Here is a 56,373-nt window from a genome sequence, read left to right on the forward strand (position 1 = left end):
GGCCGGGTCTGGCCGAAGCGGTCGATCACGCTGTCGACCCCGAAGTCCGGCGAGGTGGAGGTCCAGATAGCGCCCAGGGCGGCGGTGGCCAGCATGGCGATCACCGTTTCCGGCAGGTTGGGCAGGTAGCCGGCCACCACGTCGCCGGGGCCTACGCCCTCGGCCTCTAGCCAGGCGCGCAGGGCCGCCACCTGGGCTTCCAGCTCGGCCCAGCTCAGCCGCCGGTGTCCCTGGCCCTCGGCCTGGAACAGCAGGGCATCTTCCCGGGCAAAAAGATGGGCATGGGACAACAGGTTTTCGGCGAAGTTGAGCCTGGCCCCGGGAAACCATTGATCCTGCTCGGGGCTCTGGCCCCGCTGCAGCAATACGTCTCCCTTGTGGCCGATCACGCCGGCGAAGTCCCACAACCGGCTCCAGAAGGCCTCGGCGTTGTCCACCGACCAGGCATGCAGGGCGGCGAAATCCTCGATGACCAGCCCCTGCTCCCGGTTCAGCTCGTCGATAAAGCGCCAGAGCCGGCTCTGCTCGATACGGGCCCGGTCGGGGCGCCAAAGAGGCAGGGATTCGCTATTCATCGGACCTCCGGTGATCGGGATGGGCGTTGGCAAAGGCTTCCAGCCGCTGGCAGGCGGTGTCTATGGCCACCAGCCGCGGGTAGGGGGCGAGATCCAGGCCGAAGCGGCGGGCGTTGTAGAGCTGGGGCACCAGACAGATATCCGCCAGGCCCGGGGTGTCGCCGCAGCAGAAAAGAGAGCCGCTTCCCGCCAGCTGCCGCTCCAGGGCGTCCAGGCCCAACCGCAGCCAGTGGTGGTACCAGGCCAGTTTTTGTTCCTCGCTTGCGCCCAGCTCCCGCTCCAGGTATTGCCGCACCCGCAGGTTGTTGAGCGGGTGGATGTCGCAGGCCACCTGCAGAGCGAGCGAGCGGGCCCGGGCCCGGGCGAAGGCGCCGGCCGGCAGCAGGGGCGGTTCGGGGAAGCGTTCGTCCAGGTATTCGATGATGGCCAGGGACTGGCCGAGCAGGCCCTCGCCGGTATCCAGGCTGGGCACCAGGCCGGTGGGATTGAGAGCGTGGTAATCCGCGCTGCATTGACGGCCTTCCCGCAGGTCGACGGGGACGGCCTCGACGGTTTGCCCCTTCAGGTTGAGCGCGATCCGTACCCGGTAGGCGGCGGAGGAATAGGGGTAGTCATAGAGTTTCATGTTTCACCACCCGCTGGTCGATGGCACCGAAGATGGAGTGGCCGGCTTCGTCCAGCATCTCGATGCGCACCCGGTCGCCGAACTTCATAAAGGGGGTGGTAGCCTGGCCCTGGTCGAGGATCTCCAGCATGCGCCGCTCCGCCAGGCAGCAGGAGCCGGTGCAGCGGTCCACATTGGAGACGGTGCCCGAGCCGATGATGGAGCCGGCGCAGAGTGCCCGGTTGAAACTGACGTGGGCCACCAGCCGGGCGAAGTCGAAGGTCATGTCGGTGCCGGCGTCGGGCTCGCCGAACAGCTCGTCGTTGAGGTGCACCCGCAGCCGGCGGTGGATCTTGTGCCCCCGCCAGTGCTCGCCCAGCTCGTCCGGGGTCACCGCCACCGGCGAGAAGGAGGAGGCGGGCTTGGACTGGAAGAAGCCGAATCCCTTGGCCAGCTCGTGGGGGATCAGGTTGCGCAGGGAGACGTCGTTGACCAGCATCAGCAGCTTGATGTGCTCGCCGGCCCGTTCCGCCGGGGTGCCCATGGGCACGTCGTCCGTTACCACCGCCACCTCGCCCTCGAAGTCGATGCCCCAGGCCTCGTCCGCCAGGCGGATATCCTCGCGCGGGCCGATAAAACCGTCGGACATGCCCTGGTACATCAGCGGATCCGTCCAGAAGCTGGCCGGCATCTCGGCGCCGCGGGCCTTGCGCACCAGCTCCACGTGGTTGACGTAGGCGCTGCCGTCGGCCCACTGGTAGGCCCGGGGCAGGGGCGAGGCGCAGGCGGCCTGGTCGAAGGGGAAGCTGTTGGCGCAGGCGCCCTCGTTCAACTGCCGGTACAGGGCCTGCAGCCCGGGTTCGGCCTCGGCCCAGTTGTCCAGCGCCGCCTGCAGGCTGGGGGCGATGGCCCCGGCCCGCACTGCCCGGCTCAGATCCCGGGACACCACGATCAACTGGCCGTCGCGGCCCTGTTTGAGAGAGGCTAGTTTCACAATAATCTCCTTAAAAATGTTATCGGCTATCATTCTTGCCTTGCGCTTAATCATATTCGGGCTACCTGCTGTAACCGTAGCCAAGAGACAACAGGGACGCCTCTATCCAGTCCCGACACCGTCCGATGATGGTGCCAGCAGGCAACAGCGGGGCGATAGATAGGACAAAGGGCGCTGCTCCGCCGGCCCTCCGCGCCAGGGAGGGCGCGGCGGAGCCTCCAGGGACGGATTCACGGCGTGCCGGAGGAGGAGTGCGCTTTGGCCGATGTTTTGCCTGTTCAAAAGTCAACAAAAACTTGTGACCAAGGGTCAGGCTTCCCGCTATCAGCCCTTCACCTGCCAGGAATTCACATAATCCGGGTTTTCCACCCCCTCGGGCAGCTCGGCCACGTCCAGCGGCAGCCGGGTGTCGATCATCACCGCCACTTCGTCGGTCTCGGTGCGGGCATGCCTGGCGCCGGCGGCGAAGGCCTTGGGGTGGGGTCCATGGGTGAAGCCGCAGGGGTGCAGGGTGATCATACCCGCCGCTATGTTGTCCCGGCTGAAGAAGTTGCCCTTGTGGTAGAAGATGACCTCGTCGTAGTCGTCGTTGTTGTGGTAGAAGGGCACCTTGAGCGCGCCCGGATCCGACTCTATGGGCCTGGGCACGAAGGTGCAGATCACGAAGCCGTTGGCGACGAAGGTGGTGTGGGCCGAGGGCGGCAGGTGGTAGCGGTGGCTCATCAGCGGGCGGATGTCGCGCCAGTTGAGCCGGAACACGGTGAGATCGCCCTTCCAGCCCCGGGCGTCCAGCGGGTTGAAGGGAAAGGTGATGCGGTTCATCTGCTCCCTGGCCTTGAGCCGCACCTGCCATTCGCCGGCCCGGGCGCTTTGGTCCCTGAAGGCGTCGTCGATGCGCGGGTATTCCAGCACCGCCGGGTCGAAGATGGCGTGGGCGCCCACCAGGCCGCGCTCGGCGTTCAGGTAGGAACCGTTGCTGGCCTCGATCATCAGCAGGGTCACCGGCTCCTCGATCTCCAGCCGCCAGGTGGTGGAGCGGGGCAGGATCAGGTAGTCGCCATCCCCGAAGGCCAGCCGGCCGTAGTCGCAGTAGAGCCAGCCCTTGCCCCGGTGCACGAACAGGCACTCGTCGCCGTCGCCGTTACGTACCAGGTGATCCATGGAGCGTTCGCTCTTCCAGAGCCGCACCTTGACGTTGGCGTTATGCAGCAGGGGGGCGGCATCCCAGGGGCTCTGGCCCGGCGGCGTCAGCCGGTTGGTATCGAAGGCGCGTGGCCGCAGGGGGCCTTCCCAGGCACTCCAGCCGGTGGGGGCGTGCTCATGGTACATATGGGTGGCCGGGCCGAAGAAGCCCTCCTTGCCGATTTCCCGCTCGAAGGTGCCCGCCGGCATGTCGCAATGGGCCTGGCGCGAGGTGTCGCCCTCGCGGATGGGGAATTGGAACCAGTGACGCATCAGCCTGCTCTCCCTGAGGTGATTTAGTTGCATATGTTACTAATATCCACGGAGGAGATGGATGTTTCAAGTGCTATTGTTAAAATATAGTAAATTTTACGGTTTTTATCGGAACCCTATGGGGTTAACTTGCCTTCCCATAAGAAAAAATAGTTACAATTCTCTCATTTCACCGTCGTTGCCAAAGGATCTTGCATGGCAGAAAAGAAAATCCATTTCGAGCTGGACGATTTTGTTCCCTACAAGCTGATGCGGGTGGCGGAGCTGGTGGGGACAGGACTGGCGGCCTTTTACCGGGAGGAATTCGGCATCAGCCGGCCCGAGTGGCGTTTGCTGGCGGCCATCGGCCACCGGGAACAGGTGATTGCCCGGGAACTGGCCGAGCTGACCTGCATGGACAAGGTCAAGGTATCCCGCGGGCTGCAGGGGTTGGAGCAAAAAGGCCTGATCGCCCGTCGCCCCCTGCCCGAGGATCAGCGGGCCGCCCTGGTCTGCCTGACCCCGGCCGGGCAGGATCTGTACCAGCGCATGGTGCCCCGGGTACTGGAGTGGGAGGCCCGCCTTATCGACTGCCTGTCGGCCTCCGAATACCGGGACATGGTCAATGGCCTGGATCGTCTTATCACGCGGCTGGACGAACTGTAGCCCGAGTTTTTTCCTGTGCCGGATCCGGTGCCCGCCGGTTTCGGCTGCTACAGTAAGCAGAGATTTTTGCGCTGCAGCAAGAGGTACATCATGACTCGGGCCAGACCTGATAATACGTCCTCCCCAATGCCGCCGGGCTCCGTGCCACCGGACTGGCACCAAGTATCGCCGGAGCAGGTCGAATCCCTGCTGGGCACGTCGTCCGCGGGATTGAGCCAGGATGAGGCCGAGCGCCGGCTGGCCCGGGTCGGCCCCAATCGGCTGGCTCGCCAATCGGCCCGGCCCTGGTGGCAGCGCCTGCTGCGCCAGTTCAACAACCTGTTGATCTATGTGCTGCTGGGGGCCGTGCTGCTGGCGGCGGCAATGCAGCACTGGCTGGATGCGGGGGTGATCCTGGCGGTGGTGCTGTTCAACGGTGTTATCGGCTTTTTGCAGGAAGGGCGTGCCGAGCAGGCGCTGGACGCCATCCGCAACCTGCTGTCGGCCCGGGCGGAGGTGGTCCGCGACGGTCGCCGGCTTACCCTGGAAACGAGTGAACTGGTGCCCGGAGACCGGGTGCTGCTGACCGCCGGCGACAAGGTACCCGCCGACATCCGCCTGTGCCAGGCCAGTCAGCTGCAAATCCAGGAGGCGGCCCTGACCGGCGAGTCTCTGGCCGTCGACAAGGATCCTGCCCCGGTGGCGGCCGATGCCGAACTGGGCGATCGCCGCTGCATGGCCTATTCCGGCACCCTGGTCACCCGGGGGCAGGGCTGGGGCCTGGTGGTGGCCACCGGCGGCGACACCGAGCTGGGCCGCATCAACCGCCTGCTGTCGACGGTGGAGCAACTGACCACGCCACTGCTGCGCCAGATGTCGCGGCTGGCGGCGGTGCTGACCCTGGTGGTGCTGGGCATGGCGGTGCTGGTGTTCGTGCTCGGCCTGTGGCGCGGCCAGGATCCGCAATTGCTGTTTATGGCCGTGGTCAGCCTGGCGGTGGCGGCCATCCCCGAGGGGCTGCCGACCATTCTGACCGTGGCCCTGGCGATTGGCGTGACCCGCATGGCCCGGCGCCACGCCATTATCCGCCGGCTGCCGGCAGTGGAAACCCTGGGCGCGGTATCGGTGATCTGTTCCGACAAAACCGGCACCCTGACCCGTAACGAAATGCAGGTGACCGAACTGCGCCTGGGGCCGCGGACGATGACGGTAAGCGGCCAGGGCTATGATCCGGCCGGCATCATCCAGGACGGCGCGGGCGAGGCAGCGCCTTCGGCGGCCCTGTCCTCGTTGTTGCTGGGGTGTGCCCTGTGCAACGACAGCCAACTGACCGAAGCCGGTGGACGCTGGCAGGTGCAGGGCGATCCCATGGAGGCGGCGCTGCTGGCGCTGGTGCACAAGGGGGGAGGCGATCCCCGGCAATGGCGACGGGAATACCCCCGGCTGGCCGAAATCTCCTTCGACTCGGCGCGCAAATACATGGCTACCCTGCACCGCACTCCTGCCGGCGAGGGAGTGTTGTTGCTCAAGGGGGCGCCCGACGTGCTGTTGCCCCTGTGTACCCTTCAGGCCGATGGTGCTCCCCTCGACGAGGCGGATTGGCAGGCACAGGTGGCCAGCCTGGCGGGCCGGGGGCTGCGGGTGCTGGGATTTGCCCTGGCCGAGGCGCCGGCCGGGCTGAATTGCCTGGGACCGGACTTGCCACTGGTGCGCTGGCGCCTGCTCGGCCTGGCCGGCCTGATGGATCCGCCCCGGGCCGAGGCGGCCGATGCCATCGCCCGCTGCCATAGGGCCGGCATCCAGGTCAAGATGATCACCGGCGATCACGGGGCCACGGCTTCCGCCATCGCCGGCCGCCTGGGCCTGCACAACGCCGCCGAGGTGCTGACCGGGCGCGATATCGAGGGGCTCAGCGACGCCGAGCTGGGCGAGCGGGTGGCGGAGGTGAATGTGTTCGCCCGCACCACGCCCGAGCATAAACTGCGCCTGGTGCAGGCGCTGCAATCACGGGGCGCCGTGGTGGCCATGACCGGCGACGGGGTCAACGACGCGCCCGCACTCAAGCGTGCCGACGTGGGCGTGGCCATGGGCCAGGGCGGCACGGAAGCGGCGAAGGAGGCGGGGGATATGGTGCTGACCGACGATAATTTCGCCACCATCACCCGGGCGGTGCACGAAGGCCGCATCGTGTACGACAACCTGAAAAAGGCGGTGGTGTTCCTGTTGCCGATCAACGGCGGCGAATCCCTGTCCATCATACTGGCGCTGCTGCTATCGCTGACCTTGCCGATAGAGCCGCTGCAAATCCTGTGGGTGAACATGGTCAGCTCCATCGGCCTGGCCATGGCGCTCGGTTTCGAGGCCGGTGAGCCGGGGGTGATGCGCCGCCCGCCCCGGGATCCCGGGGCGGCCATGCTGTCTCCTTTTCTGGTCTGGCGTATCCTGCTGGTATCGGCGCTGTTCACCGCCGGCATTTTCGGGGTATTTCTGTGGGCCAGGGCCCAGGGCCTGGGCGAGGCCTATGGCCGGACTATGGCGGTCAACACCCTGGTGGCGATGGAGGTCTGGTACCTGTTCAGCGTACGCTACCTGTACGGAGGCTCCCTGAGCTGGCGCGGCCTCAGGGGCACGGGGCCGGTACTGCTGGCGGTGGCCCTGGTGCTGGTATTGCAACTGATGTTCATCTATAGCCCGCCCATGCAGCACTGGTTTGGCAGTGTCGCCCTCTCCCCCTGGCACGGCCTGTTGACGGTGCTGGTCGGGCTGCTGGTATTTCTGATCCTGGAGCTGGAAAAATGGCTGATAACACGCTGGAACATAACTACCGGCTGACCCTGGTGCGCCACGCCAAGTCGAGCTGGGCGTCGCCGGTGCCGGCAGACCGGCTGCGCCCCCTTAATCAGCGGGGGCGGCGCGAGCTGCCGCAGATGGCGGCGCGGCTGGCCGGACGGCTCGGCTGCCCCGGGCGCATCCTGGTCAGCCCGGCATTGCGCACCCGGGCTACCGCCGAGGCCTTCGTCGAGGCCCTGGGCTGTCCGCCGGAGCGGGTCCGGCTGGAGGAAGAGCTCTACGAAGCCGATGGCGAGCGGCTGCTGGCGGTGCTGCGGCGACAAGCCGCCGATTGCCGCCACCTGATGGTGGTGGGGCACATGCCCGGCCTGGGCGAGCTGGCCCGGACCCTGTGCGGCGGACCTGAGGACAAGTTCCCCACCTGCGCCGTGCTGCACATGGGCTTGAATATAGCACAATGGTCCCGTTTGGAGCCTGGCTCGGGCCGGCTGTTGTGGTATGCCACACCCCGTTCGGAGGGGCTTCGCCAGGACTATGCTTAAGGGTCGAGACCTGAGCGAGAGAATGCCATGGCGTTTGAACTTTGCCCGGCGCAGCCACTGGATCTGGCGCTGCGCGAGGCGGCCCGGGAGCTGCTGGAGCGCTCCGCCCGTTCGCTGGCCCGGGAGCCGGCGGCGAAGGCCGTGCACGACAGCCGCAAGAACCTGAAGAAACTGCGCGCCCTGTTGCGCTTGATCGCCGGCCCGTTGGGGCATCGTTTTCGTCGCGACGACCGCGGCCTGCGGGACATCGCCCGGGCCCTGGCGCCGCTGCGCGACCTGGAGGTGCAGCGCCGGCTGCTCGGCCAGCTGTCGGCGCGCCATCCGGCCCTGGCCGGGGCCAGCCAGGACCTGGCCGCCACCCTGCCGGCCCCGCCCGGGGCGGACAGGATCCTCCGCCACTGCGCCCTGGCCCTGCTCGATGCCCGCGAACGAGTGGCGCGCTGGCCACGGCTGGCGCCGCGTTTTCGGACCCTGGTCGGCGGCCTGAGCGCCGTTGGCCTGCAGGCCGGCGAGATGCCGGCGGCGGCCGGGCAGGACGGAGAAGCCTGGCACCAGTGGCGCAAGGCGGTCAAATATCATGGCTATCAACTGCGCTTTTTACGTCCCCTGGGGGGCGACGGGCTGGCTACACGTCTGCGTCGGCTCGGCGAACTGGGCGAATGCCTGGGGGAGGAGCACGATCTGGACCTGCTGGCGGGCCTGTTCCTGGCGCGGATGCCTGGACCGGCCGGCGCCGTCCTGCCGGCACTGCGGGAGCCGCAACGGGTGTTGCGCCAACGGGCGCTGGCGCTCGGTGCCGAGCTGTTCGATCCGGCCACGGACTGGATGGCGGAGCTGCGGGCCGGCTGGCGCCGGGGAAGGACCTGACTCAGCCCAGCGGCAGCAGGATGGCCGTGAGCTTCCAGTCCACTCCGCGCCGGCTCAGGATGAACTCCGCCTGCCTGCCGTCCCGGTCGGTGACGGTCACTACAAAGGTGTCGAACGAACGGTAACCCATGCGGGCTTCATCGAAGGGGCGCCTGCGCTCGCCGGCCGGTTGCCCGCCGTCCCCGCCGGCGGACGGCGTGGGCTCGGGGATGCCGGGCACCGGGGTTTCGCCGCGCATCAGCCGTTCTATGCCGGCTGGGGTGGCATAGGTATCCACCAGGCCATCCACCACCACATTGGCAAAGGCGGCGCCCAGGGCGGCAAGGGGATTGTCCCTCAGCTCTCCGCCCAGTTCCCGCTGCATGCGGGCGTTGAGCTGGTCCTTGAGGCTCTGGCGCACGCTGTCGAATTCCACGTACCCGGCCAGGGCCCGGCTGTCGCGCCGGTCCACGGCGTCGGCGATGCGGTAGGCAACCAGCCAGGGGGCGGCCACCAGGTAGCCCAAGGCCAGCAGCAAGAGCGGCGCCGGCAGGTATCTGAGTCTGAACATGAGGCTCTCCAAACGGGGAATCCCCCAAGGCTGCCTGCGGAGCGGCAGGCTGGCAAGGGAAAAACGCCGGGCAGGGGCCATACTTAAGGCAGTCCCCCCCCACAAAGGAGTCCTATCATGCTGGAAGCACACGGAATGGAAGTGGAAATGCACCGCCAGGACGCACATACCCTGGCCCTGACCATCAGAATTTTCGGCGACATCGCCTACGACGACTTCAGGCAAATGGAGCAGCGGCTCGAGCAGCAACTGGCCGAGATGGACAGCCCGCGCATTCGCGCCCTGGTGGACCTGACCGGTTTCAGCGGCTGGGAGGCCCGGGCCTTCTGGGAAGAGATCCGCTTTACCCGCCGCCACGGCGACGACTTCAGCAAACTGGCGATAGTGGGTGTCAACCTCAAGGAAAAAGTGATGGCCAGGCTGGTGGACTGGTTCATGCTGAGCAGCCGGGTCGAATACTTCGAGCGACTGGACGAGGCCCGCGCCTGGCTCGACAGTGACGAGCCCTGAACGACCCCTTTCGTCGCGCGCCGTGGGTGGCGCGCTGCGTCCCGGCCCGGCTTCCGGCACCGGTGCCGGGCGGGCTCTTGAGTTCTGGCCCAGACCTGTCAGAATCCTTGGCCGTCGTTGTTCCTTCTTTATTCAGGGTTTTCAAGATGCGCAAATATCAAACCGGTCTGCCCCTGCTGGCGGCACTGCTGCTCGCCGCCTGCTCCGCTCCCTCGGTCCACCGCCAGGCACCGCCCGCCGATATCGAGGTGGTCCGTGGTCCCACCAGCATAGTGGGCGGCAACGCCAAGGGGGAGCAGGACATTACGGTGCGAACCCCGCACCTGGCCTTCGCCATTTCCCTGGGCGAGGCTGAGGGACAGAAGGGCGCCCTGGTGGATCTGGCGCTGGTGGAAAACGGCCTGTTCGGCGCGGATCGGGTCGCCTCCCTCGATTTCGTCCCCGGCGAGGGGGAACTGCGCCTGGTCGATGCCCGTATCCTGGAGCACAAACCCGAGCGCCTGGTGATCGAGCTGACCCGGGAATGGAACGGCAACACCCTGATCAGCCGTTACGAGGTGGCCCGGGACGACGCCGGCATCCGCCTGAGCAGCCGGTTGCAGACTCCGGCCCGGGAAACCCTGTTCGCCGGCTACCGTCTGCTGCGCAACGAGCCGGGCAGCCACGGTTCGCCAAGCTACAATGAAGTCCCGCGCATGGTGCATACCCACTGGACCGCGGCCCAGTTGCAGAACGAGCTGGGCATCCTCTACGAGAGCGACGACCTGCGCCGCCCCCACAAACCCGATCAGAAAAGCGAGTTCAATGCCTGGCTCAACGCCGGTTCGCTCGGCTCCCTGCTGGCCGACAAGGAAATGTATGCCGGCGCCGGCCGGGCCGAGCTGGGCCTGCTGGAGCTGACCCCGCTCACCGCCGGGTTCGAGGCCCAGTTGCAGGAGCTGCGCCAGCGCTGGAGCCGGGGCGAGAAGGTTTATCTCAGCGCCAACCCGGTGCTGCGCGGGCCGCGCCAGAATACCGGCAAGCTCTATGCCTACACTCCCAAGGGCCGGCTGACCGCCGACTATGCCAGTGCCGCCGCCAAGGGGCACAGCTTTCTGAGCTTCGGCCCCGAGGTGTTTCCCATCACCACCAACTTCGGCGGCACCGCAGCCCCCTTCAGCGAAAGCCAGGTGGAATTCCGCTCCGAGGTGGGCCTGGCCCGTGCCGAGGTCTGGCTGGATGGCAAACAGGTCGCCGGCTGGAGCATCAACGGTGCCAAGTGGTTCCGGACCGGGGTGCCGGTACCGCCCAACCACACCTGGATGCAGTGGGTGGTGGAAGATCGCAACGGCAACCGCGCCTATTCCAATCCCATCTGGATCAAATAACCCGGTGCCGGCGGGGCGAGCAGGTCTCGCCGGCAAAAATGATAACGATTCGCTTTAACGTCTGTGGGCTATTGGGTACTCTTGACACCCTGTTTTTGTCCGAGATGTTTCCATGTCCCATGCTTCCAGTTTCCGGGCCCTGGCCCGACTGCTGCGCTACGCCGCCGGCTACCGCCGGCGCATAGTGGCGGCCACCGCCTGCTCCATCATCAACAAGCTGTTCGATATCGCCCCCGAAATCCTGATCGGCATCGCCATCGATGTGGTGGTCAACCAGGAGCAAAGCTTCGTGGCCGGGCTCGGCTTTGTCGAGGCCAGGGACCAGATCCTGGTGCTCGGTGTGCTCACCTTTCTGATCTGGGGCGGCGAGTCGCTGTTTGAATACCTCTACCAGATCCTGTGGCGCAACCTGGCCCAGCGGCTGCAGTCGGATTTGCGCCAGGATGCCTACCAGCATCTGCAGCGGCTGGATATGGGCTTTTTCGAAGGCAACAGCTCGGGCCAGCTGGTGTCCATCCTCAACGACGACGTCAACCAGCTGGAGCGGTTTCTCGACGGCGGCGCCAACAGCCTGATCCAGGTGTTCGTGACCGTGGTGGCGGTGGGGGCCGTGTTTGTGGTGCTGTCGCCACAGATTGCCCTGCTGGCCTTTACTCCCATTCCCATCATCATCTGGGGTGCCTTTTATTTTCAGCGCAAGGCCGGTCCCGTGTATGCCGAGGTCCGTGAAAAGGTGGGCGAGCTGGCCGCACGGCTGTCCAACAACCTGGGCGGTATCGCCACCATCAAAAGCTTTACCGCCGAGGCGCGGGAGGCCGGCCGCCTGCGCCAGGCCAGCGAAGCCTATGTGGAGGCCAACCGCAACGCCATCCGCATCAGCTCGGCTTTTATCCCGGTGATCCGCATGGCTATCCTGCTGGGTTTTCTCGCTACCTTTATCCTCGGCGGGCTCAAGACCCTGGACGGCAGCCTCAATGTGGGCGCCTACGGGGTGCTGGTGTTCCTGACCCAGCGGCTGCTGTGGCCCTTGACCGGCCTGGCCCAGGTGATCGACTTGTTCGAACGGGCCATGGCCAGTACCCGGCGTATCCTCGATCTGATGCGGGTGCCGGTGCAAAACGATGACACCGGCGAGCCCCTGCCGGCGCCGGTGCGCGGGGAAATCCGCTTTGAGCGGCTCGGCTTTCATTATCCCGCGAGCCGGGTCGGGGTGCAGGACATCAGCCTGACGGTGCCCGCCGGCACCACCCTGGCGCTGGTGGGCGCCACCGGCTCCGGCAAGTCCACCCTGATCAAGCTGCTGTTGCGCTTCTATCAGCCCGACCGGGGCGCCATCTACCTCGACGACCGGCGCATAGAGCGGCTGCGGCTCAGCGACCTGCGCGGCAATATCGGCCTGGTGAGCCAGGAGGTGTTCCTGTTCGAGGGCAGCATTCGCGACAACATCGCCTATGGCCGGCCCGAGGCCGGTGTTGCCGAGGTGGAAGCGGCGGCCCGGCTGGCCGAGGCCTGGGAATTTATCGAACGGTTGCCCCAGGGGCTGGAGACCCCGGTGGGCGAGCGGGGCGTGCGGTTGTCCGGCGGCCAGCGCCAGCGGCTGTCCCTGGCCCGGGCCCTGCTCAAGGATCCGCCGGTGCTGATCCTGGACGAGGCCACCAGTGCCGTGGACAACGAAACCGAGGCCGCCATCCAGCGCTCCCTGCGCCATATTGCCCACGGCCGGACCCTGATCCTGATTGCCCACCGGCTGTCGACGGTGGTGCAGGCGGACCACATAGTGGTGATTGACCGGGGCGAGATCGCCGAGCAGGGCAGCCACGCCGGGCTGCTGGAGCAAAACGGCCTCTATGCCGCCCAGTGGCGGGTACAGACCGGCATGGCGGACTGAACAAAGGGCGTGGTATCGCCATGGCACCGGTGGTTGTCGCCGGTGCCGGCCTCGCCGACAAAACGCGTTAAAAATAACACCTGTTCTTATTACTACTACGTTATTTAAATAAAATCAGTAACTTAGCCTTGTGCTCGTTTGAAAAAAACGGCATTCGCGTCTATCATACCTTTCTGCATCCAAGGGGAGAGAGGGATCATGAAAGGCGACAAAAAGGTCATCGAATACCTGAACCAGGTGCTGAGCATAGAGCTCACTTCCATCAACCAGTATTTCCTGCATGCCCGCATGTTCAAGAACTGGGGACTGGCCCGGCTTGACGAACGGGAATACAAAAAATCCATCAAGGACATGAAACAGGCCGACGCGCTGATCGAGCGGATCCTGTTCCTGGAAGGGCTGCCCAACCTGCAGCACCTCAACCGGCTGCGCATCGGCGAGCATACCGCAGAGATGCTGGAATGCGATCGCGACCAGGTGGCGGAACAGCTGGTGGTGCTGAAGGAAGCCATCGCCTACTGCGAATCGGTGCGCGACTATGTTTCGCGCGAACTGCTGTGCGAGCTGGAGGAATACGAGGAAGCCCACCTCGACTGGATCGATACCCAGCTCGATCTGATCGGCAAAATCGGCATTGAAAACTACCAACAGTCGCAACTGTAAGGGGACGAGAACATGAAAGGCAATCCCAAGATTATCGCCGCGCTCAACGATCTGCTCGCCGGTGAACTGAGCGCCATGGATCAGTACTTCATACATTCCCGCATGTATGACGACTGGGGCCTGCACAAGCTGTTCGAGCGTATCGATCACGAATTCGAGGACGAGAAGGGCCATGCCTCCAAACTGATTGAGCGCATCCTCTTCCTGGAAGGCACCCCCGACATGGTCACCCGGGTACCGCTTAATATCGGCAAGGACGTGCCCGCCATGCTGCAGAGCGACCTGGACCTGGAATACAAGGTGATCGAGGATCTGCGCAAGGTCATGGCCCTGTGCGAACAGGAGCAGGACTACCAGACCCGCGACATGCTGCAGGTACTGCTGTCCGACACCGAAAACGATCATACCTACTGGCTGGAGCAGCAGCTCGGCCTTATCCGGCGCATCGGACTGCCCAACTACCTCCAGTCCCAGATGTAACCCCTCAGCGCCCGGCCTGCCCGGGCGCTGTGCTATCTGCCTCCCAGCAGGGAGCCCAGCAGGCCGCGGGCAATACGCCGGCCCAGCTGACTGCCGATGCTGCGCAAGGTACTCTTGGCCACGCTTTCCAGCAGTGAATCCCGGTTGCCGGCCCTGGCGGACGGCCGGGGTTGTGGCGCCGCCGCCGGCTGTTGCGCCAGCCGCCGCTCTAGCAGTTCGAATGCGGACTCCCGATCCAGCAGCTGCTCATAGCGCCCGGCCAGGGGGGACTGGGCCAGGCGGGTTTGGCGTTCTTCGGCGCTGAGCGGGCCGATGCGGGATTCGGGCGGACAAATCAGGGTCAGCTCCACCGCCGTGGGAGCGCCCTTGTTGTCCAGCACCGACACCAGTGCCTCGCCCACGCCCAGGGTGGTGATGGCGGCCAGGGTGTCGAAGGCGGGGTTGGGCCGGAAGGTGCGGGCCGCGGCCCGCACCGCCTGCTCGTCCCTGGGGGTAAAGGCGCGCAGGGCATGCTGTACCCGGTGGCCGAGCTGGCCCAGTACGGTGTCCGGCAGGTCGAGGGGATTCTGGCTGATAAAGTAGATACCCACCCCCTTGGAGCGGATCAGGCGCACCAGTTGCTCTATTTTTTCCCGCAGTGGCCGGGGCGCCGACTGGAACAGCAGGTGGGCCTCGTCGAAAAAGAACACCAGCTCCGGCCGGGGCGGATCGCCCAGCTCCGGCAGGGTTTCGAACAACTCGCTCAGCAGCCACAGCAGGAAGGTGGTGTACAGCCGGGGGCTTTGCATCAGCCTGGTGGCGTCGAGAATGCTGACCACGCCCTGGCCGGAAAAGTCCCGTTGCATCAGATCCCGCAGGTTGAGCGAGGGCTCGCCGAAAAAATGTCCGCCGCCGTCCTGTTCCAACACCAGCAAGCGGCGCTGGATGGCGGCCAGGCTGTTGGCCGGCAGGTTGCCGTACTGGCGGCCGAGCGACTTGCCGTTATCGGCGACCCAGCCGAGCAGGGCACGCAGATCCTTGAGATCGAGCAGCAGCAGGCCCTCGTCGTCGGCAATGCGAAAGCAGCTGTACAGTATGCCGGTTTGGGTGTCGTTCAGCTCCAGGATATGGGCCAGCAGCAGTGGCCCCAGCTCCGAGATGCTGGCCCGCACCGGGTGGCCCTGGCGACCGTAAAGATCCCAGAACAGGGTCGGCGTGGCCCTGGGCTGGTACTGGTCCCGGCCCAGCAGGGCAAGCCGCTCGGCGATTTTTCCGCCCGGGCTGGCGGGGGCGGCCAGCCCCGACAGATCGCCCTTGACGTCGGCCATGAACACCGGCGTGCCGGCGCGGGAAAAGCCTTCCGCCAGGGTCTGCAGGGTGACGGTTTTGCCGGTGCCGGTGGCGCCGCTAATCAGCCCATGGCGGTTGGCCATGGGCAGGCGCAGCGCCACCGGCTCCCGCTCGCGGTTACTGCCGAGGTAAAGCGATGTGGTGTCCATGATGAGTCCCGGTTGAGAACGGATAGCCCAAAGCTTAGCCGATTTGCCGGGGTTGGCGCGGGGGAGAAGCAGGCTCCCACGGCGAGCGTGGGAGCGATGGGGATCAGTCGAGGGTTTGCAGGCTCTGCTGGTAGCTGTCGAAGGTCTTGCTCACCGAGGCGGCGGCACCGCCGGTCAGTTTGCTGACCGCAACGATGGCGACGGAGGCGAAGATAAAACCGGGCACGATTTCATAGATATCGAAAATGCCGCCGGAGATCTGCTTCCACACCACCACGGTAATGCCACCCACCAGTACCCCGGCCAGGGCGCCGTTGCGGTTCATGTCGCGCCAGTACAGGCTGAACAGCAGAGCGGGACCGAAGGCGGCGCCAAAGCCGGCCCAGGCGTAGGACACCAGGCCCAGGACAGTGCTGTCGGGGTTGAAGGCCAGCAGCAGGGCGACAATGGACAGGGCGATGACCGCGAAGCGGCCCACGTTGACGATGCTCTCTGAGCTGGCATCGGGTTTGAACACCCGCTTGTAGAAGTCTTCCGCCAGGGCGGAGGAGGACACCAGCAGCTGGGAGTCGGCGGTGCTCATGATGGCGGCCAGGATGGCGGCCAGCAGGATGCCGGCGATTACCGGGTGGAACAGGGTATTGACCAGCACCATGAAGATGGTTTCCGGATCGGCCAGCTCGCCGCCCTGGACCTTATGCACATACAGCAGCCCGACCAGGCCCACCATGACGGCGCCGGCCATGGACAGGAAGCTCCAGGTGACGGCGATGCGGCGGGCGGTGGTGAGATCCCTGTTGCTGCGGGTGGCCTTGAAGCGCGCCAGGATATGGGGCTGGCCAAAGTAGCCCAGGCCCCAGGCGGCGAGGGAAATGATGGCGATGGCCGACAGGGGTTCGCCCTTGGCGTCGTTCCACAGGGTCAGCAGTTCGGGGTTGAGGCTGTGCAGGTCGGCATTGAGCTGGCCAAAGCCTCCCTCCATGGCGGCGAGGGGCACGAACAGCAGGGCGGCGGCCATCAGCAGGCCCTGCACCAGATCGGTCCAGGACACGGCCAGAAAGCCGCCGAACAGGGTATAGGACACGATGCACAGGGTGCCGACGATCACGGCGATGCTGTAGTCCAGGCCGAACACGGTTTCAAACAGCTTGCCGCCCGCCACCAGGCCGGAGCTGGTGTAGAACAGGAAGAACAGCAGGATGAAAAAGGCGGAAATGGTCTGCAGCAGCTTGGAGTTGTCCTCGAACCGGCGCGACAGGTACTGGGGAATGGTGAGGGCGTTGTCGGTTTCGATGGAATAGGTGCGCAGCCGCTTGGCGCAGAACAGCCAGTTGGCCCAGGTGCCCAGCAGCAGGCCGCCGGCCAGCCACAGGGATTCGAGGCCGGCGGCATAGGCATAGCCGGGCAGGCCCAGCAGCAGCCAGCCGCTCATGTCCGAAGCGCCGGCGGAAATGGCCGACGGCCAGGGGCCGAGGGAGCGGCCGCCGAGGAAGTAGTCGGACGAATTGGCGGTGCGCTGGTAGGCATAGTAGCCGATGGCCAGCATGCCGAGCAGATAGACGATAAAGGTGCCGGTAATGGCAAAGTTGGATTCAATCATTCCCTGTTTCCTCCGGGATGGCTTCCTGTATTGGCGGTGCGTCATAAGGCGCCGGGCCACGGAGATTGGACACCGTGGTTACGCTTTTGTTACGCAAACAAGGATAGTAGGAGGAAGCGGCGCCGGGGTCTTTTGCTTTCCTGCGTTATTTTTTAGGAAAACTCCGGTACCGGCTCAGCGTCGCCACTTGCGGTAACGGGAAGGAGACAGGCCGAACCGGCTCGAAAACACCTGGGTGAACAGGCTCTGGCTGGAAAAGCCGCAATGCTGGGCGATACAGGCCAGGCTGTGCTGGCTGTCGGCGAGCAGGCGCCGGGCCTGTTCCAGGCGTTTTTCTAGCACATACTGGTAGGGGGACAGCCCGGTCTGCGCCTTGAACAGCAGGTGGAACTGGCTTTCGCCCAGAAAGGCGCAGCCGGCGAGCTGGGCCACGGTGATTTTGCGCTCCAGGTGCTGGGCGATGTAGGCGTCGATCACCTCCAGGTTCAGTCGCTTGGCCCTGGGTTGCCGGCGGGGAAAGGCCATGTGCCGGTGCAGGGCGCACAGCAGGGTATGGGCGCAGGCCTGGCCGAGCAGGTGATCCTCCGGATTGGCGCGCATCTCCTGGCTCAGCACCGACACCAGTTGCCTGGCCGGGGGCGCGAGCTGGAAGTAACAGGGTTTGTCGAACAGCCCGGCCAGGCGTTCCTCCTGGCCAGGGGCCACCGGCTCCTGGCGCAGGGGCAGGTTGACCACCAGAATGGCGTTGCTGCCCCGCCCGCCAAAGGCATGATCCCGCTCGGCAGACACCAGACAGCCCTGGCCCGGCCCTACCAGGTTGCCCTGGCCGGCAATATCGAACTCGGTGCGGCCGTTCAGGCCGATGACGATCTGATTGTAGTGGTGCTGGTGATGCGCCATTTCCGTGGGCAATGCCATGATTTCAAAAGGCTTAAAAGCAGGCATGGGGTTTTCCTGAGGTTGGGCCGACGTTCACAAAAACGCCAATTGTACACCCCAAGCCGCCCGGGCTCCACGGCATCGGCTTACCCCAGCCGTTCCACCAGAAAATCCACCAGCAGCCGTACCTTGGGGGTGAGGTGGCGGTTGTGGGGATAGAGCACCCAGACCCCGTCGTCCGGCAGCCGGTAGGGGTCCAGCAGGCTGACCAGCTCGCCCCGGGCCAGCTCCTCCTGCACGTAATAGTCCGGCAACTGCACTATGCCGAGCCCTTTTATGGCCGCGTCCTTCAGCGCCAGGCCCGAGTTGCAGTGCCAGCCATTGCCCAGCCGGAAGCTCAGGGGCTGGCCCCGCACCACAAAGCGCCAGTGATCCACCGTGCCCGCCAGGCACTTGTGCCGGCCCAGCTCGGCCAGGGTGGTGGGCGTGCCGTGGCGCTCCAGGTAGGCGGGCGCGGCACACAGGTACTGGGTGCGTCGGGCCAGTTTGCGGCACATCAGCGAGGACGAGTCCAGGGTGCCGAGGCGGATGGCCAGGTCGAAGCCTTCCTGCACCAGATCCACCGTCTGGTTGGTCAGCACCATGTCCAGCTCCAGCGCCGGGTGCAGCAACAGAAAGTCGTTGACCAGGGGAGCCAGGAAATGCTCGCCATAATAGACGGGGGCGGTAATGCGCAGCCGGCCCACCGGGTTGCCCTCCATCGCCGACACCAGCCGTTCGGCCTCGGCCAGCCCGTCCAGCACCTTGCGGGTATGGTGATAGTACATCTGGCCCACTTCGGTCAGCCGCAGTTTGCGGGTGGTGCGATACAGCAGCTTGGCGCCCAGCCGGTCTTCCAGCTGGCTGAGGCGCCGGCTGACATGGGCGACAGACACCTCCAGCCTGCGGGCGGCGGCGGTGAAGCTGCCGGTTTCCACCACGCAGATAAATTCGTTGATACCATCCCAGTGAACCATTATTACTCAGCTGTAAAAATCATTTGCCGTGCTGAGGATTATCGTTGATGAAGGCTGTAATACAATACCGGCACAGGCAGCGCCTTGCGGCGCGGCTGAAGGCTTACCATGGAGCGCGGGCGGACCGTCCGCTCATTGCCGCATAGCGGCAACCTTCATGCAAGACGAAACCGAACACCAACAGGAGCCAACCATGGACATGATTAAAACCCGCGCCGCCGTGGCCTGGGAAGCGGGCAAGCCGCTCAGCATTGAAGAAGTGGATCTGATGCCGCCCCAGAAGGGCGAGGTGCTGGTGCGCATCGTCGCCACCGGTGTTTGCCACACCGACGCCTACACCCTGTCCGGCGACGACGCCGAAGGGGTGTTCCCGGCCATCCTCGGCCACGAGGGCGCGGGTATAGTGGAAGCCGTGGGCGAGGGGGTGACCAGCCTGCAGGTGGGCGACCATGTGATCCCGCTGTACACCGCCGAATGCGGCGAGTGCAAGTTCTGCAAATCCGGCAAGACCAACCTGTGCCAGGCGGTGCGCGCCACCCAGGGCAAGGGCCTGATGCCCGACGGCACCACCCGCTTCTCCAAGAACGGCCAGCCCATCTACCACTACATGGGCTGTTCGACCTTTGCCGAGCACACCGTGGTGCCCGAAATCTCCCTGGCCAAAATCAGCAAGGAAGCGCCACTGGAAAAGGTGTGCCTGCTGGGCTGCGGCGTGACCACCGGCATGGGCGCGGTGAAGAACACCGCCAAGGTGCAGCCGGGTGACACAGTAGCCGTGTTCGGCCTGGGCGGCATCGGCCTGGCGGTGATCATCGGCGCGGTGCAGGCCAAGGCCGGGCGCATCATCGCCATCGACATCAACGAAGACAAGTTCGAGATCGCCAAAAAGCTGGGCGCCACCGACTGCGTCAACCCCAGCAAGTTCGACAAGCCGATCCAGGATGTGATTGTGGACATGACCGACGGCGGCGTGGACTTCTCCTTCGAGTGCATCGGCAACGTCAAGGTGATGCGTTCGGCCCTGGAGTGCTGCCACAAGGGCTGGGGCGAGTCGGTGATCATCGGCGTGGCGCCGGCCGGTGCCGAAATCTCCACCCGCCCGTTCCAGCTGGTGACCGGCCGGGTATGGAAAGGCTCCGCCTTTGGCGGTGTGAAGGGCCGCTCCCAGCTGCCAGGTATTGTGGAGCAGTACCTGAACGGCGAGTTCGAGCTGGATACCTTCATCACCCATACCATGGGCCTGGACGACATCAACCACGCCTTCGATTTGATGCACGAAGGCAAGTCCATCCGCTCGGTGATCCTGTACGACAAATAAACGAAAAATAGCGTTAAGCTTTCAACGTGATATGGAGCGTGGGCGACTCGCCCGCAATTTGGCGCGAAGCGCCAACATTAAGTGCCCTGAGGGGCACTGATGCAGGCGGGCCGCCTGCGCTCCAGGCCTTCTTTTCAGCCGATTTTTCAAGGATCCCTCGATGCAACTGGTACAAGAGCAAAAATGCTTCGGCGGTCGCCAAATCCGCTACCAGCATGAATCCCAAAGCCTCAACTGCAGCATGCAGTTTTCCGTATTTCTGCCGCCCCAGGCCGAACAGGGAGCCGTGCCGGCCCTGTACTGGCTGTCGGGCCTGACCTGCACCGACGAGAACTTTTCGTCCAAGGCCGGCGCCCAACGTATGGCCGCCGAACTGGGCCTGGCGCTCGTCATTCCCGACACCAGCCCCCGGGGCGAGGGCGTGGCCGACGATCCGCAGGGTGCCTACGATCTGGGCCTGGGGGCAGGGTTTTACGTTAACGCCACCGAAGCGCCCTGGAACAAGCACTACCGCATGTACGACTATGTGCTGAACGAGCTGCCGGCGCTGGTGGAAGCCGAGCTGCCGCTCAGCGGCAAGCGCGCCATCAGCGGCCATTCCATGGGCGGCCACGGCGCCCTGGTGCTGGCCCTGCGCAACCCCGAGCGGTTTGTGTCGGTGTCGGCCTTTGCGCCCATCTCCAACCCCACGGATTGCCCCTGGGGCCACAAGGCCTTGAGTGCCTACCTGGGTGAAGACAGAGCCGCCTGGGCCGAGTACGACACCAGCCTGCTGCTCAAGGCAAAAGGCTGTGCACTGCCCATGCTGGTGGACCAGGGCGAGGCCGACAACTTCCTGGCCGAGCAACTCAAACCGCAAGCGCTCAAGGCTGCCGCCGAACATGTTGGCGCCGAACTGACCCTGCGCCTGCAACCGGGCTACGACCACAGCTATTACTTTATTGCCAGCTTTATCGAAGACCACCTGCGCTTCCACGCCCGCCACCTGGGCTGCTGAACCTTAAAAAGGGGTCGGAGTCATTTAAAAATTGACTCCGACCCCTTTTTATATTTTTTGCCCTCTGTGGCAGATGCGGGCGGGCGGCCCGTGCGGCAATAAAGCCGGCGCCCAGGGCGAGGGCGTAGCCGGCTTCCCAGCCGAGCGAGAGCAGCACGCCCAGGCACAGCAGTGCAGAGATGGCGGCTAGGGCGCGCCAGAAGCCTGAAAGCAGTTTTACCCCGGCGATCATCGCCAGCAAATACACCAGCACAAAGTTGCCGTTGGCGTAGCGGATCAGGGTGTCCAGCGGCAGCCGGAACAGCCAGGCGGCCAGCACGCACAGGGCGCACACGCCAATCACCCAGGCCAGGGCGCGCAGCGGGGCGCCGTTGCGGTTAAGGCGGGCCAGGCCGGCTGGCAGCTTGCCTTCGTCCGCCAGGCTCCACAGCAGCCGGGCAAAGCCCTGCACATAAATGTTGATGCTGGCAAAGCAGGCCAGGTAACCCACCAGGGCCGCGGCCCAGCGCCCGCCCTCGCCAAACAGCCGGGCCATCAGGGTGGGGATGGAGGTGGTGTTGGCCAGCTCGCTACCATATACCCCAAAGCGCAACACCGCCAGGGCGCAGGCCAGGTACACCAGCCCGGCCAGCAGCATGCCACACAGCAGCGCCAGGGGAAAATCCCGCTTCGGGTTTCTGAATTCCTCTCCCATGTGGGTAAAGGCTTCGAGCCCCACAAAGCACCAGAACATCACGCCCAGGGCGGCGGGCAGCAGGCCCCATTGCACTTCATGCAGGGGCGGCAGGGCCGGGGGTGCTGCCAGCAGGCCGCCGGCCCACCACACGGCCAGCAACAGCAGCACTATGGCCAGGGCAATCAGCACCTGCACCAGGCCGGAGGCGCGGGTTTTGCGGCTGCCCAGCAGCAGCATCAGCCCCAGGGTGGCCAGTTGCACCAGCAGGTCGCCGGCGGCGGAAAGGTCGAACAGGGCATGCCAGAAACCGGCGGTCAGGGTGAGGGCGGCGGGCAGCCCCACCGGCAGCACCGCCAAAAACAAAAAGGCGGCCAGTTTTTCCATGGGGGCGCCCAGGCCCCGGCCAATCAGGTGGGGCGCGCCGCCGGCGTGGGGAAAGCTCTGGCCCAGGCGGGCAAAGCTGAAGGCCACCGGCAGCACCAGCAGCACCAGCCCCAGCCAGGCCCATACCGAACCCGGCCCGGCAATGCTGGCAGCCACCGCCGGCACGACAAAAATGCCGGTGCCCAGCAGCGAGGTGGCCATCATGCCGGTGCCGTAGGCCAGGCCCAGCTCTTTGTTTAAACGCCCCATTTTGTTTCAAATCCCGTGTGCCCGAATTCTGATATATTAGCGCCAACAACCAAAATCCCGAGCCGGCAGAACGACGGATAAAGGCAACGCTTTGCCGGTTTCTGCCGTGATTTGGCGGGGAGAGCAGAGAGGCAGGGGTGGACAAGTTCGATCAACACATAGTGGCGCTGCTGGTGGCCAATGCCCGCATGGCGGTGGCCGCCATTGCCCGCGAGGTCAATCTGTCGCGTTCGGCGGTCTCGGAGCGTATTCGCAACCTTGAACAAAAAGGCGTCATTCGCGGCTACCACGCTCGCCTGGGGGCCGCGCCCGCCCAGGTGCGCGCCTACATGGAACTCCATTACCTGGTGCATCGCTGCGAACAGCACGCCGCCCGGCTGAGGAATATTCCCGAGGTGCGCCAGGCCTTCACCATCAGCGGCGACACCGACATCATGCTTTATGTGGAAGCCGCCACCATGGCCCGGCTGGAGGAAGTGCGCAGCCACATCGAGCGCCTGCCCGACATCAAAACCGTAAAAACCCATATCATCCTGTCCGAACTCATCCACAACCCGGGGTGAACATGCAGATATACAAGGCCCACTGGCTGGCGCCCTGGTTCAATCATCCTTTCCTGGCTACCGAACTGACCGCCGCCGGCCCCGTGCTGCACCTCAAGCATGAGCGCCACGCCCTGGCCTGGGATGAACTGAGCGCGCCGCCCCGGCTGGAAGCCGCCCGCCGCCTCTACCGGCTGCGGTTGTTGTGCACCCAGGGCAACATCGAGCTGGGCTGGCTGCCCGGGGCGGTGGCCAGGCCGCTGGCGGAGGCCGTTACCCTGGGCTGGTTTCAGCATCATGGCGAGCGGGTGCGGCCCCTGGCGGAGCATTGCCTTTCGGTGCTGGAGCAGGGGTATTTGCGCCATTCCCGCTGGCGCGAGCTCAAGGCGCGGGTGGCGGCCGAGCCGGTGGACTGGTCCGCTTGCCCGCCGCCCGGGGCGCTGGACGACCGCACCCGGGCCGCCTTTGAGCTGGTGGCCACGTTGCAGGGGGCGGACGAGTCCTGGCTGGAACAGTGCCGCCGGGAATATTGCCGCCAACTGCTGGCCGAATACGCCGCCCTGTTCGACGGCCTGGAGGCCCATCCGCTCACCGAGGCCCAGCGCCTTGCCTGTGTGGTGGATGACGATCACAACCTGGTGCTGGCCGGTGCCGGTTGTGGCAAAACCAGCGTGATGGCGGCGCGCAGCGCTTTTTTGCTGGCTTCTCGCCAGGCCCGGGCCGATGAACTGCTGCTGCTGGCCTTTGGCAACGAGGCGGCGGCAGAAATGGCCGAGCGGCTGGCCAGCCGGCCCGAGACCACCCCGGTCAAGGTGAGCACCTTCCATGCCCTGGGGTTGATGATCCTGGCCCGGGTGGAGGGACGGACACCTTCCTTAAGCCCGCTGGCCCAGAATGACAAGGCCCGCCAGGGCGCCTTTGCCGCCTGGCTGGAGCAGTTGGGGCAAGACGACCCGGGGTACGGCGAACGGTTGCTCGACTGGCTGCGCCGCCACCGCTTCCAGGTGGTGCCCCGGCCGGATTTTATGCGGCTGGCGCGGGAATGGATGCCCCTGGTGGCGGCGCTCAAGCTCTACGGCGAGCCGGACCCTGTTGAGCTAACGCCGGATCAGGCCGAGCAGCTGGCGCTGGTGCGGCCGCTGCTGCACCGCTACCAGGCGCAGTTGGCCGAGCGGGGCGATATCGACTTCGACGATATGATCGAACGGGCCGTCGAGTATGTGCGCCGGGGCCGGTTCGAGGTGCCCTGGCGCCACATTCTGGTGGACGAGTTTCAGGATATTTCCCGCGCCCGCGCCGGCCTGCTGCTGGCCCTGCGCGACGCCGCACCCGGACTTTCCCTGTTTTGCGTGGGGGACGACTGGCAGGCCATTTACCGCTTCAGCGGCGCCGATGTTTCCCTGACCACCGGATTTGCGCAGGTGTTCGGGGCCAGTGCCGTGACGGCGCTTGACCGGACCTTCCGCTTCAACAACCGTATCGAGCAGGTGGCCAGCCGCTTTGTCACTCGCAATCCGGGCCAGCTCGCCAAGCGGCTTGCCGCCCAGCGGCACAGCGAGGGCCCCTGTGTGCACGTGTTGCCGGTGGACCACGACAGCCAGATGGACGCGGTCAGCCGCTTGCTGGCGCAAATCGCCGCCCAGCGGCCGGAGGCTTCCGTATACCTCTTGGCGCGTTTTCGCTTTGCCCTGCCCGATGCGTCCCAACTCGCCGGCTGGCAGCGGCGTTTTCCGGGACTGACCCTGGAGGCCCAAACCCTGCACGGCGCCAAGGGCAAGGAGGCGGACTGCGTGATCCTGCTGGGCCTGAGCCGGGGCAAATACGGTTTTCCACCGGAAAAAAGCGGCTCCGAACTGCTCGACCTGTTGTTGCCGGAACAGGAACCCTTTCCCCACGCGGAGGAGCGGCGGCTGTTTTATGTGGGGCTGACCCGGGCCCGGGACCAGGTATTCCTGCTGGCCGACCGGCAGATCCCCTCGGTGTTCGTCAAGGAACTGCTTGACGGCGGCTACCCCGGCGTCAGTCGCTGGAGCTAGACAGTGTGTGCCGCTCCCGGGAGTCGGCCTTTTGCGGACGGGCCGCCCGTGCCTCAGATGAGGTGGGCGGCTTGGGAGAGAGTTATCTGAGTCGTTGTTGCTCGCGCAATTTGCGACCATGAAACACATAACCAATCAGGTTGAGCAGCACCTGCGCCGCCAGGATGCTGGTGGTTCCGGTATGGTCGTAGTCGGGAGCTACTTCGCATAAATCAATGCCTACCACTTCTCCACCAAAGGCTACTCCCTGCAGGATTTCCATTACTTCGTAATAGGTAAAGCCGCCATGGCTGGGAGTGCCGGTGCCCGGTGCGATGGAAGGATCAAAACCGTCGATGTCGATGGTGATATAATAATTCACGCCCTTGGGGATCAAATCCAGCACCCCCTGCACGCCCAGGCGGCGCACGTCCCGCACCGACAAAATGGTGGAGCCCGCATCCTGCGCCGCCTGGTGATCGGCCCGATTGGACGAAGACACGTTGCGAATGCCCAACTGGGTCATGCCGGTAATAAAAGGTTGCTCCACGGCTCGGCGCATGGGATTGCCATGGCCAAAACGCACACCATGGCGCTCGTCAACAAAATCCAGGTGAGCATCAATCTGGATAATATGAATGGGCCCGCGACCTTCAAAAGCGCGGATGCAGGGCGCGTTAACCGAGTGATCCCCCCCCACAATCACCGGCAGGGCGCCGGATTCCAGGATCTTGCGCACACCATACTCAATGTTGGCATGGCTCTTTTCGGTATTGGTGTGCACCATGTCCGCATCGCCAATATCAACGATTCTTACCCCGTCCAGGTACATGGTGTCTTCTTCATAGCTGTAGGCACCGCCATGACCGAACGAAAACAGGGTAGAGGCCTCCCGTACCGCACGCGGCCCCATACGGGCACCGGAACGCCATTGGGTGCCGCAATCAAAGGGCGCCCCCATAAAGGCCACATCCGCCTTCAGATTGTCCCAGTCTTCACAAATGGGGCTTTTGGCAAAGGTACAAAACCCCACAAAAGGCAGATTAAGGCGTCCTTTCTCATAACTGTTTTCACTCATGGTCCATCTCCTCGCTGGCATCAGCCCATGCCGGGCCGGTAGCTTACATGCCGGTTCAACAGGCACCGGCCTTCCTTTCGTCAGCGAGTATGGCAAAGCCAGTTTCATCAAAAAATGTAAATTTTCATATGTTCACTTTAAATAAAATAATGAAAAAGTCAGCGCCCGACGGTCTGTATTCCCAGGCTGGTAATCAAGTCCTCCACAAAAATCCGCACCACCTCCTGAGGAGCCGGTCTGGCCCGCATTGCCAGGCTGAACTCGGAAAGCCACCTCAGTTCGGGCAATGCCAGCTCTTTCATTTCACCGCTTTCTACCCAGGAGGCGGCATAATGCACCGGTAAAAAACCAAGAAATTGACCGCTGCGGATTAACATGGCCTGCGCTTCCATATTCGACACAAAAGCCGCCCCCAGATAAGGGCGTACCGTCTGCATTTCAGCCTGCTGCACATAGGTCCGGCTGGAAATGGGATAAGCGCCCACCCGCTCAACCGAGAGCTCGGCAGGCTCGGCGTCATACAGCGGATGGCGACGGCCACAATAAAAGCGGTGTTCTTCGGTATACAGCGGTCTATAGCTCAGCGCCGGATGGCGCTTTTGAAAAGGCCCTATCGCCAGGTGCAAATTGCCGTTGAGCAGCTCGCGCTCCAGCTCTTCCGGCGGCAACACCGCCAGCCGCAACGATACCTGGTTACTGCGCTTAAAAAATCGGTGGATAGCGTCGGGCATCGGTACTTGCGTATTGGTAATGGTGTTGTCTACCAGCCCTACCCGTAACGTGCCGGTCAGCTTATTGCGTAAAGCGCCCAGCTCCGCTTCCAAATCCGAAAAACTGTTCAGCATTTCCCGGCAGCGCCGGTACACCAGCTCACCCTTTTCGGTCAGGCTAAAGCCACTGCGGCCACGGTGGCAAAGTGAAAAACCCAAACGAATCTCAAAATCCCGGATATGGGTGCTGATAGCCGGCTGGCTCATGCCCAGTACCGATTCGGCCCCGACAAAACCGCCGTACTCCACCACCGCACAAAAGGTCTGCATATGTTTCATTGAGTACATGGGTTCCATTCCGATTGTTACATTAATTTTTCATAAGTATACATACAAAAATTTATATTTTTGGATGAATAACCCTCTGCAATACTGGCTTTGAGAAGAACGGAATCATCTTCGGCCCACACCGGCCGAGCTCACCAATAGCAGGAGACGATGCTATGAAACCTCTGAAACATACCCTTAATACCCTGGCACTGAGCACCATGCTCACCCTGACACCTGCCCTGGCCCAAGCCGAAGAATGGAAATTCGCCCTGGAAGAAATCCCCGGCTCCATCATGGATGCCTACGCCCAGGAATTTAAAAAACGTATAGAGGGACAAACTCAAGGCGAAGTGAACGTGCGCATCTACCATCTGGGCTCGCTGGGCACTCCGACTGAACTGGTGGAGCAGACGGCCGACGGTATTATCCAGTTTACCAACGTCTCGGTCGGCAACCTGGGCACCATAGTGCCGGAATCCCAGATCTTCTTGCTGCCCTATGCCTTCCCTTCCGACTCCACCGCCATGGCCGACTTTCTTGGCAACAGTCCGCTAATCCGGCAGGAGTTGGCCAAGGACTACCGGCAGCGTGGCCTGGAGCCCCTCAGCTTCTATTCCCAGGGGCCACAGGTATGGACCACCAACAAGCCTATCCATACCCCGGAAGATTTCAGCAACTTCAAGATGCGGGTCATGGTATCGCCCATCCTGCTCAAGGCCTACGCCGATATGGGCGCCAGCCCCACCCCCATTCCCTTTGGCGAAGTCTATGGCGCCCTGCAGCTTAAGCAGGTGGATGGCCAGGTTAATCCCATTCCCGCCATAGAAGAAATGAAGTTCTATGAAGTGACTGATTACCTGATTTGGGCCGGTGAACAGGAACTGGTGACCAATGTGCTGGCGGGCAGCGACTGGTACGACACCCTCAGTCCCGAGCGCCAGCAACTGATTGAACAAACCATGGCCGATATGCAGGGCTTTATCCGGGACGTGGTAGCCACTTACAACCAGGAAAAGCTGGAGCGTATTCAGCAGGCCAAACCCGGCATAGAGCTGATTAAACTGACCGAAGCCGAACAGGCCGCATTCAGGGCCCGCACCGGCAATACCCACGCAGCCTACACCGAGATCACCGGCCGGCGTGGAGAGCAGCTGCTTGAGCAATTACAGGCGGAATTGGCCGCGCTCTGACCCGTCATTGCCGCCCCAGCCGGGGCGGTTTTGCTTTGTGCCAGCAGGAGACCAGCCCCATGCCACGCATCATCACCACGCTGCTCAAACAGCTAGACCACCTGACTGCAAAAGCCGAAGCCCTGATTTTGGCCGGTGCCATCCTAATCATGGCCGGCAACACCATTGCCAACGTCTTCGGCCGCTACGTGTTTTCCCAAAGCCTGTACTTTACCGAAGAGCTGAACGAATTCCTGATTGTTGCCGTCACCTTTATTGGCTTGGGCTACATCACCCGCAAGGGGCGGCATATCCGGATGTCGGCCATTTACGACAGCCTGCCGCCGTTGATGCGCAAAGCCACCATGATATTCATTGCCCTGAGCAGTGCCGCCATGATGTTTTTGCTGGCCTGGCATGCCCTTGGTTATGTTGAGCGTCTGGCTGCCCGCGGTCGGGTTACCCCGGCACTGCAGTTTCCGCTCTATCTCACTTATATCTGGGTGGTAGTCGGGTTTGTCCTGGCCGGGCTGCAATATCTGCTTGCCCTGCTCAAAAACTTCAATACCGGAAACCAGGTATACCTGGCGCTGCATGTGGTTGACGAATATCAGGATCCGGAGCTGGAGCAGTTGCAGCAGCAACTCAAGCCCCCGGCTCCGTCCGCCCGCTTCAAGGAGGAGCCCCAATCATGACCCTGATGATGCTGAGCATAATGCTGCTGTTGCTGCTGGCCGGTTTTCCCATGATGATGCCGCTGCTGGTGGCAGCGGTAATGGCACTGCTGGTGTACCTGCCGGATCTGAACCCGCAAATCCTTATCCAGCAGATGATAGGCGGCGTCAAACCCGGCGCCCTGATTGCCGTGCCCCTGTTTATCCTGGCGGCCGACATTATCACCCGCGGGCACTCGGCCGATCGCCTGGTGGACGTGGTCATGCGATTTATGGGCCACTTTAGGGGCGGCATGGCCATTTCCGTTACCTCCGCCTGTGCACTGTTTGGCGCCGTGTGCGGCTCCACCCAGGCCACCGTCGTCGCCGTTGGCGGCGCCATGCGCCCGCGCATGCTCAAAGCCGGCTATAACGACAGCTTCAGCATGGGGCTTATCGTCAATGCCGCCGACCTGGCCTACCTGATCCCCCCGTCCATCGGCATGATCATCTACGGCGTGATCTCCGGCACCTCCATCTCTGCCCTGTTCCTGGCGGGCATTGGCCCCGGCCTGCTGGTGATCGCCCTGTTCAGTCTGTACTGCGTATGGTACGCCCATCGCCACCAAATTCCGGTTGAACCCAAAGCCAACTGGCGCGAACGCCTGGTGGCATTGCAGCGAGCCATCTGGCCCCTTGGCTTTCCGGTGATAGTGGTGGGCGGCATTTACGGCGGCATTTTCAGCCCTACCGAATCGGCGGCCATCTGCGTGCTGTACGCCCTCATCCTGGAGCTGGTGGTGTTTCGTTCCATTAAACTGCGCGACGTTTACGAGATTGCCTTATCTACCGGCGCCATTACTGCCGTGGTGTTTATCCTGGTGGCTGCCGGGGCCGCTTTTTCCTGGATACTGTCGTTTGCACAAATTCCCCAACAGCTGATCGCCGCCCTGGGCCTGGAGCAGGCCAGCCCGCTCACCGTGCTGCTGGCCATCAACATCGCCTTTTTTATCGGCTGCATGTTTGTGGACTCCATTGTGGTTATCCTGATCCTGGTGCCCATCTTTGCCCCGCTGATTGCCGGCAGCGGGCTGGATCCGGTGCTGGTGGGCGTGCTGATCACCCTGCAGGTCGCCATTGGCGCCGCCACCCCTCCCTTTGGCTGCAACATCTTTACCGCCGTGGCGGTATTCCAGCGGCCCTTTGTGGAAGTGATCCGCGGCGTGCCCGTGTTCTTGTTGCTGCTGTTGCTGGTAACCGCTCTGCTGATCCCCTTCCCGCAAATTGCCTTGTTCCTGCCACAACTGGCCGCGGGATAATCATGAAAAGCAAAAGACAGGCGGCTCGTCTGCCTTTTGCATACAGCGCCAACCCTGAACCGGGTTTTGCGGAGGGGCTGTCTGCGCCCCAACAGCCCCCCAATCGGTGCCGGAATTGCGCCAACTCCCGTTTAACGGAGTGTCATTTTTCGTGGAGGGGCTCCACCCTCAGCAGGGTTATCATGTTCTATTCAGCAGCGGCAGCACCGTGGTGTGTTTGAGCTGGTCGAGCAGGATATTGGAGCGGATGTTGGACACCGTTTTCAGGTTGAGCAACTGGTGCATCATAAAGTCGGACAGGCTCTTGAGATCGCTGGCCACCACCTTCAGCAGGTAGTCGGCGTCGCCGGTGACGCTCCAGCATTCCAGCACCTGGGGAAAGTGCTGGATGGCCTGGTGGAATTCATCGGCGATGCGCTCGCCGTGCTTGCCCAGGGTCACGCTGATCAGCGCGGTCACGTGCAGCCCCACCTTCTCCGGGTCCACCTGGGCCACGTATTTCTGCACCACCCCCAGCTCTTCCAGCTTCTGCCGCCGGCGCTGGCACTGGGACGGGGAGAGGTGGATGAGTTCCGACAGCTCCACGTTACTCAGCCGGCCATTCTCCTGCAGCGCCTGCAGCAGGCGGGCGTCCTGGCGGTCCAGTTCGATTTCGTGCGCCTTTCTCACGGTGATCCCTTCTCCGATGCAACATTCGAGCAAAAAACTAAACTTTAATGTAACAACTTGCAAACAAAATGTGTGGGCATTGCCTTATGCTGTTGCCATTGCGTTTAAGCATGAATCAATGGAACAAGGCGATTAAGGAGAAGAATCATGATGTCTGAAGCGATTTCACCGGAAAAATCCTCTTTGTGGGACAACCCCCTGGGCACCGACGGCTTCGAGTTTGTGGAATACGCCTCCAGCGAGCCGGAGCAACTGGCGCAACTGTTCGAACGGCTGGGCTTTGTCGCCATCGCCCGCCACCGCAGCAAGAACGTGACCCTCTACCGCCAGGGCGACATCAACTTTATCCTCAACGCCGAGCCCAACAGCCAGGCGGAGCAGTTCGCCCGCCTCCATGGTCCCTGCGCCAACGCCATGGCGTTCCGGGTGAAGGACGCGGCCCGGGCCATCAAGCAACTGGCCGCCAACGGCGCCAGGGTGGTGGCCTCCGGCGCCGGTCCCATGGAATTGCAGATCCCGGCCATCGAAGGCATCGGCGGTTCGCTTATCTACCTGGTGGACCGCTACGGCGAGCAGAGCATCTACGACGTGGACTTCCGCCCCATTCCGGGCGTGGACCAGCACCCCCAGGGCGTGGGCCTGACCTACATCGACCACCTCACCCACAACGTGGCCATGGGCAACATGAGCCTCTGGGCCGGTTTCTATGAGCAGCACTTCAACTTTCGCGAGATCCGCTACTTCGACATCGAGGGCAAGCTGACCGGGCTCAGGTCCCGGGCCATGACCAGCCCCTGCGGCAAGATCCGCATTCCCATCAACGAGTCCGCCGACGAAAAGAGCCAGATCGAGGAGTTCCTGCACCAGTACAAGGGCGAGGGCATCCAGCATATCGCCCTGGGTACCAACGACATCTACCGCACGGTGGAAACCCTGCGTGACGGCGGCATGAGCTTTATGACCACCCCCGACACCTACTACGAGAAGCTGGACGCTCGCCTGCCCGGCCACGGCGAGGATCTGGCCCGGCTGCGCAAAAACCATATCCTGATGGACGGGGCGCCGACCCAGGGCCAGGGACTCCTGCTGCAAATCTTTACCGACACCGTGATCGGCCCCATCTTCTTCGAAATTATTCAGCGCAAGGGCAACGAAGGCTTCGGCGAGGGCAATTTCCAGGCCTTGTTCGAGTCTATCGAGGAGGATCAAATACGCCGGGGCGTGCTGAAGGCCGAATAATCTCTAATTTTTTACCACAGCCATTTTTTCAATCGGGAAGATGGTGGCAAAATAGCAGGACATACTGTCAGCCATTCTTTACACCTTTAGCTGGGGTGGCTGACGTTGTCCTAATACAGCTAAAGGAGGAGAAGCTGTGTCTGTGGTGGCAACCAATGTTCAGGGTAAAACGAGTGCCGGCGTGACCCCGGCCCTGTGGTCCAGCCGTTTTGTGTTTATCATGGCGGCGGTGGGCTCGGCGGTGGGCCTCGGCAATATCTGGAAGTTCCCCTATATCACCGGCCAGAACGGCGGCGGCGCCTTCGTGCTGGTGTATCTTGTCTGTGTCGCCATCATCGGCATCCCCATCATGATGTCGGAAGTCATGCTGGGCCGGCGCGGCGGCAAGAGCCCCATCGGCACCATGGGCGCGGTGGCGGCGGCCGAAGGGCGCAGCCGGAACTGGGCCGGGGTCGGCATCATGGCCACCCTGGCGGCCTTTTTGATCCTCTCCTTCTACAGCGTGATCGCCGGCTGGACCATGCCCTATATCGTGGAGGCGGCCAAGGGCGGCTTTGCCGGCATGGCGGCGGAGGATTCCGGCGCCATGTTCGGTGGCCTGCTGGCCTCGCCGGGCCAGTTGCTGCTGTGGCACTCGGTGTTCATGGGGCTGACGGTGCTGGTGTCCGCCGGCGGCGTCAAGCACGGCCTGGAGCGGGCGGTGTCCTGGCTGATGCCGGCGCTGTTCGTGCTGCTGCTGATCCTGGTGGGCTACGCCATGACCACCGGCCACTTCGGCGAGGCAGTCTCCTTCCTGTTCAAACCCGACTTCTCCAGCCTGACCGCCGAATCCGTGCTGGTGGCCCTGGGCCACGCCTTCTTCACCCTGAGCCTGGCCAGCGGCGCCATGATGGCCTACGGCGCCTACCTGAAGAAGGATGTGTCCATCGCCCGGACTTCCTTCACCGTGGCCATCATGGACGTGTGCGTGGCCCTGCTGGCGGGGCTGGCCATCTTCCCGGTGGTGTTCGCCCACGGCCTGCAGCCGGGCGAGGGCCCGGGCCTTATCTTCGTGACCCTGCCGGTGGCCTTCGGCCAGATGCCGGGCGGCGGCTTCTTCGCCACCCTGTTCTTCGTGCTGCTGCTGTTCGCGGCCTGGACCTCCTCCATCTCCATGCTGGAATCCCTGGTGCGCTTCCTCGAAGAGAAGGGCGTGGGCCGGGTCAAGGCGGCGGTGGGCGGCGGCCTGGCGGCCTGGCTGGTGGGCATTACCACGGTGCTGTCGCTCAACCTGTGGGCCGATTTCGCACCCCTGGCCATGTTCGAACGCTTCGAGGGCAAGACCCTGTTCGACCTCTACGACTACCTCACCGCCAACATCATGATGCCGCTCGGCGCCCTGCTGACCGCCATCTTCGTGGGCTGGGTAATGAAGCCGGAGCACTCGGCGGCCGAGCTGGGCGGGCAGTGGCATGCCCTCTGGCATGCGGTGGTGCGCTACGTCACCCCCATCGGCGTGCTGGTGATCTTCTATTTCAACCTGTTCTGACCTTGCGGGTTTCAAACGAAGCCATGAGATAGCGGGCGGGTACCGTTAAGCAGAGCCTCTGTCCTTATGGCGAGTCTGCGTACGGTGCCCGGCCGGTATGCACATTACTTAACTTCTCCCTGATATGTATTAATGGCCTTTGCCGGTCAGGGATCCCTGTTGCCTGTAAAACGGAGTAATCAACGGATGAAAGCACTGCTTCAGCAATTTGAACGGAAAAACCCGGAAATCGTGTTCGAGTGGCACGACAGCGAGACCGAGGCCAGGGGCTGGGTGGTGATCAACTCCCTGCGCGGCGGGGCGGCCGGCGGCGGCACCCGCATGCGCAAGGGGCTGGATCGCCATGAGGTGGAATCCCTGGCCAAGACCATGGAGGTGAAGTTCGCGGTGTCGGGTCCGGCCATCGGCGGCGCCAAGTCGGGCATCGACTTCGATCCGGCCGATCCGCGCCGGGACGGGGTGCTGGCGCGCTGGTTCAAGGCGGTGGCGCCGCTGCTGAAAAGCTATTACGGCACCGGCGGCGATCTCAACGTGTGCGAGGTGAAGGACGTGGTGCCCCTGACCGAGCGCCACGGCATCTGGCATCCCCAGGAGGGGGTGGTCAACGGCCACTTCAAGCCCACGGTGAGCGAGCAGATCCGCAAATTGGGCCAGCTGCGCCTGGGGGTGGCCAAGGTGGTGGAGGACGGCCGTTACAGTCCGGACGCAGGACGCAAGTACAAGGTGGCGGATCTTATCACCGGCTGGGGCCTGGCCGAGTCGGTGCGCCACTACTACGGCATCTGGGGCGGGCAAGTCGCCGGCAAGCGGGTCCTGGTGCAGGGCTTCGGCAACGTGGGGGCGGCAGCGGCCTGTTACCTGGCCCAGCAAGGCGCCCGCATCGTCGGCATCATGGATGCTTCCGGCGGGGTGATAGTGCCAGAGGGGCTTGGCGTCGAGCAGGTGCGGGCGCTTTATCTTGGCCGCCAGGGCAACCGGCTGGCGGGCCCCGGAGTGGTGAGTTTTGAACAGGCCCAGGCCGCCTTCTGGCAGCTCGGGGCCGAGGTGTTCCTGCCCTGCGCCGCCTCCCGCCTGGTCGGTGCCGATCACCTGGCGGCCCTGGCGGACAACGGCGTGGAGCTTATCGCCTGCGGCGCCAACGTGCCCTTTCGGGATCAGGAAATCTTCTACGGCCCGGTCTACCAGCAGGCGGACGAACGGCTTAGCGTGATCCCGGATTTTATCGGCAACTGCGGCATGGCCCGGGCCTTCGCCTTCCTGATGGAAACCGAACAGGAGATCGCCGACGAGGCCATCTTCCGGGACGTGTCCGAGCGCATCCGCCATGCCCTGCAACGGGTGCACAACCACCGCAGCCGCACCACCGGCATCGCCGCCACCGCCCTGGAGCTGACCCTGAAGGAACTGATGGGCGAGCGGGCCGGTTAAATCCGGAACCGGTTCACCAGTAGGTTGAGCTGCTCCGCCAGCCGCGCCAGTTCGGTGCTGGATGCGCTGGTCTGGTTGGCCCCGGCCGAGGTCTGCACCGACAGATCGCGGATGTTCACCAGGTTCTTGTCCACTTCCCGCGCCACCGTCGCCTGCTCTTCGGCGGCGCTGGCGATGGTCTGGTTCTGCTCGCTGATCTGCACGATGGCCGCCGCTATCTGCTCCAGCGCCTCGCCCGCTTCCTGGGCTATCTGGCGGGTCAGCACGGTGCGCTCCGTGCTGCTCTTGATGGCGCCCACCGTGGTGCTGGTGTCGCTCTGGATGGCGTGCATCATCGCCTCGATTTCCTTGGTCGACTCCTGGGTCCGGTGCGCCAGGGCCCGCACCTCATCGGCCACCACCGCGAAACCGCGCCCCGAGTCCCCGGCCCGGGCCGCTTCTATCGCCGCGTTCAGCGCCAGCAGGTTGGTCTGCTCGGCGATGGCGCGGATCACGTCCAGCACGCCGCCAATGTCCTTGACCCGCGCCGCCAGGCTTTCCACGCCGTGCATGGTCTGGGTGATCTCCCGCTCCAGCTCGGCCACGGTGTCGATGGTATGGTTGACCTTGCCGCGGCCCACCTGGGCCTTGTCGTCGGCCAGGTCGGAGTTTTGCGCGGTGGCGGCGGCGTTGCGGGCCACCTCTTCCACCGCCGCGGTCAGCTCGTTGACGGCGGTGGCGGCCTGCTCCAGCTCATCGCTTTGCTGTTGCAGGGTGCGGGTGGACTGGTCGGTGACCACGCTCAGCTCCTCGGCGGTGGACGCCAGCTGGCTGGAAGAGTCGTTGATGTCGAAAATGGTCTTTTTCAGCTGACTTTGCATCTGGGCCAGGGCGCGGATCATCTCGCCCATTTCGTCCCGGGCCCGGTCGCCGAATTCGGTGGTCAGGTTGCCGCCGGCAATGGTACGGCAGACCTCCAGCGCCTTGCGGATGGGACCGAGCAGGCTGCGGCTGAACAGCAGGGCAAACAGCGCCACCAGGGCGGCGGCCACGACGATGGCCACGCCCATCAGCAGGTTGGCGGCGGAAATCATCCCGTGGGCGCCCTCGGCGGCCTGATCCGACCTTTGCTGCTGATAGGCGCCCAGCCGGTTGAGGGTGTCGGTGACCTTAAGGCCCAGCTCGTTGAAGCCCTGGTGGCGAAAACGCTCGGCGCCGGCCAGGTCGCCGCCACTGATCATGGCGGACAGTCGCTGGTGCAGGCTGTCGTATTCGGCCTTGGTGGCGGCCACTTCGGCGAGCAGTTGCTTGCCGTCCGGGGTTTCGACCAAGCCTTCCATCTTGCGCATGTTGTCGGCAAAACTGCCGTCCAGTTCATCCAGCCGGGTCAGGGCGCTGCTGCGGCCCTGGGCATTTTCCGCGTACAGGGCGTTCAGGGTGTACAGGCGGATGAGCAGGAAATCCCGGCGCAGCTCGCCGACGGTAATGGCCGCCGGCATGCGGGTGTCGGCCATGGTACCGACCACCTGGCCGATGCGGCCGAACTGGATCATGGCGATAATGCCGAGGGCGATGGTGATCAGGCCGAGCAGGCCAAAGGAAAGTGCCGAGCGTTGTCCTATCGTCAGTGTTCTGAGCATGGTGTGCGCCTTGTTATCAATGGGGGGTCTCACCCAGTATATCGGCCGGGGGGCACCCTTCCATTAGCGGGAGGTCTAACTGCGGGCCCGCCTTACAATCCGTAGCGCTCTATTTTTTTCAGCAGTCCCTGGCGCGACAGCCCCAGGGCCTGGGCGGCATGGGTGCGGTTGTTGTCGTGGCGGGCCAGGGCCTCGCTGATCAAGGCGATTTCCAGGGCCCGTACCTGGGCCTCCAGGCTGTCGCCCGTGGCCTGGGCCCGGGAAGGGCCCTCGGTGCGGGCATCGGGATAGAGCAGGGCAATGTCGTCGAGAGTGATGACCCCGCCCCGGGCGATGGCGGCCACGCTGTCCAGCGTGCTTTTCAGCTCGCGCACATTGCCCGGCCAGCGGCGGCGGATAAACCAGTTGAAGGCGTCGCTGTCCGGATGCAGGGGCGGGCGGCTGCCCCCGCCGGCCTGCCGTTCGAGGAAATGGCCGACCAGCAGGGGAATGTCTTCCGGGCGGTCGTCCAGGGGCGCCGTGGTGATGGTCACCCCCTTGATGCGGTAGAACAAATCCTCGCGAAACTCGCCCTGGGCCACCTTGTCGGGCAGATCCGCGTTGGTGGCGGAGATCACCCGCACGTCTATGGTTTCGAGCCGGCGTCCGCCCACCGGGTAAAAACTGCCTTCCTGCAGCACCCGCAGCAGCTTGACCTGCATCGCCAGGGGCATTTCGCCGATTTCGTCGAGGAAGAGGGTGCCGCCGTCGGCCAGCTTGAGCAGGCCGTCCCTGTCCTTGTCGGCGCCGGTAAAGGCGCCCCTGGTGTGGCCGAACAGCTCGCTTTCGAGCAGCTCGGCGGGGATGGCGCCGCAGTGCACCGAAATAAAGGGGCCGCCGGCGCGCTGGCTGAGATCGTGGATGGCGCGGGAAATCACCTCCTTGCCGGTGCCCGAGGGGCCGGTCACCAGCACCCGCACATCGGTGGGGGCGATGCGTTGTACCAGGGCGCGGATGCCTTCCATCGAAGGGGAGGCGCCAATCAGGGCCTGCAACGGGCTCTGGCGGCCGATGCGGGTTTTCAGGCTGTTCAGCTCGCGCACCAGCTGGTGCTTGGTGATGGCCCGGCGGATCACCACCGCCAGCAGATCCGGATCCATCGGCTTGGCCAGCAGGTCCCAGGCGCCCTGGCGCAGGGCTTCCAGGGCCAGCTCCCGTTCGCCGTGGCCGGTGAGGATGATCACCGGCCGGTCGGTGAACTGGGGCAGGGCGGCCAGGGTGTGGCGGGGATCGAAATGGGGCGGCAGGGACAGGTCGAGCAGGATGAGATCGGCGTCGAATTGCTGTAACTGGCTGCGTAGCCCGTTGAGATCGGCGCCGGTGCGGACCTCGTAACCCTCGGCCTCCAGCCACTGGGCGCCCAGTGTGCGAAAGGCGGGCTCGTCGTCGACCAGCAGGATGCGGGCGGGGGTCATGGGGTGTGCTCCTCGGGAAAATAGAGTTCAAAACTGACCGGCCAGCCCAGCTCGGCGCTGTGACGGATCTGGCCGCCATGGGCATCCATGATGCGCTGGACAATGGCCAGGCCCAGGCCGCTGCCGCCGCTGCGGCGGGTGACGAAGGGGCGGAACAGCCGGTCGCGCAGATCGGCGGGAATGGCCGGGCCGTTGTTGTGCAGGCAGAGGCTGCCGGGCCTGTCGCCCGCTTCCAGCAGCAGCCGTCCGCCTTCCTGGTTGCGCACAAAGGCCAGGGCGTTGTCGATCAGGTTGACCAGCACCTGCTGCAGCCGGTAGGGGTCCGCCTGCAGGGTAAAGCCGGGCGGCAGCCGGTAGTCGAAGCGGGCCTGCTGCCAGTCGAACTGGGACTGCAGGCTGTCGAGCAGGGGCGCCAGGGCCACCGGCCGGCGCTGGATCTGCAACTGGCCGGCGTAGGCCAGCATGTCGGAGATCAGCCGGTCGGCGCGTTGCAGCTGGTGCTGGATCATGGTCTTGCGGCTGGCCTCCAGCCCGGCGGTGGCCATGGCAATGATGTTGAGCGGATTGCGCAGCTCGTGGGCCATGGCCGCCGCCAGTCCGCCCAGTTCCACCAGGTGCTGTTCCGACAGCCGCTTGCGCTCGGCTTCCGCCAGTTGCAGGGAGCGCTCCAGCAGGCCGCAGCGCGTCGCCAGCAGGGAGGCGAACACGTCGGCGGTCAGGCGCATGCCGGGGGTGACGTCGTCAAAGCCCAGCAGCCTGAACTGCCAGCCGCCGGGTTGGTGCAGGCACCACAGCTGGAGGCCAGGGCCGGGCTCGGGCAGGGGCGGCTCGGCCAGCAGGCGGACCCGCACCGACTGGCCCATCTGGCGGCTGAGCAGTTGCTCGGCTTCCCGGGCCAGCTCCTGCCAGCCAGCGGCGTCGCGCAGCCGCGCCAGCCAGGTGTCGAGCAGTTGTTCGTCGAGCCGGCTGCCCGGGTAGATCAGCCGTTCCACCAGCTTGTTGAGGGGGCGATAAAGGGCCAGCATCAGCAACAGCAGCAGCATGGAGTAAAGCCACAGCTGCCACTGGGGCACATTGGCCAGGGCCTGCATGCCAAAAGAGCCGGCCATGGCGCTGAACAGGGCGATCAGCCCCAGCACCAGCAGGGTCAGCAGGGTCCACAGCAGGGCCCGGTTGGCCCAGGCATTGACCTCCAGCATCTGGTAGCGCACCACGCCGTAGACCAGCAGCAGCACATAGCTGGGCAGCAGCAGCATGGGCCAGGGATACCAGAGCAGGCCGAGGGAGGGGAAGATAAAGCTGGTGGCCAGCCACAGGCCCCAGGCGCCGGCGGCGAACATGGCGGCGATGGAGCGCTTGCGGTTGCCCCGGTGGCGGGTAAACCCCCACAGCAGCAGGGTATGGGCCAGCACCCCGACGCTGATGGTATAGCCGATGTTGAACCAGCCGCTGCCCTGGAACACGAAATAGTGGTCAAAGGGGCCAAAGGCGATAATGCCGCCGCCGCCGAACCAGAGGGTGACTCCGCTGACCAGCACCGCCGCCAGGTAGAGCAGGCCGCGGTGGCGCGCCAGGCGATCGAGCCAGGGGGTATGGCCCGGGCCCTGGTTGACGAAGCCCACGGCAAAATCGAGGAAAAAGGTGGGCATCAGGGGGTTGGCGAGGATCAGGGCGATGCCGAGCCGCTCCCAGCCGTGGAACACCGCCACGTGGCCGGCGCACCACAGCGCCATCATCACGCCGAAGCCCGCCAGTGCCTTCATGCTGCGCCGGCGGCGGGCGCGCCAGAACAGCCAGGCCGACACCAGCAGGGCGCAACCGCTGGTCAGCAGCATCATGAGTTCAAAGGCGAGATCGAGGGCCATGGGCGGCATTCCGGCTGTCAATATTGTTTACAGTTGGTGGCCGAAAGACTGTAAACCCTGTTGTCGGTTTGGGCAAGTTTTTGCGCCTTGTTTGATCCAGGGCAAGGCGGGGCGCGGTTTTCCGCACGCTGGCATGGTTCCTGCTTTAACCGGGTATCAACCTAGCGAGTGAGCCGATAATAATGAACATGACCGCCTTATTGATTGAATTTTCTGCTATTTTTATTGTCCTCCTGTTGGCGGGGCTGCCGGCTGCCGTCAATCGCCACCTGTCCCGCTAAGGAGGAAGCATGGAGCTCGATGCCGCCATACTGTCGCGAATACAGTTCGCCTTTACCGTCAGTTTCCACATCATCTTCCCGGCCATCACCATCGGCCTGGCCACCGCCATCGCCATCTGGGAAGGGCTCTGGCTGAAGACCCGCAACCCCATCTACTTCCAGCTGGCCAAGTTCTGGATCAAGCCCTTCGCCATCACCTTCGGCATGGGGGTGGTCAGCGGCATAGTGCTGTCCTACGAATTCGGCACCAACTTTTCCGAGTTCTCCGAAATCACCGGTCCGGTGCTGGGGCCGTTGATGGCCTACGAGGTGCTCACCGCCTTCTTCCTGGAGGCGGGCTTTCTCGGGGTCATGCTGTTCGGCTGGCAGCGGGTGAGCGAACGGTTGCACTTCTTCGCCACCTGCGTGGTGGCGGTGGGTACCTGGCTTTCCGCCTTCTGGATCATCGCCGCCAACTCCTGGATGCAGACCCCGGCCGGTTACGAGATAGTGAACGGCCGCTTCGAGGTGGCCAGCTGGCTGGAGGTGATCTTCAACCCCTCCATGCCCTACCGGCTGGTGCATATGCTGCTGGCGGCCATGCTGACCGCTACCTTCGTGATCGGCGGCGTCAGCGCCTGGTTCCTGCTCAAGGGGCGCGACCAGGCCTTCGCCCGCAAGGGGCTGTCGATGGCGCTGTGGGCGGCGCTGATCCTGGCGCCGGTGCAGGCGCTGGTGGGCGATTTCCACGGCCTCAACGTCAAGGAGCACCAGCCCGTCAAGCTGGCGGCGATGGAGGGCATCTGGCCCGAGCGGGAGGCCGGCGTGCCCCTGCTGCTGTTCGCGGTGCCGGACATGGACAACGAGACCAACCATTTCGAAATCGGCATCCCCAGGCTGGCGTCGCTGATCCTCACCCATGAGTGGGACGGCGAGCTGCAGGGGCTCAAGTCGGTGCCTGCCGACGAGCGCCCCAATGTGCCCCTGGTGTTCTATTCGTTCCGGCTGATGGTGGGCCTGGGCGTGCTGATGATAGGCGCCGCCCTGTGGGGGCTCTGGCTGCGCCGCGGCGGCCGGCTCTATGAACACAGGCCCTTCCTGCGGCTGATGAACCTGATGATCCCCTCCGGGGTGCTGGCCACCCTGGCCGGCTGGTACGTGGTGGAAATCGGCCGCCAGCCCTGGCTGGTGCAGGGGCTGGTACGTACCATGGAGGTGGTGTCGCCGCTGCCGGCGGAGCGGGTGCTGTTTTCGCTCACCCTGTTCGTGCTGACCTACAGCCTGCTGTTTTGCGTTTATCTGTATTTCATGGCCAAGCTGGTGCGCAAGGGGCCGCCGGACATGGCGCACCTGGAGCAGCACCTGATCGGCATACAGGCCCCCGGCTACGCCCTGGCCTGGGTGAAGAAGCTGCAACACGACAAGGCGGAGGCATAACATGGATCTGGCACTGTTCTACTACCTGCTGCTGGGCTTCGCGGTACTGATGTACGTGGTGCTCGACGGCTTCGATCTCGGCCTCGGCATCCTCTATCCCTGGTTCAAGAGCGAGGCGGAGCGGGATCATATGATGCGCTCCATCTCCCATGTGTGGGATGGCAACGAAACCTGGCTGGTGTTCGGCGGCGTGGTGCTGTTCGCCGCCTTTCCCGCCGCCTACGCGGGCATACTGGCGACCCTGTACACCCCCATCATCATCATGCTGATCGGGCTTATCTTCCGGGGCGTGGCCTTCGAGTACCGCTTCAAGTCGCACCGCTCCAAGCCCTGGTGGGATCTGTCCTTCTTTCTCGGCTCCACCGTCGCCACCTTCTGCCAGGGCGCCATCCTCGGCGCCGTGGTGCAGGGGGTGGAGGCCGGCCCCGGCGAGCTGGGCGCCCTGGAGTGGCTGTCGCCCTTCGGCATCTTCACCGGCTTTGCGCTGATGGTGGCCTATGCCCTGCTGGCCTGCTGCTACCTGGTGATGAAAAGCCGGGACGACATCATGGCCCGCGCCGCCCACCTGGGGCGCCGGCTGGTACTGGCGATCATGGCGATACTGGTGGTGGTGAGCCTGTGGACCCTGCTGGCCAATACCGAGGTGCGCACGCGCTGGCTGGACGGCCTCAACTTCCTCTGGTTGTCGCCCCTGCCGTTGCTGAGCGCCCTGATCGGCTGGCTGCTGTACCGGGATCTGGACGGCGAGCCCCACGAAACCCGGCCCTTCTGGCTGGCGGTGGGATTGTTCATCCTGGGCTTTGCCGGCCTGGTGGTGGGGCTCTTCCCTTATCTTATCCCGCACCAGCTGACCCTGTGGGAAGCCAGCGCGCCCGACTCCAGCCTGCTGTTCCTGCTGCCGGGCATCTTTATCTTCCTGCCGCTGATCTGCGCCTACACCCTGTGGGGCTACCGTATTTTCTCCGGCAAGGTCGAAGACTTCGAGGAGGGCTACTGATGAGCAACAAGCGTCGGGGCTGGCTGTGGTTTGCCGGCCTTTACCTTGGCGGCGTATTGGTGCTCACCCTGGCGGGCATGGCCATTCGTCTGCTGCTGGGCTGAGGTCCGGGCCGGCCGGCGATTCTGTGCGCCGGCCGGCAAGGGCGCGGAAAAATCATTGACCCGTGCCGGCTCTGCTGATTATAAGGGGGCTCGCCGCCGATACCGGCTCCGTCGCCAACCACCGGATTGTTATGCCCCACCTGCCCCTGCCCGACAATGAAGCCGAACGCCTCGCCCGCCTGCACCAGCTGCAGCTGCTCGATACCCCGCGGGAGGCGGCCTTCGATCAACTGACCGAACTGGCCGCCCGCCTGCTGGAGGTGCCCATGGCGCTGATTTCCCTGGTGGACAGCGAGCGCCAGTGGTTCAAGGCCGGCGTGGGGCTGGATTGGTGCGAAACCGCCCGCGACATCGCCTTCTGTGCCCATGCAGTGGCGGCCAACGAGATGCTGGTGGTGGAGGATACCCACAGGGATCCGCGTTTTGCCGACAACCCCCTGGTCCGGGGCGAGCCGGGCCTGCGTTTTTATGCGGGTGTGCCCCTGTGCCTGGAGCCCGGGGTGGCGCTCGGCACCCTCTGCCTGCTCGACACCCGGCCCCGGCGGCTGGACCCGGAGGGACGGCGCCAGTTGCGGATGCTGGGCCAGCAGGCGGAAGCCCTGCTCCGGCTGCACCTGCAGCACCGGCTGCTGAGCGATCAGAGTCAGCTCAGCGATCATCGCCTGGCCCGCTACCAGGCCATTATCAAGGGCGCCGCCGCCGGCATAGTGCGGATTGATGCGGCCGGCCTTATCCGGGAGGTGAACGATTTTGCCCTGGCGCTGCTCGGCTACCGGCGCGAAGAGCTGATTGGGCGCAACGTCAGTGTGCTGATGCCGGAGCGCTGGGCCCGCCACCACGACGATTATATCCGCCACTATATGACCGGTGGCGAGGCCAGGGTGATCGGCCGGGGGCGGCGGGTCGAGGCCCAGCACAAGGACGGCCATCCCATACCGGTGCACCTGGCGGTGGGTGAGGTGGCGGATCCCCAGCATCCCCAGCGGCGGGAGTTTATCGGCATTCTGACCGATTTGAGCGAAATCCAGCAGGCCACCCGCCAGATGGAAAAACAGCAGCGGCTGCTGAGCGTGCTGCACAAGGGGCTGACCGACTACCAGGCGCTGATGTCCGGCAACCGGCTGTGGGCGTTCCTGCAGCAGGCGCTGCGCGAGCTGACCGGCAGCGACTATTCGCTGATCGGCGAGGTGCTGCTGGTCGAGCAGCGGCCGGCGCTGAAAATCCATGCCATTACCGACCTGTCCTGGAGCGAGCAGTCGCGCCGGCTGATGCGCCAGCTGCAGGCGGGGGAAATGCTGCTGACCAATCCCGACAGCATGCTGGGCCGGGTCTTTGCCCGGGGCGAAACCGTGCTCAGCAACCGAATGGGCGAGGACCCGCGCCGGGGCGGCTTTCCGCCGGGCCATCCGCCGCTGCACAACTACCTGGGGGTGCCCATCCTCGACAACGGCCAGGTCATCGGCATGTATGCCATCGCCAACGGCGAAGCGGACTATGATGAGAACCTGGTGGCCTGGCTCGAACCCTTTACCTCCACCTGCGCCCTGCTGATCAACCTTTACCGCCAGCTCAACGAGCGGGAGGAGTTCACCGAGCAACTGCGCCAGGCCCGGGATCAGGCCGAGCGGGCCAGCCGCGCCAAGACCGAGTTTCTGTCCTCCATGAGCCATGAGCTGCGCACCCCGCTCAATGCCATCATGGGCTTTGCCCAATTGTTGCTGAGCAACGGGCGCGCCCCTCTCAGCGAGCGCCAGCAACGCCAGGTGGACCAGATTTACAAAAGCGGCGCCCACCTGCTGGCGTTGATCAACGAGGTGCTGGATCTGGCGCGCATCGAGGCCGGGCGCATCAATATGTCCCTCGAGCCTATCCGCCTGGCCGAGGTGGCGGGGGAAGCCTGCGATATCCTGGCGCCCATGGCCGGCCAGGCCGGGATTGAACTGAGCCTCGAGCTGGACGGCACGGCAACGGTGCTGGCCGACTACACCCGGCTCAAGCAGGTGCTGATCAACCTGGTGTCCAACGCCATCAAGTACAACCGCCCCGGGGGCCGGGTGTGGCTGGGGGCCCGCCGCGAGGGCGAGTGGCTGCGGGTGGCGGTACGCGATACCGGCAAGGGCATCAATCCCCGCTACCTGGACCAACTGTTCCAGCCCTTCAACCGGCTGGGGGAGGAAAACGGCGCCATCGAGGGCACCGGCGTGGGGCTGGCGCTGACCAAGAGCATAGTGGAGCAAATGCAGGGCCGCATCGGGGTGGATAACCTTCCCGGCGAGGGCTGCGAATTCTGGTTCTGCCTGCCCCTGGCGGCGCCGGTTCTGCCTGCCGCCGTGGCCGAAGCCCCGGCGGGCGGACGTCCTGCGCCGGGTCGCCGGCAACGGGTGCTCTATGTGGAGGACAATCCCGCCAACCAGCGGCTGATGAAGGAACTGTTCGAGGATCTCGGCTCCTTTTGCCTGGAGTGCGTGCACTCGGCGGAGCTGGCCTTTGAAGTGGCCTGTGCCAGCCCGCCGGCGCTGATCCTGATGGACATCAACCTGCCCGGCATGGACGGGGTGGCGGCGGCGGGACTGCTGGGACGCCATCCCCTGACCCGGCGGGTGCCGCTGGTGGCCCTGTCGGCCAATGCCATGCCGGAGGACATCCGCCGGGCTCGCCAGGCCGGTTTTCGCGACTACCTGACCAAGCCCCTCGACATTCCCCGGCTTCTGGCCCTGCTCGAGCAACTCGCCGGGGAGCCCGGCTCATGACCCGGCTCGCCTATCCCGACGCCCGCATCCTGGTGCTGGACGACAACCCGGTCAACGTGGAACTGCTGAGCTGTCTGCTGGAGGACAACGGCTACCGGCGGGTGGAGGGCGAAACGGATCCGCGCCGGCTGGCCCGGCGGCTGGCGCAGGACCGGCCCGACCTGCTGTTGCTGGACATCCGCATGCCCCACCTGGACGGCTTTGGCGTGCTGGCCCGGTTGCGGGAAGAATGGGCCGAGCTGGCGCCGCCGGTGATAGTGTTGACCGCCCAAACCGACAAGGATACCCGTTTCCGGGCGCTGAGCCTCGGGGCCCGCGACTTCCTGCCCAAGCCCTTCGACCAGTTCGAGGTGCTGCAGCGTATCCACAATGTGCTGGAGGTGCATTTCCTGCTGCAACAGCGCAGCAGCCGGGCCCGGCTGCTGGAAGATCTGGTGGAACAGCGCACCGCCGAGCTGCACCGCTTGTCCCTGGCCGACCCGGTTACCGAGCGGCCGAACCGCCGGGCCCTGCTGGAAAGCCTGCAGCGGCGGCTGGGCGGACGGGAGCGGATCCTGGTGTATTTCATCGCGCTGGAAGGCATGGACGACATTGCCCGCCTGCACGGTTATGGGGTGGCCGATGCCCTGAACCGGGCCCTGGGCGAGCGCCTGGGCGGTTGCCTGGATCCGGCCGGCATCGAATTCGGGGTGTGGAGCAGCACCGAATGGCTGGTGCTGGAACCGGCCCCGGCCGACCCGGAGCGGCTGGCCAGGCGGGCGCGCGGCTTGATTGAACAGCTGACCCGGGCCTTCGAGATCGAGCACCTGCTGCTGCACCTGGCGGTACGGGTGGGGGTGAGCCACAGCGGTTTCGAACACGACTCCGCCGAGCGGCTGGTACGCCTGGCGTCCCTGGCCCTGCCGGCGGACAACAACCGCTGGCAGTTGTACCAGCCGGCCCTGGAGGAGCGGCTGCATGCCCTCAACCGCTACCGCCAGGCCCTGCGCCACGCCACCGACAACGACGAACTGTTCCTGGTGTACCAGCCCAAGGTGGACCTGAGTTGCGGTCGGATCACCGGTGCCGAGGCGCTGCTGCGCTGGGTCAATCCGGAGCTGGGCTTTATTTCGCCCGCCGATTTCATTCCCATCGCCGAGGCCAGCGGCGACATACTGCGGTTGGGAGACTGGGTGATCGACGCGGCCATCGGTCAGTTGGAGCTATGGCGAGACCAGCGGCTGGTGGCGCCGGATTTTCGGGTGGCGGTCAACGTGGCGACCCTGCAGCTGATGCAGCCGGGCTTTGCCGAGGCACTGATCCACCGTTTGCGGCGCAGCCGGCTGCCGCGCGGCGCGCTGGAAATCGAAGTGACCGAGTCGGGACTGATGCAGGACGTGGAGCTGGCCCTGAGCCAGCTGCGGCTGCTGGCGGCCGAGGGCATCGACATCGCCATCGACGACTTCGGCACCGGCTATTCCTCCCTCGCCTACCTCAAGTCGCTGCCGGTGTCGGTGCTCAAGATAGACAGGGCCTTCGTCAACGACCTGGACACCGATGCCCAGGGCCACCAGCTGGCCAAAACCGTGGTTCATCTGGCCCGCAACCTGGGCTGCACCACGGTGGCGGAAGGGGTGGAGCGTGCCGAGCACATCACCCTGCTCAAGGAAATGGGCTGCCTTATGGTGCAGGGCTACTGGTATTCGCCGCCGCTCCGGCCCGAGGCCTTTATCGACTACTACCTCCGGCACCAGGCCGGGCTGGCGGACTGAGCGCCGGGCACCGGCCGGGTGTTAAATATAGTTTACAATGAGAGGCCGATCCTGTTCTCCGCTCCCGGCCTGTGTTAACTAGCTGTTCCGAATAGTAGATCACTGTCGGCAGCGACCGGGTTCGACTAAGCAGATCCTCCGTGCCAGGGGGGGGCACGGAGGGTCTGCGTGCGGGTCCCGGTCGCTGTAGCACTATTAGGATCAGTTATTTAAACGGGCTGGCCTGGTATCGTATTCTTCACGGTTTTTACCTCGATATTTGACAAAAACAGCCAGGATGCGCTTAGCTGTTCAGAATTTAGAGCATGCGTGAGGTGACCTGGATGGTGCATATATCTAACAAGCCGGTGGTCGGCGTCATCATGTGTCGGCAGCAACTGGGGCCGCACCCGGCCATGACGCTGCAGGAAAAATACCTCAGGGCGGTGCAGGACGCCGGCCTGCTGCCCTTTCCCCTGGCCCAGGGGCTGGCCGACGACGAGCCGGCCCTGGAGCAGGTCCTGGCCATGCTCGATGGCCTGCTGCTCACCGGCAGCTACAGCAACATCGAGCCCCATCACTACGGCGAAAGCGGGGAAGAGCCGCTCAACGATCCCGGGCGGGACCGCCTGAGCCTGCGGCTTATCGCCGCCGCGGGCGAGCGCCGCCTGCCCTTGTTCGGCATCTGTCGCGGTTTTCAGGAGATGGTGGTGGCCAGCGGCGGCACCCTGCACCGGCGCCTGCACGACATCGGCCTGTTCGACGCACACCGGGAAGACAAGCAGCAGCCCCTGGCGCGGCAGTACGCCCCGGCCCACGACATCCTTCCCGAGGCGGGTGGCCTGCTGGCCCGGCTGGCCGGCCCCGGCCGCCGGCCGGTGAATTCCCTGCACATGCAGGGGGTGAAGGCGCTGGGCGCGGCGGCGCGGGCCGAGGCCCGGGCGCCGGACGGACTGATAGAAGCCATCAGCCTGATTGATCAGCCCTTCGCCCTGGGGGTGCAGTGGCATCCGGAGTGGCAGAGCCGGGACAATGCCCTGTCCCGCGCCCTGTTCGACGGTTTTGCCGAGGCCTGTCGCCGCTACCGGGCGGCCAGGACGGCGGCATGAACGAGGCGGATCGCCACGGCCAGGAGCTGCCGGGCCGCCGGCTGGCGGCCATTCGCCGGCGGCTGGGCCTGAGCCAGCGCAAGGTGGCGCAGCTGTCGGGGCTGACCCACGGCGCCATCTGCACCATAGAGCGGGACAAGGTCAGCCCGGCGGTGAGCAGTCTGCAAAAGCTGCTCAAGGTGTACGGCATGTCGTTGTCGGAGTTTTTCGCCGAGCCCGCGCCCGCCCGCCGCAACAAGGTGGTGATCGAGCCCGGGGAGCTGATCGAAATCGGTGGCCGGGGCCTGTCCTTCAAGCTGGTGCACAACGGCAACCGCGCGCGTGCCCTGGGCTTTTTGCTGGAAACCTATGCCCCCGGCGCCAGCACCGGCGGGCATCTCAAGCATCTGGGCGAGGAAGTGGGCACAGTGCTGGAAGGGGAGATAGAGCTGATCGTGGATGGCGAGGTCTACCGGCTCGGTGCCGGGCAGAGCTATGTGATCGACACCGGGCTGCCCCATACCTTTACCAATGTATCGGATCGGGAATGCCGTATCGTCAGCGCGCATACCCCGGCCAACCTGTAAGGAAGGCGGAGAAGCATCATGGATTACAAAGACAAGGCATATTGGCAGGCAAGGGCGGCGGCACTGCCCATCGAGGCCCGGCTGTTCATCGGAGGCCAGTACCGGGACCCGGTGGCCGGCGAGCGGTTTGCGGTGATCAACCCGGCCGGCGACACCGCCCTGGCCGAGGCCGGCCGGGCCCGGGAGGCGGACGTGGACATGGCAGTGGCCGCGGCCCGGTCCAGCTTTGAATCCGGCGCCTGGTCCTGGGCGGCGCCGGCCGAGCGCAAGCGGGTGTTGCTGCGCCTGGCCGACTTGATGGAGGCCCACCGGGAAGAGCTGGCACTGCTGGAAACCCTGGACACCGGCAAGCCCATTCGCCACAGCCTGCGCGACGATATTCCCGGCGCCATCCGCGCCATCCGTTGGTATGCCGAAGCGGTGGACAAGGTGTATGGCGAAATCGCCCCCACCGGCCCCGAGGCGCTGGCGCTGATCAGCCGGGAGCCCATCGGGGTGGTGGCGGCCATTGTGCCCTGGAACTTCCCGCTGTTGCTGGCCTGCTGGAAGCTGGGGCCGGCGCTGGCGGCGGGCAACTCGGTGATCCTCAAGCCGTCGGAAAAATCCCCCCTTACCGCCATCCGCCTCGCCGCCCTGGCCCGGGAGGCAGGCCTGCCCGACGGCGTGCTCAACGTCTTGCCCGGCTTCGGCCACGAGGCGGGCAAGGCCCTGGCCCTGCACCAGGACGTGGATTGCCTCACCTTCACCGGCTCCACCGGGGTGGGCCGGCTGCTGATGGAATACGCCGGCCGTTCCAACATGAAGCGGGTCTGGCTGGAGGCGGGCGGCAAGAGCGCCAACATTGTGTTCGCCGACTGCCCGGATCTGGCCAAGGCGGCCCGGGCCTCCGCCGCCGGCATCTTCTACAACCAGGGCCAGGTGTGCATCGCCGGGACCCGGCTGCTGGTGGAGGCGGGCATCAAGGACGCCTTCCTGGCCGAGCTGAAAAAGGCCGCCGCCGCGTTCGAGCCCAAGGATCCCCTCGATCCCGAGTCCACCATGGGCACCCTGATCGACAGCGACCACCACGGCAGCGTCTGCCGCTATATTGCCGAGGGGCTGGAAGAAGGCGCCGTGCTCGGCCTGGACGGCCGGGATCTGGCGGGCAACTTTATGGGGCCGACGGTGCTGGAGCAGGTCAATCCGCACATGACGGTGGCCAGGGAGGAAATCTTCGGCCCTGTGCTGGCGGTGACCGCCTTCGACAGGGAGGAGGACGCGGTGCGCCTGGCCAACGACAGCAAGTACGGCCTGGGGGCCGGGGTCTGGACCTCGGACCTGGCCCGGGCCCACCGGCTGGCGCGCAAGCTCAGGGCCGGCTCGGTGTTTATCAACAACTACAACGACGGCGACATGACGGTGCCCTTCGGCGGCGTCAAGCAGAGCGGCAACGGCCGGGACAAGTCCCTGCACGCCCTGGAAAAATTCACCGAACTCAAGACCACCTGGCTGGCACTGGATTGAATTGTCGCGCCCATCGACCGGGCACCGCACGCAGACACGCCGTGAACCCATCCCTGGGGGCTGTGCCGCGCTTCTGACCGCCAGGGATGGCGGGAATGCCGGAACGGCAGGAGCATTTTTCGGCCCTGGCGCGGAGGGTCTGCTTAGCGGCACCCGCTCGCGGCCTTGGGTGAACGGCCATGCAGAACAGCTATTCAAGGGAGAGGTTTTAAATGGAACACGTCAACAGTTACTACGCCGCCTCGGCCAACCGGCACGAGCCCTGGCCGCAACTGACCGGGGATATCCGCTGCGACGTTTGCGTGGTGGGCGGCGGCTACACCGGGCTGTCTACCGCCCTCTTCCTCACCGAGGCAGGCTTTGACGTGGTGCTGCTGGAGGCCGGCCGCATCGGCTTTGGCGCCAGCGGGCGCAACGGCGGCCAGATGGTCAACTCCTACAGCCGGGATATCGACGTGATCGAGGCCCGCTACGGTCACGACACCGCCCGCATGCTGGGCAGCATGATGTTCGAGGGCGGCGACATCATCCGTGACCGCATCGAGCAGTACGGCATTCGCTGCGACTACCGGCCCGGCGGCATCTTCGCCGCCCTCAACCGGCGCCAGCTGCACGAGCTGGAACACCAGAAGGCCAACTGGGAGCGTTATGGCCACCGGCAACTGGAGTGGCTGGACGAGCCGCGGATACGGGAAGAGGTCGGCTCCGGGCGTTACGTTGGCGGCCTGCTCGATCACTGGAGCGGCCATATCCATCCGCTCAACCTGGCCCTGGGCGAGGCCGAGGCCATCCGCCAGGGGGGCGGGCGCATTTTCGAGCAGTCGGCGGTGACCCATATCCAGTATGGGGATCCGGCGGTGGCGGTGACCGCCGGCGGACGGGTCAGTGCCCGTTTTATGGTGCTTGCCGGCAACGCCTACCTCGGCAACCTGGAGCCCAGGCTGTCGGCCCGGGCCATGCCCTGCGGCACCCAGATAGTGACCACAGAGCCCCTGGGCGAAGAGCGGGCGCGGGAGCTTATCCGCAGCCTGTACTGCGTGGAGGACTGCAACTACCTGCTCGATTATTACCGCATTACCGGCGACTTCCGGCTGCTGTACGGCGGCGGCGTGGTGTACGGCGCCCGGGATCCGGATGACATCGACCGCCTGGTGCTGCCCAAACTGCTGAAAACCTTCCCCGGGCTCGAGGGGGTGAAGATAGACTACCGCTGGACCGGCAACTTCCTGCTCACCCTGTCGCGCCTGCCCCAGTTCGGGCGGCTGGAGCCGAACGTCTACTATATGCATGGCTACAGCGGCCACGGGGTAACCTGTACCCACCTGGCGGGGCGGCTGCTGTCGGAGGTGCTCAAGGGCCAGGCCGAGCGCTTCGACGCCTTCGCCCGCCTGCCGCACCTGCCCTTCTTCGGCGGCCGCCGCTTCCAGGTGCCCTTTACCGCCATGGGTGCCGTCTACTACAGCCTGCGCGACAAGCTAGGGGTGTGACCGGAGCCGGAAGCCAGGGCGCCATATCGTTTAAACATCAAGCGGCCAGGCCTGTGCTACCCCTGCTACTCTCGTCGGCGGCAAACGACGTTTGCAGATTGGGTGGAGCGCGGGCGGCCCGCCCGCCAAGAAACATCATGCTGCTCAACTTTTACATTGATCGGTGCTCCAGGACCCATTTCAATGGGCCTCCCCGCGTTGGCGCCGGGTTTGGGTCAGGGAGTGGGTCTTTCCTCCCCAAGCGGGTATAGTATTAGAGCTATTACTCAATCCATGGACGCAGCCGGGATGCGCCAGGCCCGAGCCGGGACGGCTTTTCCTTATCCTGAGAGGTGTTTATGAATCGACTGACTTCCCTGGCCCTGGTGTCGGCCTTGTCCCTGGTTGCCCTGAGCGGCTGTGCCGGTGTGGGCAAGCCGTCGCCGCAGCCCGGCCTGACCGGCACTGAGTGGCAGGTGCGGGATCTGAACGGCATGGACGTAAGCGGCGAGCTGCCCGGCAGTGTCGGCCAGGCTGCCGGCACCCTCCATTTCGGCGAGGACGGCGAACTGTATGGCCGCGCCTTTTGCAACGGCTTCCGGGGCGGTTACCGGCTCGAGGGAAACAAGCTCGAAACCACCGGCATGGCCGGCACCATGATGCTGTGCACCCCGGTGCAGATGGAGCGGGAGCAGGTCATGCTGGATATCCTCGGCAACGGCCGACGCATCGAGTTCACGCCCAAGGGGGAGCTGGTGATCCACGCCGAGGACGGCCGCACCCTGACCGCCCGCTAAAACAATAAAAAGGGGTCGGAGTCAATTTAAAATTGACTCCGACCCCTTTTTATTTAGTTTGCCAGCAGGGTATCGGTCCTGGCGGCCATGATAAAGTCGTTGCGGTGCAGTCCCTTGATGGCGTGGGTCCACCAGGTGACGGTGACCTTGCCCCATTCCAGGGTGATGGTGGGGTGGTGGAATTCGCTTTCGGCCAGCTCCGCCACCTTGTCGGCGAAGGCCCAGGCCAGCTTGAAGTTCCTGAATTGGTATTCCCGCTCCAGCTGCAGCACCCCTTCCCGCGCCACCGGCGTCCAGTCGGGAATGTCCTTCATCAGGGCCGCCAGCTCCTCGTCGCTGACCCTGGGGGCATCGGCACGGCAGGCTTCGCAGTGTTGTTGGGCAAGTACGGTCATGTTCACTCCTTAACTGGCTTGTTGTTGTTTGGGTGCAAAGGTGGGGGCGAACAGCCCCAGGGCCTTGGCTTCGTTCACCCTGGCCATGATGTCCATCTCGGCGATATGGAACAGCTCGTCGATGGAGTCGATCACATAATAGATGGGCTGCATGATGTCGATGCGGTAGGGGGTGCGCAGCACGTCCAGGATATTAAAATGGCGAAACTCCGGCACCGGGGACTCACAGGCGTAGCGGGTCTCGCCGGGGGAGGAGAGGATGCCGCCGCCGTAGATGCGCCGGCCGGCCGGGGTGTTGAGCAGGCCGAACTCCACGGTAAACCAGTACAGCCGGGCGAGGAAACGCCTGTCCTCGGCGCCGGCGTCCCGTCCCAGCTGGCCGTAGGCATGGGTAAAGCGGGCGAAGGCCGGATGGGTGAGCAGGGCGCAGTGGCCGAATATTTCGTGGAAGATGTCCGGCTCCTGCAGGTAGTCCAGGTCTTCCCGACGGCGAATAAAGGTGGCCACCGGAAACCGTTTGCTGGCCAGCAGCGCGAAGAAACGGTCGAAGGAGATCAGCGCCGGCACCCGGCTCACCTGCCAGCCGGTGGCGGGCTCCAGTACCTGGTTGATGTCGTCGAGCTGGGGGATGCGATCCCGGGGCAGACTCAGCCGGGCCAGGCCGTCCATGTATTCGTCGCAGGCACGGCCGGCCACGCAGGCCAGCTGGCGTTCGATCAGGGTCTGCCAGACGGCGTTTTCTTCGGTACTGTAGTGGATGATGCCGTCCGGCCCCGGCTCCCGGGCCACATATTGGGTCGCTTTCATCTTGCTCCCTCCTCAGGCTGTGATGGCCTCCAATCTAAAGAGCCCGTCCCCGATTGAGAAGCAAGGGGTCGGCCCGGGGGTTCTCCTTTATGTAACAATAAGTTTACATCAGCCGCCGCCATCCGCCCTTGCCTGCCGCACCCGGAACACCTCGGACAGATAGGCCAGGTAGCCGGCATCCTCGCACATGGCCTTGCCCGGGCTGTCCGACAGCTTGGCCACGGACTGGCCGTTGCAGCGGGTCATTTTGATCACCATGCTCAGGATCGGCAGGTCTACCACGTCGTTGGTGAGGTGGGTGCCTATGCCAAAGGCCGGGCGGCACTGGCCGGCAAACCGCCGGTACAGCGCCAGCGCCTTGTCCAGGGTCAGGCTGTCGCTGTATACCAGGGTTTTGCCGGCGGGATCTATCTTCAGCCGGCGGTAGTGGGCCAGGGCCTTTTCGGTCCAGATCACGGGGTCGCCCGAGTCGTGGCGCAGGCCGTCGAACAGCTTGGCGAAGTACAGGTCGAAGTCGCGCAAAAAGGCGTCCATGCCCACCACGTCGGTCAGGGCGATGCCGAGCCGGCCGCGGTATTCGTGTACCCAGGCTTCCAGCGCCGCCTTTTGGCTGTCCACCAGCCGGGGGCCCAGGGCCTGGAAGGCCTGCAAGTATTCGTGGGCCATGGTGCCGATGGGCAGCAACCCAAGCCGGCGCGCCAGATCCAGGTTGCTGGTGCCGGCAAAGCTGTCGGGCAGGCGGTGGGCAAACTGCTCCACCACCTGCCGATGCCAGCGGCGGGAAAAGCGGCGGCGGGTGCCGAAGTCGGAAAAGCGAAAGCCCGCCCGGTCCGGCGCCTGCTCCACCAGGGCAATTTTGTGCTCCAGCCGGCGGCGGGCCTGATCCCAGTCGGGCGCCGGATAGTGGCGGCGGCAGTAGACCTCGCTGATGATGGCCAGCAGCGGCACTTCGAACAGTATGGTGTGCAGCCAGGGGCCGCGGATCAGGAGTTCGAGCTCGCCGTTGCGGCAAGCGAGGTGGATAAAGCGGCGATCGAGCCGGAACAGGCGCAGGAAATGGATGAAATCGGACTTGATGTAGTCGAGCCCGGCCAGGTAGTCCAGCTCCGCCTGGTCCAGCCGCAGGGTACAAAGGTGATCGATTTCCCGCGCTATCTCTTCCAGGCAGGGGCCGAAGTCGATGCCCGGGGTGCGGCAGCGGAAACGGTATTCCACCTCGGCGGCCGGGTGCTGGTGCAGCACCGCCTGCATCATGGTGAACTTATAGAGGTCGGTGTCGAGCAGGGAGCGGATGACGGGCTCAGTCATGGGCGGGCTCCAGTTCGCCGCTGTCGCGGATGAAGCGGGCGCCCTGCTGGATCATCTCGGCGATGGCGTGGCGGCTGGTGTCGTCGGCCACGCCACGGATGGCGGCCCGGTTGACCACCACCTCAAACCCCGCCGCCAGCAACTGGAGCACGGTCCGGCGCACACAATAATCGGTGGCCAGGCCGCCCACCAGCACTGTGCTGATCCCGCGGGTGCGCAGAAATTCGATAAGGCCGGTACTCAGGCGTTCATCCAGGTCGTGGTAGCAGGCGCCGTAGGGATGCATGTCGGGCTCGATCCCCTTCCAGACGAAAAAGTCGTAGTCGGCCGGATGGGGCAGGCCGTCGAGCAGCTCGAAGCCGCGGGTGCCGGGCACGGCGTGGCGTGGCCAGCGGATATCCATGTGCCGGCCGGGCAGGGGGCTGAAGGCGGGGGAGGTATCATCGGCCACCCAGTGCGCCTTGGGCGAGTGGGCGTCCTTGGTGCCGATGCGGCAGCCGGCGAAGGCGGCCTGGCGGTTGAGTTCGTCGGCGATGCCGTCGCCGCCGGCCACCGGCAGCTCGTCCGGGCAGGCCGGGGTAAAGGTATACTGGGCGTCCACATCCAGGCTGGCGACGCATTCTCGGGCGGGCAGTTTCATCCGCCACCTCCTATGGTTAAGTACGGGCCCGCGGGCCTTGCATAGCTCTGTTGATCTTGTTTTGATTGAGTCTACTGACAATTTGGTTCAGTATCGCCCCTTCCGGGGTATCTCCCCCATTATCAGCCAAAGGTGACCATGATGAGCGACCTCCACCAGCAAAATTACCAGCGTTTTATCGATCAAGTGAAAGCCGACCGGGTGATGTGGGGGCTGCGCTTCGGGGACGAGTGGGTGGTGTGCGACTCCACCGAATTCGAAGATACCGAAGTGATGCCGGTATGGTCCACCGAGGCGCAGGCCAGGGCCCAGTGCGTGGATGAATGGGCCGATTACGAGCCTTTCGAGATCACCCTGGCCGAATTCCTGGAAATCTGGGT

Annotated in this window: 49 protein-coding genes (2 of these 49 cut by a window edge); 29 read left to right on the forward strand and 20 right to left on the reverse strand. The window is 64.6% G+C overall.

Translation table 11 applies throughout. The features are described from left to right. From C7I36_RS05955 to C7I36_RS05970, 4 genes are all read right to left on the reverse strand, one after another. Positions 1-575 carry the start of an acetoacetate--CoA ligase gene (locus C7I36_RS05955; RefSeq protein ID WP_106452805.1) on the reverse strand. The gene continues 1,390 nt to the left of window position 1, outside the view, so the window shows 575 of its 1,965 coding nt (coding positions 1-575); the start codon lies at positions 573-575; its stop codon lies beyond the left edge, outside the window. After that, positions 568-1,200 carry a maleylacetoacetate isomerase gene (gene maiA, locus C7I36_RS05960; RefSeq protein WP_106452806.1) on the reverse strand — a complete coding sequence of 211 codons (633 nt, stop codon included), beginning with the start codon at positions 1,198-1,200 and terminating at the stop codon, positions 568-570. The genes C7I36_RS05955 and maiA overlap by 8 nt, the downstream gene beginning before the upstream one ends. Next, positions 1,187-2,173, reverse strand: a complete 987-nt coding sequence (locus C7I36_RS05965; protein ID WP_106452902.1) for a fumarylacetoacetate hydrolase family protein — start codon at positions 2,171-2,173, stop codon at positions 1,187-1,189. Before C7I36_RS05965 ends, maiA begins: the two co-directional genes overlap by 14 nt. 324 nt (positions 2,174-2,497) lie before the next feature. Continuing rightward, a complete protein-coding gene (locus C7I36_RS05970) occupies positions 2,498-3,628 on the reverse strand; it encodes a homogentisate 1,2-dioxygenase (protein WP_106452807.1) in 1,131 nt (376 codons plus the stop codon). Between the two features lie 195 nt (positions 3,629-3,823). On the opposite strand from C7I36_RS05970, the gene C7I36_RS05975 reads away from it, so the two are divergent. The 4 genes from C7I36_RS05975 (at position 3,824) to C7I36_RS05990 (ending at position 8,451) form a co-directional block, all read left to right on the forward strand. Beyond that, positions 3,824-4,273 carry a MarR family winged helix-turn-helix transcriptional regulator gene (locus tag C7I36_RS05975; RefSeq protein ID WP_106452808.1) on the forward strand — a complete coding sequence of 150 codons (450 nt, stop codon included), beginning with the start codon at positions 3,824-3,826 and terminating at the stop codon, positions 4,271-4,273. Positions 4,274-4,363: 90 nt separating this feature from the next. Further along, complete coding sequence (locus C7I36_RS05980) at positions 4,364-7,084, forward strand: cation-translocating P-type ATPase (RefSeq protein WP_106452809.1); 2,721 nt, start codon at positions 4,364-4,366, stop codon at positions 7,082-7,084. Further along, positions 7,048-7,584 (forward strand): SixA phosphatase family protein, encoded by a 537-nt coding sequence (locus tag C7I36_RS05985; protein ID WP_106452810.1) that lies wholly within the window; start codon positions 7,048-7,050, stop codon positions 7,582-7,584. The genes C7I36_RS05980 and C7I36_RS05985 overlap by 37 nt, the downstream gene beginning before the upstream one ends. A gap of 27 nt (positions 7,585-7,611) precedes the next feature. After that, positions 7,612-8,451, forward strand: coding sequence for a CHAD domain-containing protein (locus C7I36_RS05990; RefSeq protein WP_106452811.1), 840 nt, complete (start codon positions 7,612-7,614; stop codon positions 8,449-8,451). A gap of 1 nt (position 8,452) precedes the next feature. On the opposite strand, the gene C7I36_RS05995 is transcribed toward C7I36_RS05990, so the two are convergent. Next, positions 8,453-9,001: a DUF2939 domain-containing protein gene (locus C7I36_RS05995; protein WP_181256303.1), complete on the reverse strand. Its 549-nt coding sequence runs from the start codon at positions 8,999-9,001 to the stop codon at positions 8,453-8,455. 117 nt (positions 9,002-9,118) lie between these two features. Here C7I36_RS05995 and C7I36_RS06000 point away from each other — a divergent pair, with 117 nt between their 5' ends. The 5 genes from C7I36_RS06000 (at position 9,119) to bfr (C7I36_RS06020) (ending at position 13,909) form a co-directional block, all read left to right on the forward strand. Beyond that, positions 9,119-9,511 (forward strand): SpoIIAA family protein, encoded by a 393-nt coding sequence (locus C7I36_RS06000; protein ID WP_106452812.1) that lies wholly within the window; start codon positions 9,119-9,121, stop codon positions 9,509-9,511. A 146-nt stretch (positions 9,512-9,657) separates the two neighbouring features. Then, on the forward strand, positions 9,658-10,878 hold the full coding sequence (locus tag C7I36_RS06005) for a CehA/McbA family metallohydrolase domain-containing protein (protein WP_106452813.1): 1,221 nt from the start codon (positions 9,658-9,660) through the stop codon (positions 10,876-10,878). A gap of 112 nt (positions 10,879-10,990) precedes the next feature. Continuing rightward, positions 10,991-12,766 (forward strand): ABC transporter ATP-binding protein, encoded by a 1,776-nt coding sequence (locus C7I36_RS06010; RefSeq protein ID WP_106452814.1) that lies wholly within the window; start codon positions 10,991-10,993, stop codon positions 12,764-12,766. Between the two features lie 198 nt (positions 12,767-12,964). After that, positions 12,965-13,429, forward strand: coding sequence for a bacterioferritin (gene bfr, locus C7I36_RS06015; protein WP_106452815.1), 465 nt, complete (start codon positions 12,965-12,967; stop codon positions 13,427-13,429). 12 nt (positions 13,430-13,441) lie between these two features. Continuing rightward, on the forward strand, positions 13,442-13,909 hold the full coding sequence (bfr, locus tag C7I36_RS06020) for a bacterioferritin (protein ID WP_106452816.1): 468 nt from the start codon (positions 13,442-13,444) through the stop codon (positions 13,907-13,909). Positions 13,910-13,941: 32 nt separating this feature from the next. Here bfr (C7I36_RS06020) and C7I36_RS06025 read toward each other — a convergent pair whose 3' ends face one another. The 4 genes from C7I36_RS06025 to C7I36_RS06040 all read right to left on the reverse strand — a co-directional run bounded on the left by C7I36_RS06025 (position 13,942) and on the right by C7I36_RS06040 (position 18,882). Continuing rightward, positions 13,942-15,387: a helicase HerA-like domain-containing protein gene (locus tag C7I36_RS06025; protein WP_106452817.1), complete on the reverse strand. Its 1,446-nt coding sequence runs from the start codon at positions 15,385-15,387 to the stop codon at positions 13,942-13,944. A 103-nt stretch (positions 15,388-15,490) separates the two neighbouring features. After that, positions 15,491-16,987: a sodium/proline symporter PutP gene (putP, locus tag C7I36_RS06030; RefSeq protein WP_106452818.1), complete on the reverse strand. Its 1,497-nt coding sequence runs from the start codon at positions 16,985-16,987 to the stop codon at positions 15,491-15,493. A gap of 174 nt (positions 16,988-17,161) precedes the next feature. After that, positions 17,162-17,932, reverse strand: a complete 771-nt coding sequence (locus C7I36_RS06035) for a helix-turn-helix domain-containing protein (protein WP_106452819.1) — start codon at positions 17,930-17,932, stop codon at positions 17,162-17,164. A gap of 80 nt (positions 17,933-18,012) precedes the next feature. Further along, a complete protein-coding gene (locus C7I36_RS06040) occupies positions 18,013-18,882 on the reverse strand; it encodes a LysR family transcriptional regulator (RefSeq protein ID WP_106452820.1) in 870 nt (289 codons plus the stop codon). 193 nt (positions 18,883-19,075) lie between these two features. On the opposite strand from C7I36_RS06040, the gene C7I36_RS06045 reads away from it, so the two are divergent. Together C7I36_RS06045 and fghA are read left to right on the forward strand one after the other, a co-directional pair. Continuing rightward, complete coding sequence (locus tag C7I36_RS06045; RefSeq protein WP_106452821.1) at positions 19,076-20,200, forward strand: S-(hydroxymethyl)glutathione dehydrogenase/class III alcohol dehydrogenase; 1,125 nt, start codon at positions 19,076-19,078, stop codon at positions 20,198-20,200. Between the two features lie 160 nt (positions 20,201-20,360). Next, positions 20,361-21,197, forward strand: a complete 837-nt coding sequence (gene fghA, locus C7I36_RS06050; protein WP_106452822.1) for an S-formylglutathione hydrolase — start codon at positions 20,361-20,363, stop codon at positions 21,195-21,197. On the opposite strand, the gene yjeH is transcribed toward fghA, so the two are convergent. After that, positions 21,151-22,506, reverse strand: a complete 1,356-nt coding sequence (gene yjeH / locus C7I36_RS06055) for an L-methionine/branched-chain amino acid transporter (protein ID WP_106452823.1) — start codon at positions 22,504-22,506, stop codon at positions 21,151-21,153. The genes fghA and yjeH overlap by 47 nt on opposite strands. A gap of 137 nt (positions 22,507-22,643) precedes the next feature. Here yjeH and C7I36_RS06060 point away from each other — a divergent pair, with 137 nt between their 5' ends. Both C7I36_RS06060 and C7I36_RS06065 read left to right on the forward strand, forming a co-directional pair. Then, positions 22,644-23,069, forward strand: a complete 426-nt coding sequence (locus tag C7I36_RS06060) for an Lrp/AsnC family transcriptional regulator (RefSeq protein ID WP_106452824.1) — start codon at positions 22,644-22,646, stop codon at positions 23,067-23,069. A 2-nt stretch (positions 23,070-23,071) separates the two neighbouring features. Next, the gene (locus C7I36_RS06065; RefSeq protein WP_106452825.1) at positions 23,072-25,084 is read left to right on the forward strand and encodes a UvrD-helicase domain-containing protein; all 2,013 of its coding nucleotides are present in this window, start codon (positions 23,072-23,074) and stop codon (positions 25,082-25,084) included. Between the two features lie 82 nt (positions 25,085-25,166). Here C7I36_RS06065 and speB read toward each other — a convergent pair whose 3' ends face one another. Both speB and C7I36_RS06075 read right to left on the reverse strand, forming a co-directional pair. Next, entirely contained in the window at positions 25,167-26,141 is a 975-nt protein-coding gene (speB, locus tag C7I36_RS06070; RefSeq protein ID WP_106452826.1) for an agmatinase, read from the reverse strand. Positions 26,142-26,299: 158 nt separating this feature from the next. After that, positions 26,300-27,190 (reverse strand): LysR family transcriptional regulator, encoded by an 891-nt coding sequence (locus C7I36_RS06075; RefSeq protein WP_106452827.1) that lies wholly within the window; start codon positions 27,188-27,190, stop codon positions 26,300-26,302. A gap of 164 nt (positions 27,191-27,354) precedes the next feature. On the opposite strand from C7I36_RS06075, the gene dctP reads away from it, so the two are divergent. The 3 genes from dctP to C7I36_RS06090 are packed head-to-tail and all read left to right on the forward strand — an operon-like array spanning position 27,355 to position 30,322. Then, positions 27,355-28,371 carry a TRAP transporter substrate-binding protein DctP gene (dctP, locus tag C7I36_RS06080; protein ID WP_106452828.1) on the forward strand — a complete coding sequence of 339 codons (1,017 nt, stop codon included), beginning with the start codon at positions 27,355-27,357 and terminating at the stop codon, positions 28,369-28,371. Positions 28,372-28,430: 59 nt separating this feature from the next. After that, positions 28,431-29,045 (forward strand): TRAP transporter small permease, encoded by a 615-nt coding sequence (locus C7I36_RS06085; RefSeq protein WP_106452829.1) that lies wholly within the window; start codon positions 28,431-28,433, stop codon positions 29,043-29,045. Further along, positions 29,042-30,322, forward strand: a complete 1,281-nt coding sequence (locus C7I36_RS06090; RefSeq protein WP_106452830.1) for a TRAP transporter large permease — start codon at positions 29,042-29,044, stop codon at positions 30,320-30,322. Before C7I36_RS06085 ends, C7I36_RS06090 begins: the two co-directional genes overlap by 4 nt. 180 nt (positions 30,323-30,502) lie before the next feature. Here C7I36_RS06090 and C7I36_RS06095 read toward each other — a convergent pair whose 3' ends face one another. After that, positions 30,503-30,991, reverse strand: coding sequence for an Lrp/AsnC family transcriptional regulator (locus C7I36_RS06095; RefSeq protein WP_219899602.1), 489 nt, complete (start codon positions 30,989-30,991; stop codon positions 30,503-30,505). 147 nt (positions 30,992-31,138) lie between these two features. Here C7I36_RS06095 and hppD point away from each other — a divergent pair, with 147 nt between their 5' ends. The 3 genes from hppD (at position 31,139) to C7I36_RS06110 (ending at position 35,186) form a co-directional block, all read left to right on the forward strand. Next, on the forward strand, positions 31,139-32,230 hold the full coding sequence (hppD, locus tag C7I36_RS06100; RefSeq protein ID WP_425445033.1) for a 4-hydroxyphenylpyruvate dioxygenase: 1,092 nt from the start codon (positions 31,139-31,141) through the stop codon (positions 32,228-32,230). A 136-nt stretch (positions 32,231-32,366) separates the two neighbouring features. Further along, positions 32,367-33,758, forward strand: a complete 1,392-nt coding sequence (locus tag C7I36_RS06105; RefSeq protein WP_245880047.1) for a sodium-dependent transporter — start codon at positions 32,367-32,369, stop codon at positions 33,756-33,758. 186 nt (positions 33,759-33,944) lie between these two features. Continuing rightward, complete coding sequence (locus C7I36_RS06110) at positions 33,945-35,186, forward strand: Glu/Leu/Phe/Val dehydrogenase dimerization domain-containing protein (protein ID WP_106452831.1); 1,242 nt, start codon at positions 33,945-33,947, stop codon at positions 35,184-35,186. Here C7I36_RS06110 and C7I36_RS06115 read toward each other — a convergent pair. The 3 genes from C7I36_RS06115 to C7I36_RS06125 all read right to left on the reverse strand — a co-directional run bounded on the left by C7I36_RS06115 (position 35,183) and on the right by C7I36_RS06125 (position 40,124). Then, positions 35,183-36,805, reverse strand: a complete 1,623-nt coding sequence (locus tag C7I36_RS06115; protein WP_106452832.1) for a methyl-accepting chemotaxis protein — start codon at positions 36,803-36,805, stop codon at positions 35,183-35,185. The two genes, C7I36_RS06110 and C7I36_RS06115, sit on opposite strands and share 4 nt — an antisense overlap. Before the next feature lie 92 nt (positions 36,806-36,897). Continuing rightward, entirely contained in the window at positions 36,898-38,259 is a 1,362-nt protein-coding gene (locus tag C7I36_RS17850; RefSeq protein ID WP_106452833.1) for a sigma-54-dependent transcriptional regulator, read from the reverse strand. Beyond that, on the reverse strand, positions 38,256-40,124 hold the full coding sequence (locus C7I36_RS06125) for a sensor histidine kinase (protein WP_106452834.1): 1,869 nt from the start codon (positions 40,122-40,124) through the stop codon (positions 38,256-38,258). Before C7I36_RS06125 ends, C7I36_RS17850 begins: the two co-directional genes overlap by 4 nt. 290 nt (positions 40,125-40,414) lie before the next feature. On the opposite strand from C7I36_RS06125, the gene C7I36_RS06130 reads away from it, so the two are divergent. The 9 genes from C7I36_RS06130 to C7I36_RS06170 all read left to right on the forward strand — a co-directional run bounded on the left by C7I36_RS06130 (position 40,415) and on the right by C7I36_RS06170 (position 52,843). Then, positions 40,415-41,821 (forward strand): cytochrome ubiquinol oxidase subunit I, encoded by a 1,407-nt coding sequence (locus C7I36_RS06130; RefSeq protein WP_106452835.1) that lies wholly within the window; start codon positions 40,415-40,417, stop codon positions 41,819-41,821. Between the two features lies 1 nt (position 41,822). Continuing rightward, positions 41,823-42,818 (forward strand): cytochrome d ubiquinol oxidase subunit II, encoded by a 996-nt coding sequence (locus C7I36_RS06135; protein WP_106452836.1) that lies wholly within the window; start codon positions 41,823-41,825, stop codon positions 42,816-42,818. A 235-nt stretch (positions 42,819-43,053) separates the two neighbouring features. Then, on the forward strand, positions 43,054-45,672 hold the full coding sequence (locus tag C7I36_RS06140; RefSeq protein ID WP_106452837.1) for a GAF domain-containing protein: 2,619 nt from the start codon (positions 43,054-43,056) through the stop codon (positions 45,670-45,672). Further along, positions 45,669-47,423 carry a putative bifunctional diguanylate cyclase/phosphodiesterase gene (locus C7I36_RS06145; RefSeq protein ID WP_106452838.1) on the forward strand — a complete coding sequence of 585 codons (1,755 nt, stop codon included), beginning with the start codon at positions 45,669-45,671 and terminating at the stop codon, positions 47,421-47,423. The genes C7I36_RS06140 and C7I36_RS06145 overlap by 4 nt, the downstream gene beginning before the upstream one ends. A 305-nt stretch (positions 47,424-47,728) precedes the next feature. Continuing rightward, positions 47,729-48,511 carry a gamma-glutamyl-gamma-aminobutyrate hydrolase gene (puuD, locus tag C7I36_RS06150; protein WP_245880048.1) on the forward strand — a complete coding sequence of 261 codons (783 nt, stop codon included), beginning with the start codon at positions 47,729-47,731 and terminating at the stop codon, positions 48,509-48,511. After that, positions 48,508-49,077: an HTH-type transcriptional regulator PuuR gene (puuR, locus tag C7I36_RS06155; protein ID WP_106452839.1), complete on the forward strand. Its 570-nt coding sequence runs from the start codon at positions 48,508-48,510 to the stop codon at positions 49,075-49,077. Before puuD ends, puuR begins: the two co-directional genes overlap by 4 nt. Before the next feature lie 18 nt (positions 49,078-49,095). Then, on the forward strand, positions 49,096-50,580 hold the full coding sequence (puuC, locus tag C7I36_RS06160; protein ID WP_106452840.1) for an aldehyde dehydrogenase PuuC: 1,485 nt from the start codon (positions 49,096-49,098) through the stop codon (positions 50,578-50,580). A 212-nt stretch (positions 50,581-50,792) separates the two neighbouring features. Continuing rightward, positions 50,793-52,067, forward strand: a complete 1,275-nt coding sequence (locus C7I36_RS06165; protein ID WP_106452841.1) for an NAD(P)/FAD-dependent oxidoreductase — start codon at positions 50,793-50,795, stop codon at positions 52,065-52,067. 338 nt (positions 52,068-52,405) lie between these two features. Then, a complete protein-coding gene (locus tag C7I36_RS06170; protein ID WP_106452842.1) occupies positions 52,406-52,843 on the forward strand; it encodes an META domain-containing protein in 438 nt (145 codons plus the stop codon). 53 nt (positions 52,844-52,896) lie between these two features. Here the strand turns inward: C7I36_RS06170 and C7I36_RS06175 are convergent, their stop codons facing one another. The 4 genes from C7I36_RS06175 to C7I36_RS06190 form a co-directional block, all read right to left on the reverse strand. After that, the gene (locus C7I36_RS06175; RefSeq protein WP_106452843.1) at positions 52,897-53,238 is read right to left on the reverse strand and encodes a 4a-hydroxytetrahydrobiopterin dehydratase; all 342 of its coding nucleotides are present in this window, start codon (positions 53,236-53,238) and stop codon (positions 52,897-52,899) included. A gap of 9 nt (positions 53,239-53,247) precedes the next feature. After that, positions 53,248-54,045, reverse strand: coding sequence for a phenylalanine 4-monooxygenase (phhA, locus tag C7I36_RS06180; RefSeq protein WP_106452844.1), 798 nt, complete (start codon positions 54,043-54,045; stop codon positions 53,248-53,250). 108 nt (positions 54,046-54,153) lie between these two features. After that, entirely contained in the window at positions 54,154-55,353 is a 1,200-nt protein-coding gene (gene pncB, locus C7I36_RS06185; RefSeq protein WP_106452845.1) for a nicotinate phosphoribosyltransferase, read from the reverse strand. Then, a complete protein-coding gene (locus C7I36_RS06190; protein WP_106452846.1) occupies positions 55,346-55,993 on the reverse strand; it encodes an isochorismatase family protein in 648 nt (215 codons plus the stop codon). The genes pncB and C7I36_RS06190 overlap by 8 nt, the downstream gene beginning before the upstream one ends. Positions 55,994-56,134: 141 nt before the next feature. On the opposite strand from C7I36_RS06190, the gene C7I36_RS06195 reads away from it, so the two are divergent. After that, positions 56,135-56,373, forward strand: the 5' portion of a protein-coding gene (locus tag C7I36_RS06195) for a DUF2750 domain-containing protein (protein WP_106452847.1). Its footprint extends 103 nt past the window's final position; 239 of the gene's 342 nt are visible here — the first part of the coding sequence; its start codon is at positions 56,135-56,137; the stop codon falls past the right edge of the window.

This window comes from Zobellella taiwanensis (assembly GCF_003012795.1).
Taxonomy (GTDB): domain Bacteria; phylum Pseudomonadota; class Gammaproteobacteria; order Enterobacterales; family Aeromonadaceae; genus Oceanimonas; species Oceanimonas taiwanensis.

Excerpts from the sequence above, each read along its gene's own strand:
- maiA (WP_106452806.1), bottom strand. The coding sequence starts at position 1,200 with ATGAAACTCTATGACTACCCCTATTCCTCCGCCGCCTACCGGGTACGG.
- C7I36_RS05970 (WP_106452807.1), bottom strand. The coding sequence starts at position 3,628 with ATGCGTCACTGGTTCCAATTCCCCATCCGCGAGGGCGACACCTCGCGC.
- C7I36_RS05975 (WP_106452808.1), top strand. The coding sequence starts at position 3,824 with ATGGCAGAAAAGAAAATCCATTTCGAGCTGGACGATTTTGTTCCCTAC.
- C7I36_RS05980 (WP_106452809.1), top strand. The coding sequence starts at position 4,364 with ATGACTCGGGCCAGACCTGATAATACGTCCTCCCCAATGCCGCCGGGC.
- C7I36_RS05985 (WP_106452810.1), top strand. The coding sequence starts at position 7,048 with ATGGCTGATAACACGCTGGAACATAACTACCGGCTGACCCTGGTGCGC.
- C7I36_RS05990 (WP_106452811.1), top strand. The coding sequence starts at position 7,612 with ATGGCGTTTGAACTTTGCCCGGCGCAGCCACTGGATCTGGCGCTGCGC.
- C7I36_RS05995 (WP_181256303.1), bottom strand. The coding sequence starts at position 9,001 with ATGTTCAGACTCAGATACCTGCCGGCGCCGCTCTTGCTGCTGGCCTTG.
- C7I36_RS06000 (WP_106452812.1), top strand. The coding sequence starts at position 9,119 with ATGCTGGAAGCACACGGAATGGAAGTGGAAATGCACCGCCAGGACGCA.
- C7I36_RS06005 (WP_106452813.1), top strand. The coding sequence starts at position 9,658 with ATGCGCAAATATCAAACCGGTCTGCCCCTGCTGGCGGCACTGCTGCTC.
- C7I36_RS06010 (WP_106452814.1), top strand. The coding sequence starts at position 10,991 with ATGTCCCATGCTTCCAGTTTCCGGGCCCTGGCCCGACTGCTGCGCTAC.
- bfr (WP_106452815.1), top strand. The coding sequence starts at position 12,965 with ATGAAAGGCGACAAAAAGGTCATCGAATACCTGAACCAGGTGCTGAGC.
- bfr (WP_106452816.1), top strand. The coding sequence starts at position 13,442 with ATGAAAGGCAATCCCAAGATTATCGCCGCGCTCAACGATCTGCTCGCC.
- C7I36_RS06025 (WP_106452817.1), bottom strand. The coding sequence starts at position 15,387 with ATGGACACCACATCGCTTTACCTCGGCAGTAACCGCGAGCGGGAGCCG.
- putP (WP_106452818.1), bottom strand. The coding sequence starts at position 16,987 with ATGATTGAATCCAACTTTGCCATTACCGGCACCTTTATCGTCTATCTG.
- C7I36_RS06035 (WP_106452819.1), bottom strand. The coding sequence starts at position 17,932 with ATGCCTGCTTTTAAGCCTTTTGAAATCATGGCATTGCCCACGGAAATG.
- C7I36_RS06040 (WP_106452820.1), bottom strand. The coding sequence starts at position 18,882 with ATGGTTCACTGGGATGGTATCAACGAATTTATCTGCGTGGTGGAAACC.
- C7I36_RS06045 (WP_106452821.1), top strand. The coding sequence starts at position 19,076 with ATGGACATGATTAAAACCCGCGCCGCCGTGGCCTGGGAAGCGGGCAAG.
- fghA (WP_106452822.1), top strand. The coding sequence starts at position 20,361 with ATGCAACTGGTACAAGAGCAAAAATGCTTCGGCGGTCGCCAAATCCGC.
- yjeH (WP_106452823.1), bottom strand. The coding sequence starts at position 22,506 with ATGGGGCGTTTAAACAAAGAGCTGGGCCTGGCCTACGGCACCGGCATG.
- C7I36_RS06065 (WP_106452825.1), top strand. The coding sequence starts at position 23,072 with ATGCAGATATACAAGGCCCACTGGCTGGCGCCCTGGTTCAATCATCCT.
- speB (WP_106452826.1), bottom strand. The coding sequence starts at position 26,141 with ATGAGTGAAAACAGTTATGAGAAAGGACGCCTTAATCTGCCTTTTGTG.
- C7I36_RS06075 (WP_106452827.1), bottom strand. The coding sequence starts at position 27,190 with ATGAAACATATGCAGACCTTTTGTGCGGTGGTGGAGTACGGCGGTTTT.
- dctP (WP_106452828.1), top strand. The coding sequence starts at position 27,355 with ATGAAACCTCTGAAACATACCCTTAATACCCTGGCACTGAGCACCATG.
- C7I36_RS06085 (WP_106452829.1), top strand. The coding sequence starts at position 28,431 with ATGCCACGCATCATCACCACGCTGCTCAAACAGCTAGACCACCTGACT.
- C7I36_RS06090 (WP_106452830.1), top strand. The coding sequence starts at position 29,042 with ATGACCCTGATGATGCTGAGCATAATGCTGCTGTTGCTGCTGGCCGGT.
- hppD (WP_425445033.1), top strand. The coding sequence starts at position 31,139 with ATGATGTCTGAAGCGATTTCACCGGAAAAATCCTCTTTGTGGGACAAC.
- C7I36_RS06110 (WP_106452831.1), top strand. The coding sequence starts at position 33,945 with ATGAAAGCACTGCTTCAGCAATTTGAACGGAAAAACCCGGAAATCGTG.
- C7I36_RS06115 (WP_106452832.1), bottom strand. The coding sequence starts at position 36,805 with ATGCTCAGAACACTGACGATAGGACAACGCTCGGCACTTTCCTTTGGC.
- C7I36_RS17850 (WP_106452833.1), bottom strand. The coding sequence starts at position 38,259 with ATGACCCCCGCCCGCATCCTGCTGGTCGACGACGAGCCCGCCTTTCGC.
- C7I36_RS06125 (WP_106452834.1), bottom strand. The coding sequence starts at position 40,124 with ATGGCCCTCGATCTCGCCTTTGAACTCATGATGCTGCTGACCAGCGGT.
- C7I36_RS06130 (WP_106452835.1), top strand. The coding sequence starts at position 40,415 with ATGGAGCTCGATGCCGCCATACTGTCGCGAATACAGTTCGCCTTTACC.
- C7I36_RS06135 (WP_106452836.1), top strand. The coding sequence starts at position 41,823 with ATGGATCTGGCACTGTTCTACTACCTGCTGCTGGGCTTCGCGGTACTG.
- C7I36_RS06140 (WP_106452837.1), top strand. The coding sequence starts at position 43,054 with ATGCCCCACCTGCCCCTGCCCGACAATGAAGCCGAACGCCTCGCCCGC.
- C7I36_RS06145 (WP_106452838.1), top strand. The coding sequence starts at position 45,669 with ATGACCCGGCTCGCCTATCCCGACGCCCGCATCCTGGTGCTGGACGAC.
- puuD (WP_245880048.1), top strand. The coding sequence starts at position 47,729 with ATGCGTGAGGTGACCTGGATGGTGCATATATCTAACAAGCCGGTGGTC.
- puuR (WP_106452839.1), top strand. The coding sequence starts at position 48,508 with ATGAACGAGGCGGATCGCCACGGCCAGGAGCTGCCGGGCCGCCGGCTG.
- puuC (WP_106452840.1), top strand. The coding sequence starts at position 49,096 with ATGGATTACAAAGACAAGGCATATTGGCAGGCAAGGGCGGCGGCACTG.
- C7I36_RS06165 (WP_106452841.1), top strand. The coding sequence starts at position 50,793 with ATGGAACACGTCAACAGTTACTACGCCGCCTCGGCCAACCGGCACGAG.
- C7I36_RS06170 (WP_106452842.1), top strand. The coding sequence starts at position 52,406 with ATGAATCGACTGACTTCCCTGGCCCTGGTGTCGGCCTTGTCCCTGGTT.
- C7I36_RS06175 (WP_106452843.1), bottom strand. The coding sequence starts at position 53,238 with ATGACCGTACTTGCCCAACAACACTGCGAAGCCTGCCGTGCCGATGCC.
- phhA (WP_106452844.1), bottom strand. The coding sequence starts at position 54,045 with ATGAAAGCGACCCAATATGTGGCCCGGGAGCCGGGGCCGGACGGCATC.
- pncB (WP_106452845.1), bottom strand. The coding sequence starts at position 55,353 with ATGACTGAGCCCGTCATCCGCTCCCTGCTCGACACCGACCTCTATAAG.
- C7I36_RS06190 (WP_106452846.1), bottom strand. The coding sequence starts at position 55,993 with ATGAAACTGCCCGCCCGAGAATGCGTCGCCAGCCTGGATGTGGACGCC.